This window comes from Janthinobacterium psychrotolerans, assembly GCF_001677885.1.
GTDB lineage: Bacteria > Pseudomonadota > Gammaproteobacteria > Burkholderiales > Burkholderiaceae_D > Janthinobacterium > Janthinobacterium psychrotolerans.
Genome location: NZ_LOCQ01000050.1, coordinates 1 through 57,671, shown reverse-complemented (window position 1 = coordinate 57,671; position 57,671 = coordinate 1). Strand labels below are relative to the sequence as shown.

Sequence of the window (57,671 nt, the reverse complement as noted above, 5' to 3'; positions counted from 1 at the left end):
CATCAGCCGAACCTTCGCCAGGCGATGACGACGGGCTCGATATCGCCCAGTACGTGGTGCCCGACATGATGGCCGCGCGCGCCAGCGAACTGATGCTGGGCGAGCGCAAGCTGGAAAACGTGGTGGTGGGCGCGACCCATCAAAAAGATGTGTGGCAGGCCAATATCGACGCCAGGCAGGTGTCGGGTTATGTGACCTGGCTGGAAACGCCGTCGGGCCTGGGCAAGATGACGGCGCGGCTGTCCTCGCTGATCATTCCCGAGTCGGCCGCCAATGACGTGAAAAGCCTGCTCGAGGGTAAAAGCAGCGCCCAGTCGATTCCTTCGCTCGATATCGTGGCCGAGCGCTTCGAATTGTTCAACAAGCAGATCGGCCGGCTGGAGTTGCAGGCGTATAACACCATGGCCGCCAGCGGACGCGAGTGGCGCGTTGGCAAGCTGCTGCTGGCCAATGCCGACGGCGCCTTGAGCGGCAACGGCAAATGGGTGGTCAAGGATGGGCAAAGCACCACCAGCCTGCGTTTCGGCCTCGATATCGTCGACGCCGGCAAACTGCTCGACCGCTTCGGCTTTGCCGACACCGTGCGCCGTGGCAAGGGCAAGCTCAGTGGCGACATCGCCTGGAATGGCTTGCCGTATTCGCTCGATATTCCCAGCCTGTCGGGCCAGATCGAGATGAACGTCGAATCGGGCCAGTTCCTCAAGCAGGACCCGGGCGCGGCCAAGCTGCTGGGCGTACTGAGCCTGCAAGCCTTGCCGCGTTTGCTGAAACTCGATTTCCACGATGTGTTTTCGGAAGGGCTGGCGTTCGACGGCATCACGGCCAACGCCAGCATCAAGCGCGGCGTGGTGACCACCGACAACCTGAAAATGCATGGCGTGGCGGCCACCGTGCTGATGGACGGCACGGCCGATATCGCCAACGAAACCACCAATCTGCATGTAGTGGTGATCCCCGAATTTAACCTCGGCACCGGGCCGCTGGTGTATGCGCTGGCGGTCAACCCGGTAATCGGCCTGGGCAGTTTTCTCGCGCAACTGTTCCTGCGCGCGCCCGTCATGAAGGCGCTGACCTATCATATGCAGATCGCCGGACCGTGGAAGTCGCCCGTGGTGACCAAGCTCGAAGGTGGCAAATTGGCACCCGCCGCCACGCCGGCGCCGGCGGCGCAATAGTCGAACACAAGGGGGTATCGATGCACACAGTGGCCGCAATACAGATGATTTCCACGCCGTCCATCACGGAAAACCTGGCCACGGCCAAACGCCTGGTGGCGCAGGCCGCCAGCGACGGTGCGATGCTGGTGGTGCTGCCCGAATACTGGGCCATCATGGGGCAGCACGAAACGGACAAGCTGGGCCACGCCGAACAGCCCGGCAGCGGTCCGATCCAGGACGGCATGGCGCAGATGGCGCGCGAGCACGGCGTCTGGCTGATCGGCGGCACCTTGCCTTTGGTGTCGCCCGAAGCGGGCAAGGTGCTCAACACCACCCTGGTGTACGACCCGCAAGGCGAGGCGGCCGGCCGCTACGACAAGATCCACCTGTTCGGCTTTACGCGCGGCGCAGAGTCCTATAATGAATCGCGCACCATCGTCGCCGGCGCCCAGGTGCGCAGCGTCGATACGCCCTTGGGCAAAGTCGGCCTGTCGATCTGCTACGACCTGCGTTTCCCGGAACTGTACCGCGCGCTGGGCGAGTGTGCGCTGATCGTGGTGCCGGCCGCATTTACCCATACCACCGGCCGCGCCCACTGGGAAGTGCTGCTGCGCGCGCGGGCGATCGAAAACCAGTGCTATGTGCTGGCCTCGGCCCAGGGCGGCGCGCATCCGAACGGCCGCCGTACTTGGGGCCACAGCATGCTGATCGACCCCTGGGGCGAAGTCAAGGCGGTGCTGGACGAAGGCGAGGGCGTGGTGAGCGGACAGATCGATCCGGTATTTCTGGCCGGTGTACGCGAGTCGCTGCCTGCGTTAGCGCATCGCACCATGTAATTGTGTTGGAGGTAAGACCATGATCCCATTCGAACCGAACCTGTCCGGCCTGGCCGTGGCGCGCGATATCCTGCTCACGCCGTTTGGCCTGGACGAAGACAAGCTGCTCAAGGCGCTGGGCACGATGTTCAGCCACAAGGTCGATTACGCCGACCTGTATTTTCAGTCGACCCGCAGCGAAGGCTGGAGCCTGGAAGAAGGCATCGTCAAGACCGGCAGTTTTTCCATCGACCAGGGCGTCGGCGTGCGCGCCGTGTCGGGCGACAAGACGGCGTTTTCGTATTCCGACGAGATTTCCGAGCGGGCCTTGCTGGAAGCGGCGGCGGCCACGCGCACGATCGCCAGGGCCGGCACCGGCCGCGTCAAGATCGCCGGCGGCATGCAGCCGCAGGGCGGCCGCTCGCTGTACCTGCCCAACGATCCGCTGGCCTCGCTGGACGCCACGGCCAAGGTGCAACTGCTGGAGCGCGTGGAAAAAATGGCGCGCGCCAAAGATCCGCGCGTGGTGCAGGTGATGGCCGGCCTGGCCGGTGAATACGACGTGGTGCTGGTGCTGCGCAGCGACGGCGTGCTGGCGGCCGATATCCGCCCGCTGGTGCGCGTGTCGCTGACCGTGATCGCCGAGCAGAACGGCCGCCGCGAGACCGGTTCGGCCGGCGGCGGCGGGCGCTACAGCTATGATTATTTCACCGACACGGTGCTGGAACAATATGCGAGCGAGGCCGTCAGCTCCGCCCTGGTCAACCTCGAAGCGCGGCCCGCGCCGGCCGGCCCGATGACCATCGTGCTGGGACCGGGCTGGCCCGGCATCCTGCTGCACGAAGCGATCGGCCATGGCCTGGAAGGCGATTTCAACCGCAAGGGCTCGTCCGCCTTTGCCGGCTGCATCGGCGAGCGCGTGGCGGCCAAGGGCGTCACCGTGGTCGATGACGGCACCCTGCAGGGCCGGCGCGGCTCGCTCAATATCGACGACGAGGGCAACCCCACGCAGTGCACCACCCTGATCGAAGATGGCATCCTGAAAGGCTATATCCAGGACACCATGAACGCGCGCCTGATGAAAATGCCGGTGACGGGCAACGCGCGGCGCGAATCGTTCGCCCACCTGCCGATGCCGCGCATGACCAATACCTATATGCTCGGCGGCGACAAGGATCCCGGTGAAATCCTCGCCTCCGTGAAAAACGGTTTATATGCCGTCAATTTCGGCGGTGGGCAAGTCGATATCACCAACGGCAAGTTCGTGTTTTCGGCCAGCGAAGCCTATATGATCGAGAACGGCAAGCTCAGCTATCCGGTCAAGGGCGCCACCCTGATCGGCAACGGCCCCGACGTGCTCAACCGCGTCTCCATGATCGGCAACGACATGCGCCTGGACTCCGGCGTGGGCGTATGCGGCAAGGAAGGGCAGAGCGTGCCGGTGGGGGTGGGGCAGCCGACGTTGAGGCTCGATGGCATTACGGTCGGTGGCACTGCGTAACGTTGTGCGTAGGTCGGGTTAGCGCGCAAGCGCGTAACCCGACAACATTGTTGGCCTTTGCGGTGTTGTCGGATTACGGCGCTGCGCGCCTAATCCGACCTACCTTATGTTCAGAATTTATACTTCAACCCCGCACTGATAAACCGCCCCGCCGCACCCGCATAATCGAGCGGGTTGTAGCCTGTCGCGCCATACGTCAGCGGATCGAGCGGCGCGACCTTGTCGAACAGGTTCTGCACCGAGGCAAACACTTCCAGCTGCGGCGTGGCCAGCCAGCGCCCCGTCAGGTCGATTGTTGTAAACGAGGCGAGGCGGCAGCCGCCCGGTGCGTCGTTGCCATTGGCGTAGTGAGTGGCGCAGCCGTCGGGGTCGTTCTTGAACAGCACATTGTCCAGCGGCGCGCGGTAGTTGACGTTGGCCGACACGCGCCAGTTGCGCCGCTCCCAGGTGGCGCCCAGGTTGACCCGGTCGTCGGGTGTGCCCATGCAGTTCGAGACGTCGCAGTTGCCATGGGTGCCGGCGAAATCGCGTTCTGAGCCGTCGCGCTCGATGCGCAGCCATTTGAACAGATGGGTCCATTTCACATCGAAGACCAGGTTGCCCATGTCGCCGCCCAGCACAAAGCGCTGGCGCGCGTCGATATCGACGCCGCGCACCTTGGTTTGCGCCGAATTGACATAGCTGGCCAGCACGGCCGTGATGGCGCCCGGATCGCCGGGGATGCCGGTGGCGGTGGACGGGTCGCGCGCGACGTTGCCGGCGGCGATCGCGGCGTCGGTCTGCTCCTGGTTGATTTCATTCTTGCGCCGGATCTGCCACAGGTCGACCGACACGCTGGTGCGCGGCAGCGGGTCCCACACGGCGCCCAGCGAATAGCTGCGTGAGCGCTCGGGCGCCAGGTCGGGATTGGGCGAGGTGATCACGGCGATCGAGGCCGGATCGCACGCCACTTCCACCCCCAGCGCACAACGAACGGGGTCGGATGCGGTGGAAAACGCGGCCAGGCCGCCGACGCCGTTTTCGGCCGCGTTCGGCGCCCTGAAGCCCTTGGCAAAGGTGCCGCGCAGCGCCAGCTGGCGCACCGGCGTCCATTTCGCGCCAACCTTGGGGGTATAGGAGTTGCCGAGACTGGAGAAATGGTCGGCGCGCAGCGCGGCCGACAACTCCAGGTTGGCCAGCACCGGCGCCAGCACTTCCGCATAGACGGCCGAGGCGCGGCGGCTGCCACGGTAAGCGGAGTAACCGAGGCCGATGATATTGCCGCGCTCGGTGCCGGCGGTTGGCTCAAGGCGCGTCGATTCATGCCGGAACTCCGCGCCCACCGCCACGCCCATGTCGCCGCCGGCCAGCTTGCCCATGGCGCGGCTGGCCTTGAAGTCGATCTGCGCGATGCGCGTGCGCGCGTCGTTCGAGATGGTCGGCGACAGCGCGCCATACAGTTCCGGTGAATTGAGACCGGCATTTTCGGCAATGCGCCACACGCTGCCGGGCGGCAGGGCGGCGTAGCGCGGGTTCAGGCTGGCGGCCGCCACATTGGCCGCGCTGGGGTTGAGCAGGGCAAAGGCGACATCGCGCTGCAAATAGCCGTTGCGGTCGTTGGAGACCTTGTTTTCCGAGTACAGCAGGGCGCTGTCGATATCCCAGCCGGCGGCCGTGCCCTTGATGCCGGCGACAAACCGCGAAAAGGTCGATTCGATGTCGGACACGCGCGGGCCGACATCGGCGGCCAGGTAGCGCATGCGCGCCGCCGTGCCGAAATACGGGTTGTCCGGGTGGGCCGCACCGAGCGCCACGGCCGCATTGCTGACCGGGCCGCCCGGATAGCCGACCGAGCTGTGGATGGCCGATGGGGTGGTGCTCGAGGTCGATTCGCTGTGGTAAAGGTTCAGCTCGGCATAGGTCTGCAGGGCCGGCGTCAGCTGCCAGGTGCCGCGGCCGAAGAAATTGATGTTCTTCTGCTTGGGCTGGATCTGGCCGTATTGTTGCGCGGGGTCCGTCAGGCAGCCGCCGCCCGGGTCGCCCTGCGGGTGATTGGTGAAGTTGCCGCAGGCGGCGCCGGGAAAGAGGCGGGTAAAACCGGCGCCGGCCAGGTTGCCGCGGTTGTAATAGTCGAGCGTGGCCGGGTTGCGCACATTGCCGTTGACGGCGCTGCCGGCCGCGTTGTTGGTGGTGATGGCGCCGGCGCCGCTCAGGGACTCCTGCGCGCTGAAGCCGAGGTCGCGCAAGTCGCTGCGGCCCACCGCGCCGCGCCCGGCGCGGTCGCGGTGCCAGATCACGGCTTTTTCGCTGTATTCGAGATTCAGCAGCACGTTGTAGCGGTCGGTGTCGAGGTCGCCAAAACCGTGCGTGATGGCGGCGCGCGCATCGCGTCCGTCCCAGTCCTTCGTCTTGCCATAGTTGCCGCGTACGGTGGTGCCCTGGAAGTCGCGCCGCAGGATCACGTTGACCACGCCGGCGATCGCGTCCGAGCCATAGATGGCCGAGGCGCCGTCCTTGAGGATTTCCACCCGTTCCACCGCTTCGAGCGGAATGATGTTCAGGTCGGCAAACACTTTCTGGCCATCGTCGGCCAGGCCGTAGGGCGCGACCCGGCGGCCATTGAGCAGCACCAGGGTCGACGAGGTGCCCAGGCCGCGCAGCGATATGCCGGACGCGCCCGAGGCAAAGCCGCCGCCAAAGGTGGTCGGCACCGAGCCCTGGTTGTCGACGGCCAGGGTTTGCAGCAGTTCGGCCACGCTGGACTTGCCCGAGCGTTCGATATCGGCCGCGTTCAGGGTCTGCACGGGCGACGCCGTTTCCGCCTCGGCGCGGCGGATGTTCGAGCCGGTGATTTCAACCCGGGCGATCGGCGCGGCATTGGGGGCATCCTGCGCCAGCGCCGGCAGGGCAAACAGGGTGCTGGCCAGCGCCAGGCCCAGCGGTGGTAGTGATGGTGCGAGGAAAGGCGGACGTGCGGACAGGTTGTAGCTCATGCTGTTCTCCGGAAAAGGTCGGACGGGAAAAACCGTCGATGCGCCTTTGAGTGTCGGTGGCGCCGCCTGTCCGGGATTCGATCTGTATCAGTTGTACGCCGCTTGACCTGTGCAAATTGCGTGACATGTGGTGCGTCTGCCACGGCGGCCACAGCCGTAGTCTGGAAAAGTGTCAGAAGGCAAACCTTACCTAAAGCAATTTTTCGCGGTTTTTCGCCCACTTTGCCGCCTGAAACGACAGCCATCCGCGGCTTTGCCGACAAATATGCTTGCCAAGCTTTGCCGTATGGGTTTATAGTCGTTCATCACTTACGGATGACTCGCATGTTCGCTCGCCACTTTTTTACCGCCTATTTTTACTTTAGCAATTCCAACCCAAAGGCGGTGGAGTAGCGGTCGGTTCACGTAGCAGCAAAAAACGAGATCCCAGCACATTCTGAAAAACCGCCACCGATGGCGGTTTTTTTTTACCCGGATGTTTTACCCCTGTTCAAATTTTGGAGAAAATAATGCCCCGCACCGATGATTTGCGTATTCGCGAAATGAAGGAATTGACTCCGCCGTCCCACCTGATCCGCGAATTTGCCTGCTCGGAAGCCGCCTCCCGGACGGCCGCCGATTCCCGCGTGGCGCTGCACCGCATCCTGCATGGCCAGGATGACCGCCTGATGGTGGTCATCGGCCCCTGCTCGATCCACGACACCAGGGCGGCGATGGAATACGCGCGATTGCTGGTCAAGGAGCGTGCCCGCTTTGCCGGCGAACTGGAAATCGTCATGCGTGTGTACTTTGAAAAGCCGCGCACCACGGTCGGCTGGAAGGGGCTGATCAATGACCCGTACATGGACAACAGCTTCCGCATTAACGACGGCTTGCGCATGGCGCGCGAGCTGCTGCGCGACATCAATGAACTGGGCCTGCCGGCCGGCACGGAATTTCTGGACGTGATCAGCCCGCAATATATCGCCGACCTGATCAGCTGGGGCGCGATCGGCGCGCGCACCACCGAGTCGCAGGTGCACCGCGAACTGGCGTCGGGCTTGTCCTGTCCGGTCGGCTTCAAGAACGGCACCGACGGCAATGTGAAAATCGCCGTCGAAGCGATCAAGGCCGCCTCGCAGCCGCACCATTTTCTGTCGGTCACCAAGGGCGGCCACTCGGCCATCGTCTCGACCAACGGCAATGAAGACTGCCATATCATCCTGCGCGGCGGCAAGACGCCGAACTACGACGCGGCCAGCGTGGAAGAAGCCTGCAAGGCGATCGCCGCGCAAGGCCTGGCGTCGCGCCTGATGATCGACGCCTCGCATGCGAACAGCTCGAAAAAGCCGGAAAACCAGGTGCCCGTCTGTGCCGACATCGCCGCGCAAGTGGCGGGCGGCGACGAGCGCATCGTTGGCGTAATGGTCGAGTCGCACCTGGTGGCGGGGCGCCAGGATCTGGTGCCGGGCAAGGAACTGGTCTACGGGCAGTCGGTCACCGACGGCTGCATCGACTGGAGCGCCAGCGTGGCGGTGCTGGAAAATCTGGCGGCCGCGGTGAAGCAGCGCCGCTTGCAGGGCGACAAGGAGTAATCGCGCCAGCATGAAAAAAGCCCGGAAGGCTCAGTCGAGCCTTCCGGGCTTTTCAGTTTTCAGCGTTGATAAAAGCTTAGAACTTGTAGGAACCGCTCAGGTAGAACTGGCGGCCCAGGGCGCTCGAGTACGCCGGGTTGTAGCCAACCTGGTGCGAACCCGTATTGCGCAGCGTGAACGGTGGATTGCGGTCGAACATGTTCAGGATGCCGGCCGTGATTTCCACATTGCTGACCGGACGGTAAGCGCTTTGCAGGTCGAACGTCGTGTAGCTCGGTACTTCCAGTTGCACGCCATAGCAGGCGCCTGGCTGGCCGGCGACGATCACGGCGCAATCATCCGCGCTTTGATTGACGTCGGTGTAGCCGTTGCGGTAGCTCGCGCTCAGGGTATGCGTGAACTTCGCGGTTTCATACGAGGTCGTCGCTTTGATGATGTTGCGGAAGCTGACCTTGTCGTTCGAGCCGTAACGGTTCAGGCTGGTTTCCCACTGGTCATCGGTGCCTGGCGTGGTGTAGCGCGAACGCAGCAGGTAGGTCCCCGACAGGCGGCTGGTCAGGCGGCCGTCCAGCAACTTCATCTTGTGGGTGAAGTCGTAGTCGATACCACGGTTTTCCACCTTGCCGATGTTAATTGGCAGCAGTTTGATGGCCAGCACGTCGCGGCCCGTCGAGCTGATGTGCTTGGTGGTGAACAGCGAAGCGTACTTGGCCGGATCGGCAAAGATCAGGCCTTCGGATACCGAGGTCACCTGGTCGCGGATTTCCACGTTCCACAGGTCGAACGACATCGACAGGCTGTCGAACGGTTCGAATACGGTGCCGATGCTCCACTGCTTCGATTTTTCCGGCTTCAGGTCAGGATTGCCGCCCTGGAAGGCTTCAAATTGCTGGCGTCCCACGTTGTTGCAGTAGGCGGCCAGCGGATGGCCGGCCATGCCGTTGGCCGCTGTCAGCGGGCACTGGTAGTTACCACCGGTGACGCCCCAGTCTTCCAGCGGACCGGCGATTTCCTGCATGCTGGCGGCGCGGAAGCCCGTACCGGCGGCGGCGCGGAACATCAGGTTGCGGGTAGCCGAATATTTGCCGCTGATTTTCCAGGTGGCAGCGTCTTCCGTCTTGCCGACCTTGACACCGGTCAGTTTGTTGTCGATGGCGCTGATCTGGTCGTAGCGGACCGAACCGGTCAGTTCCAGTTTCTTGGTGACAGGCATCATCAACTCGGCATAGGCGCCGGCGTTGTCGCGCGAGTAATCGCTGTCGACTTGCGGGTTGTCAAACAGGATCTGCGCTTCTTTTGCCACATCAGCCTGGCGCACCTTGTACGAGGTGTTGCGGTAGTCGGCACCCACGCCCAGCATGGCCGTGCCGCCTGGCAGCTTGAACACGTCGCGCGATGCGCGGCCATCGATGCCCTTCATTTCCACCGTCTGCGTGTTGTAGGTGCCGCTGAAACCGGTACCCAGCAGTGCCTGGCGCATGGCGTCAGGCATGCTGCCAACCGGATAGGCGAACGGATCGATATTGCCGGCGTCGACCTGCGCGTTGAACTGGTTGGCCAAAGGGAAACCGCTGACGTATTTCTGCGTCTGCTTGTTTTTCGAGTAGGTCACGGCGGAATTGATGTCCCAGCCGAATGCGCTGCCTTCCACGCCGCCGACAAGGTGGGTCGCCTTGGTGCCGTAATCGTAGGTGCGGTTGCCCATTTCGGACAGGCGGTAGGTAGCGGCAACCGAATCGACGTTCGCGTTCTGGTCGGCCGTCAGGTTGGGCGAAATGTACTTGTTGTACAGCGCCGAGCCTTTGGCGATCGAAAAGTCGGCCGGGTAGGGTGCGATGCTTGAAACGATTTTTGCTTCCGTGTAGGCCAGGTCATAGAAACCCTGCCAGCCGGTCTTGCCCAGTTTCATGGAACCCGAGCTGAACAGCGAGTCGCGTTTCGATTCAGGATTGATTTCGATCGTCGATGGCGAATCGAAGTAGCAGTTGCCATCGCCATAGAAGTCCATATTGCTGGCGGCGCATTTGCCACCATTGGCCAAAGCGTATGGATTGAGCTTGCTTGGTGCGCCAGAGGCGTCGTAGCCAGGCTTGTAGGTCAGCGAGGCGTTGGCCGGGGCCGAACGCGACGAGCCGTTGATGAACTGCAGCGCCTGGCCGGTTTTTGGATCGTTGAAATTGATGATGCCGCTGCGTGCGAAGCTGCGCTGCGATGCTTTCAGCGCTTTTTGTTCGTCATGGCTGGCCGACACAAAGATGCTGTAGCCATCGTCGTCGATATCGCCGAAGCCCTTGCTGATCGAGAACGAGTTGCTGGCGCCGCCTTTTTCTTCAGGACGCGAATACTTGGCGTTCAGTTCCAGTGGCGCCGCGCCTTTTTTCAGGATGAAGTTGATCACGCCGGCAATCGCGTCGGCGCCGTACAGGGCCGAGGCGCCGTCGGTCAGCACTTCAACGCGTTCGATGGCGGCCAGTGGAATCGAATTCAGATCGATGGTGGTGCCCGAGTTCGACGGCGCCAGACGGCGGCCATTGAGCAGCACCAGGGTGTAGGCAGCACCGATATCGTGCAGCGAGGCCGTGGTCACGCCGCCGCCGCCGCCGCCGACCGAATCGGCCGCCACGGAAAAGCCTTGCATGGCTGGAATTTGCTGGATGAAATCGGTTACGGTGGTGACGCCGGATTTCTTGATGTCTTTCTGATTGAACGACTGTACCGGCAGCGACGCTTCGGAAGCGATACGCTTGATGCTCGAACCGGTCACTTCCACGCGCTGCATCGGCGCTTCTGTTGTTTCTTGCGCATAGGCGGCGTGCATGCCGAGGGCAATGCTGCCAGCAAACATGAGGCGCACGGTGCGCGACATTACATTTTCAACCATTATCGTAAATTCCTTGTTTTTGTAATAAATGCGGCAATTATTTTGAGATAACTTGTTGCCCATTGATAATTAATTTGCTTGAATTCAATTAGGCCAATGAAAATTCGGAGATTTCTCAGGCTCGTCATCAAAACATTCATACAATCAATTGTCAAATTCGCGTCGACTTTTTGGACGAAACGCAACATTTTTTTGTTAGTTTTGCATTGCTTCAGCAATAAAGTATCGAGTTCGCTTGTCAGGCGTGCTCAGCGGCGTAAAATAAAACGGCGGCCAGCATCGCTGCCGGCGCCGTCCTGTTGTTCAGTCTCTCCGTGTTTATCCCGTCCCGCTTCCCTTAAAACGTATAGCTGCCGCGCAAGTACCAGGCGCGGCCGACCGGGTCCGTGTAGCGCGGGTCATAGCCCTTCTGGAACAGCGTGCCCTGGTTCGAGAAGGGCGGTTCGCGGTCGAACAGGTTTTTCACGCCGGCCGTCAGCAGCCAGCCCTGGCGCGCATAACTGCCCGACACATTGATCAGGCTGTACGACGACACGTCGTGGCGATATGCTTCATCGACGCTGTTCTGGTCGGTATAGCCGGACTTGTACGCCTGCGTCACGGTCGCGCCCCAGGCGCCGTAACGCCAGTTGACGGTGGCCGTGTGTTTCCAGCGAAATACCGGGTTGTTGTCCGCATAGCGGCCCACGTTGTGGATGAATTCGCCATCGCGCTCGTTCTGGTAATCATATTTATGGATCCAGGTGCCGTCGACCGCCAGGCTCACTTCGCCGTACGCGCCGCGCCACAGGCGGGCGTTGACACTGACATCGACGCCATCCGTCTTGACCTTGCCGAGGTTGTCGTTCAGGTCGAGGATGGCGTTCGGCGAGCCGTCCGGATTGCGCAGGAACAGCGCCTTGTATTTTTCATAGTTGCCGAAGATGGCCTGCTCGGGCAAGGACGCGATCTTGTCTTTCAAATGGATATTCCAGTAGTCGAGTGCGACGGTGAGCTCGCGCACGGGCTCGAACACGACGCCGAAGGCCACCGTCCTCGATTTCTCCGGCCGCAGGTTTTCATTGCCTCCTTGCAGCTTGTACTGCTGCAAGTCGCAGTCGCGCAGGGGGTTGGCGCCCGGCTGCGGCACGCCGCCCGGACACAGGATCGGGTCGTCATAGGTGTCGTTGGTGTCGTTGCGCGACGGCGGCGCATTCTTTTCGAACAGGGTGGGGGCGCGAAACCCGGTGCTGGCCGAGCCGCGCAGCACCAGCCGGTCGCTGGCCTGGTAGCGCAGGCCCAGTTTCGGATTGGTGGTGCTGCCGACGTCACTGTAGTGGTCGAAGCGGGCGGCCAGCTGCACTTCCAGGTTTTTGATCAAAGGCAGGTTCAGTTCGCCGAACACGGCTTCGATATCGCGCGCGCCATCTTTTGAAAGCGAACCGGACAGCCCGGAACTGCTGGCCTGGCCGGCGATTTCGCGGTCGACATTGAACTGCGCCTTTTCGCGCCGCAATTCCGCACCCAGCGCCAGCGCCAGCGGGCCGCCGGCCAGCTGCATCAGCTCGCGGCTGGCTTTGACGTCCAGGCCGGTGGTGGTGACCCTGGCGTTCTGCACTTCGCCGCGCAAGGCGGTGCTGGCCAGATAGGCCTTGCCGGCCGCATTCTGCTCGCCAAACGGATTCAATATGCCGTTCAGCACGCCGGCGGCGAACGACGCGTCCTGCACATAGCCGCCCGTAAAGTCTTCCGACGAGCGGCTGACGGCGCGGCTCACGGCACCCTGGTAATCCCAGCCCGCCAGCACGCCTTCGAGCGCCAGCACCAGCCGGTCGGCCTTGCCGCGCGAGTCGATCTGGCGCTGGCCCGCTTCCACCGGGCGCCAGTTCACGCTCAAGGGCTGGCCCGACAGACCGGCCTGGGCCGGCACGCCGCCCGCATTGCCCGGATACCAGGGACTGCTGGCCGGCAGCACCAGGCCGATTTGCGGTGGCGGCGCCGTGCGCGCCTTGACCTTGTTTTCCGAATGCAGATATTCAAACGTCGCCAGGTGGCCGCCTCCCAGCTTGACGCTGCCCTTGCCGAACAGCGCCAGTTGCCGCTGCGCCGGCAGGTCGTCGATCTGGCGCGTGTAATCCTGGCGGCAGGTGCCGTTGGCGGCGGCCACCGACAGCGGCGGCAAACAGCCGCCGGCCGCGTACGGGTTGCCGGCCAGGCCGGCGCCGCCGTTGGCGGCCGCATCAAAATAATTGCCGGGAAAGGTGGTGCCGCTGGTGACCGACAGGCCGCGGCCGGGCACGATGCCGGTGCTGGAAAAGGCCCGCTCCTGCGAGGTCAATACGTCCTGCTGGTGATAGTCGATGACGCCAAACAGATTGTAGCCGTCGCTATTGAGCTGGCCCACGCCCGACGACAGGTTGAGCCGCTGCTCGTCGGCGCCGCGGTGCTGCGGTGCCACCACTTCGGCCGTGATATTGGTGGTGTTGACGGAGCGCTTGGTGATGAAGTTGATCACGCCGCCGATGGCGTCGGTGCCATAGATGGCCGAGGCGCCGTCGCGCAACACCTCGACCCGGTCGAGCGCGGCCAGGGGAATGATGTTCAGGTCGACGCTGGCGCCGTCATACGGATGGTTGGCGATGCGCCGGCCATTGAGCAGTACCAGCGTCTTGTCGCCGCCCAGGCCGCGCAGGTCGGCGCTGGCCTGGCCGCCGGTGGGCAAGCCGCTGGTATTGCCGCCGACGGCGTTGCCGCTGCCCATGCTCGACGCGTTCGACGGTATCTTGCTCAGCACCTCCTGCGCGGTCGACAGGCCTTGCCGGGCGAAATCGTCGGCCTTGAAGATCGACAGCGGTGTGGCCGTTTCCGACACCAGCCGCTTGATCGAGGAACCCGTCACTTCCACCCGCTGCATCGTCGGCGCGGATGGGTCGTCGGCCGTTTGCGCCAGCGCTGCCGGCAGCCAGGCGGCCAGCAAGGAGGCGCACAGCAGGCGCAGCGGTGGAACGGCGTGTGGGGTGATCGGCATGCTTGCTCTCCTGGAAAAGTTGAGGGACCAGCCAGCAGTTTTAGCAGTTGCAATTGGTTAACGATTTGAGTTGGCGCAAAGGCCCGGACAGTCGGGGGCCAAGTCGGTACGGTGTGTTGCAAATACAGCTTTCTGCCCAGGCGGCAAAATATGCGTTATCGTTACGCGTTTTTCCGCCAGTTATCTGGCGGCTGCGACAGCCGCAAACAAGGCACAGATCTTGCGAGGATGGACTGGTTTTGGCGGTGGACTCCTGTATCCCAGGGCGAAGCCAGTACAAGCGCACCAATGCGGTGCGACAGATAATCGAGATGAAGGGTATTACATGAAGTCACCATGGATGCGGCGCCTGGCGCTGCTCGCCTGCCTGAGTTCGCTGCCGCTGCTGGCCGCCGCCGACGCGCCAGCGGCCGCCAAGCCGGCCAAGACGCTGCGCTACATCCTGCCGGCCGCCGAGACCGGGTTTGATCCGGCCACCGCGCGCGACCTGTATTCGAACCACATCACGCAAGCCGTGTTCGACACCCTGTACACCTACGACTATCTGGCGCGCCCCGTCAAGGTGGTGCCGCAAGCGGCTGCCGCCATGCCGGAAGTATCGAGCGACGGCAAGACCTATACCATCCGCCTGAAAAAAGGCATCCTGTACACGCCCGACGCCGCGTTCGGCGGCAAGCGGCGCGAACTGACCATGGCCGACTATGTCTATTCGTGGAAGCGCCTGTTCGACCCGCGCCTGGCCTCGCCGCACAGCTGGCTGTTCGAAGGCAAGGTCGTCGGCCTCGACGACCTGGCCAAAGAGGCGGCCAGGACCAACAAGTTCGACTACAGCAAGAAGGTGGCGGGGCTGGAAATCCTCGATCCCTACACCTTGCGCATCACCCTGACCAAGACCGATTTCAACTTTCCCATGATCCTGGCCTATGTGCCGACCGCCGCCGTAGCGCGCGAAGTGGTGGAAAAATACGGCGACGTGAAGGGCGAAGTCGGTTCGAACCCGGTCGGCACCGGCTACTACACCCTCGGTGAATGGACGCGCGGCAACCGCATCGTCCTCAATAAAAACCCGCAGCACCTGCCCGAGACCTGGAACTTCCTGGCTGGCGACGATCCCGACGACCAGCGCATCGTGCGCCAGATGCAGGGCAAGGCTATCCCCGCGATTGACCGCATCGAAATCACCGTGATGATCGAAGACCAGTCGCGCTGGCTGTCGTTCCAGAGCGGCGGCACCGACGTATTCTGGCTCGACGGCCCACTGGCGCCGAAAGCGCTGCTCAATGGCAAGCTGCGCCCCGAGCTGGCCGAGAAGGGCGTGCAGTTGTCGCGCCTGCTGGACCCGGAGATCAGCTATTACTACTGGAATATGGAAGACCCGGTGCTCGGTGGCTTCAGCAAGGAAAAGATCGCCCTGCGCCGCGCGATTGCCATGGCGCACAATATCGATGAAGAAATCCGCATTATCTGGAACGGCCAGGCCAAGCGCCTCGACTATCCGATACCGCCGGGCGTGGTCGGCTACGATCCCCATTACAAGAGCCTGCTGCAATACGATCCGGTGCTGGCCAACAAACTGCTCGACAAGTTCGGCTACAAAAAGGGCGCCGACGGCTGGCGCACCCTGCCGGACGGCAAGCCGCTGCTGATCCGCTACGCCTCGCGCAACGAAGCCAATGGCGTGCTGCAGGCCGAAATGTGGCGCAAGACGTATAACTCGCTGGGCATCCGCATGGAAAACGACCGCATGATCTTTTCCGATATCTTGAAGACGGAAAAGCAGTGCAAGATGCAGACGCGCACCGCGCCCTGGCTGGCCGACTACCCGGACGGCGACAATTTCATGCAGCTGTTCTACGGCCCGAACACGCACCAGAACAACAACGGCTGCTACCAGGACCCGGAATACGACAAGTGGTATGCCGCCAGCCAGGCCATGCCGGCCAGCCCCGAGCGCGACGAGCTGTACCATAAAATGGCGCGCCGCCTGGAGGTCAATGCCGGCGCCCTGATCGGCTACGCGCGCTACCGCAATATGCTGGCGCAAAAATCGGTGCTGGGCTACAAGAAGCATCCGATCCTGTTCCAGGAATGGGCTTTCATGAATATCGACAGCAACGGCGCGCCAGTCGCGCCGGCGCCAGCGACCAAATAAACGCGGCTTATAACAACAAGGAATCATGATGTTTGCTTATATCCTGCGCCGCCTGTGGCAGATGCTGCCAACCATGCTGGGCGTGGTGCTGCTGGTATTTATATTGTTCAACTGGGTCGGCGGCGATCCGGCGTACATCCTCGCCGGCAAGATGTCCAGTGCCGAAAGCATCGCCAATATCCGCCGCCAGCTTGGCGTCGACCAGCCGTATTACGTGCAGCTGTGGATCTTCATCAAGCAGATCGTCACGTTCGACTTCGGCCAGAGCTGGGCCACCGGCGAGAGCGTCTCGCATATCATCACTTCGCGCCTGGGGCCGTCGCTGATGGTGCTGATTCCCCTGACCGTGCTGGAAACGTTTTTCGGCGTGGCGCTGGCGCTGGCCATCGCCTTCGTGCGCGGCTCGCTGACGGACCGCGCCGTGATGATCGCCTGCACGGTTGGCATGTCGATTTCCATCCTGGTCTACATCATCGTGTTCCAGTATGGCTTCGCCTACAAACTGGGCCTGTTCCCGGTGCAGGGCTGGGGCGACAGCTTCTGGGAAAACCTGCTGCGCTATTCGACCTTGCCGATTCTGATCGGCCTGGCCGTATCGATCGCGCCGACCCTGCGCCTGTTCCGCACCTTCGTGCTCGATGAGGCGAACCAGGACTATGTGCGCACGGCGCGCGCCAAAGGGCTCAAGGAAGGGCGCATCATGTGGGTTCACGTGCTGCGCAATGCCGCCATTCCCATCATTACCTACGTGATGTCCAACCTGCCGGCGCTGCTGATCGGGGCCTTTTTGCTGGAACGCTTTTTCGGCATTCCCGGCATCGGGCGTGAAGTCATTTTGGCCGTCGAACGCAGCGATTTTCCGGTGATCAAGGCGATCACCGTCTATGTCGCCGCCGCCACCATGCTCTTCAACCTGCTGACCGACCTGATGTACCAGGCGGTCGATCCACGTGTCCAACTGAAGTAGAAAGTGACGATGTCGAAACCTCATACATCGCCGGGCCTGTGGGCCCTGGCGTGGCGCCGTTTGCGCGGCGACAAAATCGCCATGGTATCGCTGGCCGTGGTCGGCGCGTTTTTCCTGCTGGTGCTCGCTTCAGCCGGCGGCCTGGTCGGTGCGAACTGGGAAGATGAAGTGGCCGTCAGCTATGCGCCGCCGACCTTTGCCGGCGCCGACCCGGTCGCCGCCGGCATCGATGGCGCCATTCCCGTGACCGACGAGCGCAGCCTGCCGACGCCCGTCAACGTGCTCGACCCTTTGGCCGGCGATATCGCCGAACTGCGCGCCCAGATGGGCAGCAATCCATCGGCCGGCGTCGAGATGTACGGCGTGACGGACCCGCTGGCCGACGATATCACCGCCTTGCGCGGCAGCATGGGCAAGACCAAAAAAGTGATTGCCCACAAGGCGACCACCTTGCCGTTCGGCGCCGACAAATGGGGCCACGATGTGCTGCAAAAAACCATCAAGGGCGGCGAAACGTCGATCGTGGTGGGGCTGGTGGCGGCCTTGCTGGCGGTCGTGCTGGGTACCATCTTTGGCGCCGTGTCCGGCTACTTCGGCGGCCTGGTCGACGATTTCTTCAACTGGTTCTACAGCATCTTCACCTCGATTCCGTCGATCCTGATGATCTTGACGGTGGCCGCCGTGCTGCAACAAAAAGGTGTGCTGACCATCGTGCTGATCCTGGGCCTGACCGGCTGGACCGGGCCGTATCGCCTGATCCGCGCCGAATACATCAAGCACAAGGCGCGCGAATACGTGATGGCGGCCGACGCCATCGGCGCTTCGCACTGGCGCAAGATGTTCTCGCATATCTTCCCCAACGTCAGCCACGTGGCGCTGGTGCAGATGTCGATCCTGGTGGTGGGCTTCATCAAGGCCGAAGTGATTTTGAGTTTCCTCGGCTTTGGCGTGCCGGTCGGCACCGTCTCGTGGGGCAGCATGCTGAACGAGGCACAAAACGAACTGATCCTGGGCAAATGGTGGCAATTGACGGCCGCCGCCACGGCGATGGCCGTGCTGGTGACGGCGTTCTCGCTGTTTACCGATGCCTTGCGCGATGCGCTCGACCCCAAAGTGAAATAGGACTGCCCATGGACCAGAACAATCTGTTGGAAGTGCGCGACCTGCGCGTCACCTTCCGCCTCGACAAGAAAACCACCTTTGAAGCCGTCAAGGGCATTTCGTTCAATGTGCCGCGCAACAGCACGGTGGCGCTGGTGGGCGAATCGGGCAGCGGCAAGTCGGTCAGCTCGCTGGCCGTGATGGGCCTGCTGCCGCCAGACAACACCATCATCGACCCGCAATCGGGTATTTTCTTTGGCGGGCGCGACTTGCTCACATTGTCGATCGCCGAGCGGCGCGAGATGTGCGGCAAGGATATCTCGATGATCTTCCAGGAGCCGATGTCGTCGTTGAACCCGGTGTTTACGGTCGGCTTCCAGATCGCCGAAGTGCTGCGCCAGCACATGGGCATGAACCGCAAGCAGGCGCGCGCGCGCACCCTGGAGTTGCTCGACGAGGTCGGCATTCCCGACCCCGCCAACAAGATCGATGCCTATCCGAGCCAGATGTCGGGCGGCCAGCAGCAGAGGGTGATGATCGCCATGGCGATCGCCTGCGAGCCAAAACTGCTGATCGCCGACGAGCCGACCACGGCGCTCGATGTGACGATCCAGAAGCAGATCATGGACCTGATCGCCGCGCTGCAAAAGAAACATCAGATGTCGGTGCTGTTCATTACCCACGACCTGGGCCTGGTGGGCGAAATCGCCGACCACGTGATCGTCATGCGCCACGGCGAAGTGCGCGAGACGGGCGAAGTGCGCCAGGTATTCGAGACACCCAAAGATGCCTACACCAGGGCGCTGCTGCATTGCCGGCCGTCGCTGGACGAACGCCCGTGGCGCCTGCCCGTGATTGCCGACTATATGGAAGGCAAGGCCGGCCCCGGTGTGGAAATCAAACAACGCTCGCGCGGCTACACGCCCGGTGACGAACCGGTGCTGGTGGTCAAGAACCTGAGCAAGAGCTTCTATATGCGCGAAGGCCTGTTCGGCAAGCGCGAGTTCCAGGCTGTCAAGGATGTGTCGTTCACCCTGCCACGCGGCAAGACGCTGGGCGTGGTGGGCGAGTCCGGCTCGGGCAAGACCACCGTCGGCCTGACCCTGCTGCGCTTGCACCAGGCCACCGGCGGCACCGCCATGTTCCACGGCAAGGACCTGATCGCCATGCCGAACAAGGAATATTTGCCGTACAAACGCCGCATCCAGATCATCTTCCAGAACCCGTATGCCTCGCTCAACCCGCGCTTTACGGTGGGCCAGATTTTGCTCGAACCGATGCGCATCCACACCATCGGTGCGAATGACCAGGAGCGCATCGCCAAGGCCTACTGGCTGCTCGATAAAGTCGGCTTGCCGGAACAGGCTTTCCACCGCTATCCGCACGAGTTCTCGGGCGGCCAGCGCCAGCGCATCGCGATTGCGCGCTGCCTGACGATGCAGCCGGAAATCCTCGTCTGCGACGAATCGGTGTCGGCGCTCGACGTGTCGGTGCAGGCGCAGGTGCTGAACCTGCTGCAGGACCTGCAGGATGAATTCGGCCTGTCGTATATTTTCATTTCGCACGACTTGTCGGTGGTGAAATATATCGCCGACCAGGTAATGGTGATGCATCAGGGCAAAGTGGTGGAACTGGCCGATTCGGACGAGTTGTACCGCAATCCGGTCCATCCCTATACCCGCACCTTGCTCAGCGCCATACCGAGAGGTGTACAAATTTAACGCCGCACAAAACCTGCTGCGCGTCGAGATTTGCGGCCTGCGATGCTCACTGTACTAAAGTACAGTTCCGCTTCTTAGCCACAACTCTCTTCCGCTCGCGACGGTTTTGTGGGGCGTTATGACCGTGCTTTTGCGGTAAGATAGCGCCATGCCCAACCTTATCTTTCTGCTCGAACATTACGGTATCCTGATTGTCTTCGGGATCGTGCTGGTGGAGCAGCTCGGCCTGCCGATTCCCGCCTTTCCCATCCTGGTGGTGGCCGGCGCCCTGTCGGTCGATGGCGACATGAATGGGGCACTGGTGCTGGCGGCGGGCCTGGCCGCCTGCCTGATCAGCGACCTGACCTGGTTCAGGGCAGGACGCCATTTCGGCAAGCGCATCTTGCGCCTGCTGTGCCGCATTTCGCTGTCGCCCGACTATTGCGTGAGCCAGACCGAAGACAAATTCAAGCGCTGGGGTCCGAAAGCGTTGATCGTCTCCAAGTTCGTGCCCGGTTTTAACACCATCGCCGCGCCGATGTCGGGCGCCATGGGCACGCCGGCCTCGCGTTTCTTCATGTACGCCGGGCTCGGTGGTTTGCTGTGGTGCGGCACCGGCATCCTGATCGGCGTGATCTTCCATGCCAGCGTGGAAAAAGTGCTGGATCTGCTCAGTACCATGGGCAGCACCGCGCTGCTGATTCTGGCCACCTTGCTGGGGCTGTTCCTGCTGTATAAATACCTTGAGCGCCGCCGCTTCCGCCAGGCCTTGCAGGTCGAACGCATCAGCATTGCCGAATTGCTGGACCTGATCGACCAGGGCCATGAACCGCTGATTGTCGACGCGCGCAGCGCCACGGCGCAAGCGCTGGAGCCGGCCGTGCCAGGCGCCTTGTTCTTCAATGGCAAGGAGCCGGTGCCGGCCCTGATCGGCCTGGACAAGGACCGCCATATCGTTGTCTATTGCAGCTGCCCCAATGACGTGACGGCCGCGCAAGTGGCCAAGCTGCTCAACGAACACGGTTTTCATCGCGCCAGGCCGCTCCATGGCGGCCTTGACGCCTGGAACGCGGTCTACCGCTCCGACGAACCGGCCAGTGCCGGCCTGCTCAATGAAGGCCTGGTGTCGTGAAACTTGTTGTCGGAATTTGGTAGTAATCCTACGAAAACAGGGGCAAACCGTCATGCCTGATGGCGCCGCGCCGCCTGCCTGTCATGACGGCCGCATCGTCTGTCTCTGCTGCTGCGCAACATGGTTTGATGGCCTGCGGCGAGTGCGTGTACTTACTTCCATTGCGCGCCTTCTGGCGCGATGTCGCATTTGGAGTGGAACTACCGTTAAATGCGGCTTTTGCTGTACTTAAACTACAAACTTTGCTTGCCTCGAAGCTCATTCATCCTTTAAGCTTGGCGTCCCATGCGTCCCACTTACACTTAAAATCATGAGCGCTTCGTCTACTCCCGCATTGCCCACTTCCGCCTACGCCGATGGTCCGCGCCTGCTGGCCGATGTAGGCGGCACGAATGCCCGTTTTGCCCTGGAAGTGGCCGCCGGCCAGGTCGGCCAGGTGGAAGTGCTGCCGTGCGCCGACTATCCGAGCCTGTCCGCCGCCCTGCAAGCCTACCTGGCGCTGCCGCAAGTGGCCGCCGCCGGTGGCCAGGCCGTGCGCCACGCCGTGATCGCGATCGCCAATCCGGTCGCCGGCGACTTCCTCAGCATGACCAATCATCACTGGTCGTTCTCTATCCGCGCCATGCGCGAAGAATGCGGCTTCACGACCCTGGACGTGGTCAACGACTTCACCGCGCTGGCGCGCGCCGTGCCGATGCTGTCCGAGCACGAGAAGCGCCAGGTCGGCGCCGGTACCGCGCGTCCGAACACGGCCATCGGCCTGATCGGCGCCGGCACGGGCCTGGGCGTATCGGGCCTGATCCCGTCGCATGGCGGCTGGATCGCGCTGCAAAGCGAAGGCGGCCATGTCAACTTCGCGCCCTTCAATGAGCTGGAAGTGGCGATCCTGCAGTTCGCCTGGCGCGAATTCGAACACGTCTCGGCCGAGCGCCTGATTTCCGGCGATGGCCTGGAGCTGATCTACCGCGCGCTGGCCGAGCGCGCCGGCGTGGCCGATGAAAAGCTGCCGGCCGCCGAAATCACGCGCCGCGCGCTGGCCGGCGAATCGCCATTGTGCGACGACGTCATCGAAACCTTCTGCTGCATGCTCGGCACCGTGGCGGCCAACGTCGCCGTGACCCTGGGCGCGCTGGGCGGCATCTATATCGGTGGCGGCATCGTGCCACGCCTCGGCGAGCGTTTCGACCGCTCGGGTTTCCGCGCCCGTTTCGAGCGCAAGGGCCGTTTCGCCAATTACGTGTCGCAGGTACCCACTTTCGTGATCACCGCGCAATACCCGGCCTTCCTCGGCACCTCGGCCATCCTGGCCGAGAAACTGTCGTCGCACTGAGCGCCACGCCACAGGCGAACTGGTCTGTAGCGTTTACGCCGGGCAAAATGCTGTTTTGCCCGGTTTTGCGCTTTTCCGCTTTTTATCAGGTACAATTGGCATCGTTGGGTGAAACGACGACTGTCTCACACGCCAGGCGCCCGGCGCCGGTACGGATGAAGCAGCTGCTCCGGAGAATCGTTTCATTGCTGGTTATTTAAGGCCAGCGCCATGGATCGCACAATTTTCATCGCATCCGCAAGACTCCCGCTTTGCGCGCTTAGGCCAAGGCGTCGGAAAAACAGCCTCAACTTGTAACCCAGCATGACATCGTCAGCGATGCCTGCCATCTGTTACGTTGAAATGAACGTTTTGATTTCTTTCTCTGCATACGAATTGCAATACATATCCGCACAGAATTGCTATGAACACCATTGAGGCCAAGAAAGTCCTCGAAACAGCGCTGCTGTGCGCGCGTGAGTCGCTGACCATCCACAGCCTGAAAAAGCTGTTTGTCGATGCCGACGACAATGGCCGCGTGCGCGGCGTGGGCGTCGGCGCCGATACGATCAAGCAGCTGCTCGAGGAATTGCGGCAGGAATGGGAAGGGCGCGGCATCGAAGTGGTCAGCCTGGCGTCGGGCTGGCGCTTTCAGAGCCGTCCTGAAATGAAGATGTATCTCGACCGGCTGACGCCGGAGCGCCCGCCCAAGTATTCGCGGGCAACGCTCGAAACGCTGGCCATCATTGCCTACCGCCAGCCCGTCACGCGCGGCGATATCGAAGAAATTCGCGGCGTGGCCGTCAATTCGCAGACGATCAAGATGCTGGAAGACCGCGGCTGGGTCGATGCCATCGGCTATCGCGACGTGGTGGGCCGGCCGGCCTTGCTGGCCACCACCAAGCAATTTTTGGACGACCTGGGTTTGAATTCGCTGTCCCAGCTGCCGCCACTGCAGCAAATCAGCGAAATGCAGGGCAATGGGCTCGAAGCCCTGGAAGCGGCCCTGCAGGAAAATTTTGACAAAGCAACCAATGACGTTGCAGTACCGCTTGGTGCAGGTAGCAGTACGGCTGTGACAATAGTGACAGCAAGCCCTGATGCCGGCCCCGATGCTTCGCCCACGGACGAAGCCTATACTCACGACCCTGCGCCAGAACTAACGGCTGACGCTGCGCCAGGTCAGCACAGCCAAGAAACGAACAATGAATAATCCGAACACACCCGAGACAGTACCCGCCAGCGACGACGCCATCGTTGCCAAGCCCAAGCGCCGCACCAAGGCTCAGATCGAAGCCGCCGCCGCCGGCAACACCGCCGCCGCGCCTGTCGTTGACGCCGCGCCAGCGGCCAAGCCGAAGCGCCGCACCAAGGCCGAGATCGCTGCCGATGCCGGCGTTGCGCCAGCCGCCGCCGTCCCAGCAGCTGATGCTGCCGAAGCTGCGCCAGCCGTGAAAAAGCCGCGCGCCAAGGCCGCGCCAAAAGCGCCGGCCGACGTTGCCGCTGACGCGCCTGCGGCTGAAGCTGCCGCGCCAGCGCCGCGTCCACCGCGCGCCCGCGCCGCCGCCAAGGCCGCCGCTGTCGAGGCCGAAGCCGCGCCGCAAGCCGCTGCCGAAAAAACCGAAGAAGCCCGCACCACCCGTGGCCCGCGCCAGATGCGCGGCGTGCAAGCTGAACGCGCGCTGCGCCAGCCGCCGCGCCCGAAGGCTGACAAAGCCGACGTTGCGCCGCAGGAAGCCGTAGCCGAAGCTGCCGCACCGGCTGCCGATGTGTTTGACGCCGAAGGCAACCTGGTATCGGCGCCGCGCCAGCCGCGCCAGCCACGCAACGATATGCCGGGCACCGGCAAGAACGCCGGCAAGAGCCGCAAGAAAGGCAAGGGCCGCCAGGCTGCGCCAGGCAAACTGAACGAAGCCGACGCGATCTTCTCGTTCGTCACCTCCGACGCCTTCGACAGCGAAGAGGCCGGCGCCGGCCGCGTGCAAAAGACTGCCGTGCGCCGCGACCTGACCTCCGACGACGATGCGCCCAAGCTGCACAAGGTGCTGGCCGAAGCCGGTCTCGGTTCGCGCCGCGACATGGAAGACCTGATCGTTTCGGGCCGCGTCTCCGTCAATGGCGAGCCGGCCCATATCGGCCAGCGCATTTTGCCGTCGGACCACGTGCGCATCAACGGCAAATTGATCCAGCGCCGCGTCAGCAAGAAGCCGCCACGCGTGCTGGTGTACCACAAGCCAGCCGGCGAGATCGTCAGCCATAACGACCCGGACGGCCGTCCGTCCGTGTTCGACCGCCTGCCGACCATGAAGGCCGGCAAATGGCTGGCCGTCGGCCGCCTTGACTTCAATACCGAAGGCCTGCTGCTGTTTACGACATCCGGTGACCTGGCCAACCGCCTGATGCACCCGCGCTACGGCATCGACCGCGAGTACGCCGTGCGTACCCTGGGCGAGCTGGAAGAAGGCATGCGCCAGAAGCTGCTGGCCGGTGTCGAGCTCGAAGACGGCCTGGCGCAGTTCTCGAAGATTGCCGATGGCGGCGGCGAGGGCATCAACAAGTGGTATCGCGTGGTGATCGGCGAAGGCCGTAACCGCGAAGTGCGCCGCATGTTCGAAGCGATCGGCCTGACCGTCTCGCGCCTGATCCGTACCCGCTACGGCGCGATGACCTTGCCAAGTGGCCTGAAGCGCGGCCGCTGGGAAGAGATGGATGAAAACACCGTGCGCGACCTGCTGGCCGCCTACGGCATTGAAAAGAAAATGCCGGCTTCCGGTGATCCGCGCGCCGCTGGCGCCGCCAAGGGCCGCGAAGCGCGCAAGGTCGACCGCAAGGAGCGCGATGACGAGCCGAACGGCAACCGCATCGATGTCAGCAACCGCAACGCCGATCCGTTCCCGGTCGCACCGCGCCGTGGCCAGCCAGGCGGCGGCCAGTTTGCCCGTCCGCAAGGCCAGGGTCAGGGCCGCCCAGGCGGCATGGGTCGTCCCGGCGAAGCGCGCGGTCCTGGCCGCGGCCAGCCGCAAGGTCCGTTCCAGGGCGGCCAGCCGCGTTCGGCTGCTGCCTTTGAGGGTGCGCCGCAAGGCCGCGCACCGCGCGTGGCCGGACAGGGTGGCCAGGGTGGTCGTCCAGGTGGCGCGGACCGTGCGCCGCAGCGTGGTCCGCGCCAGCCCGATCCGCTGCAAACGGCGTTCGGCTTTGCCAATACCGGCCCGCGCCGTACTGGCGGTGGCGGTGGCGGTGGCGCCGGCCAGGTGCGTTCCGGTGGTCAATCGCGTGGCGGGATGGATCAGGGCATGCCACGCCGCCGTGGCAACAAAGGCTAAAAAGGTCTTTCTGGTCGTGCGCACCGGGGTCGGGCCCTGGCCGCGCACGCTCTTGTAACTGTTGTAAGTCGTGCATGGTCGCATGTGCGGGATTGCGGCGAAGTTAATAAGAGGTTATAATCTGCAGCCTAATAAAAGTTCTCCGCAGGGTTGTTCGGTAGAGAGTGCTTTCATCTGGTTGGGGAAATACAGGAAGATGGGCAGATGCCCATTTTTTTTTTGTTGAACCGTTTGTAATGGCTCCGAGAGGGGCCATATATGATTGAATGCGTGTTTTTGCCGGTCTGCGGCGCTCCCTGAGCGCGATATCGGGCGAAAACGGGCCTTATTTCTGGAGAATTTCTTGCAGCAGTTGGGATTAATTGAAAAGACAGTCACAGGTCTGGGCTATGAGCTCGTTGATGTCGAACGTGCCGAGCGCGGAATGCTGCGCGTCTTTATTGATTTCAGCGCCGCCGATGCCGCTGAAAAAGGTCCGATCACGGTCGAAGACTGTGCCACGGTCAGTCACCAGTTATCGCATGTGTTGACGGTAGAGAACGTTCCTTACGAACGCCTCGAGATTTCTTCCCCGGGCCTGGACCGGCCGGTGCGCAAGCTGGAAGACTTTGTCCGTTTCGCAGGCCAGGAAATCATCGTCAAGCTGCGCGAGGCGATGCCGGGTACGAACAACCGGAAATCGTTCCAGGGGATCTTGCAAGAACCCGTGGGCGAGAATTTGTCGTTGGAATTTGAAGGTAAGGATGGTCCGGCGATGTTGGAATTTACGCTCGCCGACGTGGATAAGGCACGCTTGGTGCCGCAGGTGGTTTTTAAGGGACGCAAAGCATGAGTCGCGAAGTTTTATTATTGGTAGACGCGCTGGCGCGTGAAAAAAACGTCGATAAGGATGTCGTCTTCGGCGCCCTTGAATTCGCATTGGCGCAAGCCACGAAGAAACGATATGAGGGTGAAGTGGACATCCGCGTTTCGATCGACCGCGATTCGGGCGAATTCGAATCGTTCCGCCGCTGGCACGTGGTGCCTGACGAAGCCGGCCTGCAATTGCCGGATCAGGAGATCCTGCACTTCGAGGCGAAAGAACAGATCGCCGATATCGAAGTCGACGACCATATCGAAGAACCGATCGAATCCGTCGAATTTGGCCGCCGCTTTGCGCAAGACACCAAACAGGTGGTCCTGCAGCGCGTGCGTGACGCCGAGCGCGAACAGATCCTGGTCGACTTCCTGGAGCGCGGCGACTCGCTCGTCACCGGCACCATCAAGCGCATGGAACGCGGCGATGCAATCGTCGAGTCCGGCAAGATCGAAGCCCGTTTGCCACGCGACCAGATGATCCCGAAAGAGAATCTGCGTATCGGCGACCGCGTGCGTGCTTTCATCCTGCGCATCGACCGCAATATGCGCGGCCCGCAGGTGATCCTGTCGCGCACCGCGCCGGACTTCATCATGAAGCTGTTCGAGTTGGAAGTGCCGGAAATCGAACAAGGCATGCTGGAAATTAAATCGGCCGCCCGCGATGCCGGCGTGCGCGCAAAAATCGCCGTCTACACGGCCGACAAGCGCATCGACCCGATCGGCACCTGCGTCGGCATGCGCGGTTCGCGCGTGCAGGCTGTCACCGGTGAGCTCGGTGGCGAACGCGTCGACATCGTGTTGTGGTCGGAAGATCCGGCGCAGTTCGTCATTGGCGCCCTGGCGCCGGCGAACGTGTCGTCGATCATGGTCGACGAAGAAAAACACGCGATGGACGTCGTCGTCGACGAAGAAAACCTGGCCATTGCGATCGGCCGTTCGGGCCAGAACGTGCGCCTGGCCGCCGACCTGACCGGTTGGAAGATCAACATCATGACGGCCGAAGAATCGGCCGACAAAGCTGCCCAGGAAACGGCTGCCGTGCGCATCCTGTTCATGGAAAAGCTCGATGTCGACCAAGAAGTTGCAGACATTCTGGTGGAAGAAGGTTTCGCCAGTCTGGAAGAAATCGCCTACGTGCCAATTTCCGAGATGCTGGAAATCGAATCGTTTGACGAAGATACCGTCAATGAACTCCGTACCCGTGCGCGTGATGCGCTGGTTACCGAAGCGATCGCTTCGGAAGAGGGTCTGGAAGGCATGGACGAGGCGTTGGTGGGTCTGGAAGGCATGGACCGCGTCACCGCTGGCAAGCTGGGTCTGGCTGGTATCAAGACCGTTGAAGCATTTGCAGCACTGGCATACGACGAATTTGGCGCAATCCTGGCCTTGTCTGCGGACCGTGCGCGTGAACTGATTACAAGTGAATTTAAAGATGTGACCGACGATGAGATGAAGTTGGTTGACTCGAAATATGACGATCGTGCCAAGGCGCTGCAAGCCAAGGCATGGAGTCTGGCTGAATCCGCAAAGGCTTAATTTGAGTATCTTTATCATCTCCGCGACACATAGAAAAGAGGACTGAATGGCGAGTAACAACGTAGCCCAATTTGCCACCGAACTGAAGATGCCTGCAGATTTGCTGCTGACGCAGCTGCGTTCTGCCGGCGTCGAGAAAAGTTCGACGTCAGATCCATTGTCGAAAGATGATAAGGACAAGCTTTTGGATCATCTGCGCCGCACCCATGGCGCAGCGGCTGACACAGAAAAGAAAAAAATCACCGTGACCCGCAAGGAAACGACTGAGATCAAGCAAGCCGATGCAACCGGCAAATCGCGTACCATCCAGGTGGAAGTGCGCAAGAAACGCACCTTCGTCCAGCGTGACGAAGCGGCGCCGGTCGCTGCGCCTGAACCGGTCGCGCCTGCCGCGCCGGTGATCGACCCTGCCGAAGTGGCGCGTCGTGAAGAAGACGTTCGCAAGCAAGCTGAACTGATCGCACGCCAGGAAGCCGATCTGCGTGAAAAGCAGGAACGCCTGGCCAAGCTCGACGCGGAAAAAGAAGCCCAGGCGAAAGCCACGCAACAGGCTGAACTGACCGCCAAGAAAGAAGCCGAAGCCGAAGCGAAGAAAGCCGCCGCCAAGGCCGCCGCCGCGCCGGTCGCCAGCGCTGCCGCGCCAGTGGTCGACGATGCCGCCGCCGAAGCGAAAAAAGCCGCCGCCGCCGAAGAAGCCAAGAAAAAAGCCGCCGCCGCCGCTGTCGCCGCCAAGGAAGCCGCTGAAAAAGCCGAAGCCACCGACCGCGCCCGCAAGGCCGTGGCGGACGAGGTCGCCCAGATCAAGGCCATGATGAACGCGCCACGCCGCGCCATCAAAGCCCCTGAGCCAGTACCGGTGCCGGTCAAGCCGAAAGCGCCGGAAGGCACGCTGCACAAGCCGGCCGACAAGAAACCTGGCGACAAGCCGGGCGACAAGAAGCCTGCCGTGGCGGACAAGAAATCGATCAAGTCGGCCAATGTGTCGTCCACCTGGTCCGATGACGCGAAAAAACGCGGCACCACCGGTGGCCCGAAACCACGCGGCAACAGCGGCCCTGCGGGTCGTGACAGCTGGCGTGGCGGTGCCAAGGGTCGTCGCCCGACGCACCATGACGACCGCGAAACGAATTTCCAGGCGCCGACCGAAGCCGTCATCAAGGATGTGCACGTGCCGGAAACCATCACGGTGGCCGAACTGGCGCACAAGATGTCCGTCAAGGCGTCCGAAGTCATCAAGCATTTGATGAAACTGGGCCAGATGTGCACCATCAACCAGGTGCTGGACCAGGAAACGGCCATGATTCTGGTCGAGGAAATGGGCCACAAGGCGTTTGCCGCCGAACTGGACGATCCGGAAGCGCTGCTGGCCGACGTGGGCGAACACGCGCACTTCGAAACCAAGCCGCGCGCACCGGTGGTCACCGTCATGGGTCACGTCGACCACGGCAAGACCTCGCTGCTCGATTACATCCGCCGCGCCAAAGTGGCGTCGGGCGAAGCTGGTGGCATTACGCAGCATATCGGTGCTTACCACGTCGATACGCCACGCGGCATGATCACCTTCCTCGACACCCCGGGCCACGAAGCGTTTACCGCCATGCGTGCCCGTGGCGCCAAGGCAACCGACATCGTCATCCTGGTGGTTGCCGCCGACGATGGCGTGATGCCGCAAACCAAGGAAGCGATCGCCCACGCGAAAGCTGCCGGCGTACCGCTGGTGGTGGCGATCAACAAGGTCGACAAGCCAGGTGGCAACGTTGACCGCGTGACGCAGGAACTGGTCGCCGAACAGGTCGTGCCTGAAGAGTACGGTGGCGAATCGCCATTCGTGCCGGTGTCGGCCAAAACCGGCCAGGGTATCGACGACCTGCTGGAGCAAGTATTGCTGCAGGCCGAGGTGCTGGAACTGACGGCGCCGGTCGATGCGCCGGCCCGTGGCCTGGTGGTCGAAGCCCGTCTGGACAAGGGCCGTGGCCCGGTCGCAACGATCCTGGTGCAATCGGGTACCTTGCGCCGTGGCGACGTGATACTGGCAGGTTCCTCGTATGGCCGCGTGCGCGCCATGCTGGACGAAAACGGCAAGGCGATTGCCGAAGCCGGTCCATCGATCCCGGTCGAGATCCAGGGCCTGACCGAAGTGCCGGTCGCCGGTGAGGAAGTGGTCGTGATGGCCGACGAGCGCAAGGCGCGTGAAATTGGTCTGTTCCGTCAAGGCAAGTTCCGCGACGTGAAACTGGCCAAGCAGCAAGCCGCGAAACTGGAAAACATGTTCGACCAGATGGCCGAAGGCGAAGTGAAAAACTTGCCATTGATCATCAAGACCGACGTGCAAGGTTCGCAGGAAGCGCTGGTTGGTTCGCTGCAGAAACTGTCGACCTCCGAAGTGCGCGTACAAGTGGTACACGCGGCCGTCGGTGGCATCACGGAATCGGACGTCAACCTGGCGGTGGCCTCGAAAGCGGTCATCATCGGCTTTAACGCCCGTGCCGACGCCCAGGCGCGCAAGCTGGCCGAGTCGAACGGCGTGGACATTCGCTACTACAACATCATCTACGATGCGATCGACGAGATCCGTTCGGCGTTGTCGGGCATGTTGGCACCAGAGAAGCGCGAAACGGTCATCGGCCAGGTCGAGATCCGCCAGGTTATCCTGGTCTCGAAAGTCGGCGCGATTGCCGGTTGCCTGGTCACCGATGGTGTCGTCAAGCGTGCTTCGTCGGTCCGCCTGTTGCGCAACAACATCGTGGTCTGGAGTGGCGAGATCGAATCCCTGAAACGCTTCAAGGACGACGCGAAAGAAGTGCGCGCCGGTCTGGAGTGCGGCCTGTCGCTGAAGAACTACAACGACATCCAGGTTGGCGACACCCTGGAAGTGTTCGAAGTCCAGGAAATCGCTCGTACCCTGTAATCTCGGCAAAAACGACAGCGCGGGCATATCGATGTCCGCGCACAACACGTGGGGCGCATTGGTCAACGGGCAACCGTTTGACTCATGCGCCCTGCGGCACTTAGGACAGCATAATCATGGCCAAACATAGTAAAACCATGCCGGCGCGCGGCTTGCGCGTGGCAGACCAGATCCAGCGCGATCTGGCCGAAATCGTCGCCTACGAACTGAAAGACCCGCGCGTGGGCACGATGATCACCATCACCGAAGTGCAGATCACGCCCGACTACGCGCATGCCAAGGTGTTTTTCACGATGTTGAAAGACAGCAAGGAAGCGATCAAGAACACCACCGAAGGCCTGATGGCCGCCGCTGGTTTCATTCGTGGCCTGCTGGGCAAGCGCCTGCACATCCACACCCTGCCGATGCTGCATTTCGTGCACGACAGCTCGACCTCGCGCGGCATGGAAATGTCCTTGCTGATCGACAAGGCCAACGCCACGCGCGCGGCGGACGCCGAGCCGGATGCGAAACCTGAAGCGGACGAGCAATAAACGTGGCGGGACCGAAACGACCACCCGGCATCAAGCGCGTACGCGACCTGGTCGACGGCGTGCTGCTGATGGACAAGCCGGTCGGCTGGTCCAGCAACGATGCGCTGATCAAGTCCAAGCGCGTGCTGAACGCCAAAAAGGCCGGCCATACCGGCACCCTGGACCCGTTCGCCACCGGCCTGCTGCCGCTGTGCTTTGGCGAGGCCACCAAGTTTTCGCAGGACCTGCTCGAAGCCGACAAGACCTATGAAACCCTGGTGCACCTGGGCGTGACGACCGACACCGGCGACACCGAAGGCGCGGTGCTGGCAACGCGCGAAGTGAACGTCACGCAAGAGCAGATCGACGCCGTGCTGGCGCAGTTCCGCGGCGACATCCTGCAGGTGCCGCCGATGTACTCGGCCCTGAAGCGCGACGGCAAGCCGCTGTATGAATATGCGCGCGCCGGCATTACCCTCGAGCGCGAAGCGCGCCCGGTGACCATTCACCAGCTGGAGTTTTTAAGCTACGAGGCGCCGTTTCTGAAACTGTCGGTGATGTGCAGCAAGGGCACATATATCCGCGTGCTGGGCGAAGACATCGGCAACGCCCTGGGCTGCGGCGCGCACCTGAACGCCTTGCGCCGCACCCGGGTCGGTGACCTGACCCTGGACGGCGTGATCACCTTGGACGAACTGACGGCGCATGCCGAACCTTTGAGCCTGCTCGCGCCGGTCGACGCCTTGCTGTCGAGCTTTCCGGCGGTGCAATTGACGGAAGAACTGGCCAAGCGCTTTTTGCATGGCCAGAGGATTGCGCTGGGCAAGGAAGAGGTCGCCGTGCCGGATCAGCCGGGCAGGGTGCGTGTGTATCACGACGCCAAGCTGCTGGGCACCGGCCAGTTGCAGGAATACAGCATCCTGGCGCCCGAGCGGTTGATTGCTACCGCACAATGAATTGTGTTGCATTTTCAATGTATCACCCGACGAGACTTCGACCCGCCAGCAATTTTAAATAGCGCCGCAACGCAACATGCTATACTACGCGGTTCCAGTTTCAGCCAATATCGAAACGCACCGTACACCCCGTACGCACCCTGCAGTTTTTCAGCAAATATAACGACCATGTCTACTACAAAACGCGCAATTCGTAATATCGCCATCATCGCTCACGTTGACCACGGTAAAACTACCCTCGTGGATCAGCTGCTGCGCCAGTCCGGCACCTTCCGTGAAAACCAAGCGGTCGACACCCGAGTCATGGACTCGAACGACCTGGAAAAGGAGCGTGGCATTACGATTTTGTCGAAGAACTGCGCCGTTGAGTACGAAGGCACCCACATCAATATCGTCGACACCCCAGGCCACGCCGACTTCGGCGGCGAAGTGGAACGCGTGCTGTCGATGGTGGACTCGGTCTTGCTGCTGATCGATGCCCAGGAAGGCCCGATGCCACAAACCCGTTTCGTCACGCGCAAGGCGCTGGCACTGGGTCTGAAGCCGATCGTGATCGTCAACAAGATCGACCGTCCAGGCGCGCGCCCGGACTGGGCCATCAACCAGACCTTCGAACTGTTCGACAAGCTGGGTGCGACCGACGAACAACTCGATTTCCCTATCATCTACGCTTCGGGCCTGAACGGCTACGCCGGCCTGACCGAAGACGTGCGCAGCGGCGACATGAAGCCGATGTTTGACGCCATCCTGGAACACGTGCCAGTGCGCGACGACAATCCGGAAGGTCCGCTGCAGATGCAGATCACCTCGCTGGACTACTCGTCCTACGTCGGCAAGATCGGCATTGGCCGCGTCAACCGCGGTACCGTCAAGGTCGGCCAGGACGTGCTGGTCATCAATGGCCCAGGCGCAACGCCAGTCAAAGGCCGCATCAACCAGGTGCTGAACTTCAAGGGCCTCGAGCGCGTGCTGGTCGACGAAGCCGTTGCCGGCGACATCTGCCTGATCAACGGTATCGACGAAATCGGTATCGGTTCGACCCTGTGCGCACCGGACACCCCGGAACCGCTGCCGATGCTGACCGTCGACGAGCCGACCCTGACCATGAACTTCATGGTCAACAACTCGCCACTGGCTGGCCGCGAAGGCAAGTTCGTCACCTCGCGCCAGCTGCGCGACCGTCTGGACCGCGAACTGAAAGCCAACGTTGCGCTGCGCGTTTCGCCAACCGACGACGACACGATCTTTGAAGTATCGGGCCGTGGTGAGTTGCACCTGACCATCCTGATCGAAAACATGCGCCGCGAAGGCTTCGAGCTGGCCGTATCGCGTCCGCGCGTGGTGTTCAAGATGGTCGATGGCGTGCGCCACGAGCCGTTTGAAAACCTGTCGGTTGACGTCGAAGAAGCCAACCAGGGTGGCGTCATGGAAGAACTGGGCCGTCGTCGCGGCGACCTGCAAAACATGGAATCGGATGGCAAGGGCCGCGTGCGTCTCGAGTATCTGATCCCGGCGCGTGGCCTGATCGGCTTCCAGGGCGAATTCATGACCCTGACCCGCGGCACCGGCCTGATGAGCCACGTGTTCCACGAATACGCACCGGTCGACAACACCCGTGGCGAAATGGCTGGCCGCCGCAACGGCGTGCTGATCTCGCAAGACGACGGCGCTGCCGTTGCCTACGCGATCTGGAAACTGCAGGACCGCGGCCGCATGTTCGTGTCGCACAACGATCCAGTCTACGAAGGCATGGTCATCGGCATTCACTCGCGCGACAACGACCTGGTCGTCAACCCGATCAAGGGCAAGCAGCTGACCAACGTGCGTTCGTCGGGTACCGACGAAGCGGTACGCCTGGTGCCACCGATCCAGATGTCGCTGGAATACGCGGTCGAATTCATCGAGGACGACGAACTGGTCGAAATCACCCCGAAATCGATCCGCCTGCGCAAGCGCTTCCTGAAAGAGCACGAGCGTAAAAAAGCGTCGCGTGACGCGTAAAATGTAGTGCAAGCATGGCCGCCTGGCCATGCTGCTCCAAACCCGCTGCGCCGCATGACACTCACCGGTGATGCGCGCAGCGGGTTTGTCATTTGCAGCCCTGTTTTTGATCGACACCATGACTTCTTCCTCCCTGCCTTCCCGCCGCCTGTCCGTTGCCCCGATGATGGACTGGACCGACCGCCATTGCCGCAAGTTCCACCGCGAAATCACGCGCCACACCTGGTTGTATACAGAGATGGTGACCACCGGCGCGCTGGTGTATGGCGATGTGGAGCGCCATCTGCGCTTCAACGAGGAAGAGCATCCGGTCGCGCTGCAACTGGGCGGCAGCGATCCGAAAGACCTGGCCACCAGCGCGAAGCTGGGCCAGCAGTGGGGCTATGACGAGATCAACCTGAACTGCGGCTGCCCGTCCGAGCGCGTGCAAAAAGGCGCGTTTGGCGCCTGCCTGATGGCCGAGCCGCAACTGGTGGCCGATTGCGTGAAAGCCATGCGCGACGTGGTCGATATCGACGTGACCGTCAAGCACCGCATCGGCATCGACGACAGCGAGTCGTACGATTTCGTGCGCGACTTCGTCGGCACGGTGGCCGAGGCCGGCTGCAAGACGTTTATCGTGCATGCGCGCAATGCGATCCTGAAAGGCCTGAGCCCGAAGGAAAACCGCGAAGTGCCGCCGCTCAAATACGAGTACGCCTACCAGCTCAAGCGTGACTTTCCGCAATTCGAGTTCATCATCAATGGCGGCATCAAGACCATCGACGAGATCGACCTGCATCTGCGGCATCTCGACGGCGTGATGCTGGGCCGCGAGGCCTACCACAATCCGTATGTGATGGCGCAGTTCGACCAGCGCTATTACGGCGCCGAGGCGCAAGTGAAAACGCGCGAGCAGGTGCTCGAAGCCATGATCCCCTACATTGCTGCGCAGCTGGCGCAAGAAGAGCGCATGAAGCTCAACAGCATCACGCGCCACATGCTGGGGCTGATGCAGAACCTGCCCGGCGCGCGCGGTTTCCGCCAGACCTTGTCCGACGCGAAAAAACTGGCCTCGGGCGACCCGCGCCTGCTGCTCGAAGCGGCCGCGCGCCTGGCGCCGGCGCATGCCTGATGCACGGCAAGGCGCGCCAGCTGCACGGCTATCTGCAGGCGGTCGGTGCGCTGAAGGACGACGGCAGCGCTTTTCTGTGTGAGTATCTCGGCGCCGTGTCGCCCGATGCGGCGCTGACGGCGCTGTGCGCTGCGCTGGACTTGTCGCCCGAAGGCCTGTCGTTGCCGCGGCTCGAGGCGGTGAAGTGCACCGGCGCCGCCTGCACGCCGCGCCAGTGGCTGCTCGAACGCTTGCGTCCCATGGGGGAGGCCGACCAGCAGCCGCTGGACGTGCGCCTGTTCGACGGCTTCGAGCGCGAAGTGTTTGACCTGTTCGATGCCGAGCCGCAATGGCATCGGCTGGTGCTTGACGGCCGGCGCAGCCTGGCCGGACAACTGGGCGCCATCTGGAGCGTATATGTCTTTGGCGTGGCTGGCCACGCTTGTTTGCTGCATTGCAGCTGGGACAGCTGAAACGCTGTTTTTCTGTCATGCGCAGGTCCGCCATCGTGCTTTTTGCGCACTTCCCCACACCCTTCCTGTTCACCTTTTCCTGCTGAAAAAATGCACTTTTGAATGGCGCCGCATGTTGACAATGTGCCGTTTTGGCACATCGTTGCACAGTCTTGGGGCATTTTCACGGTGCAAGAAACGGTGATGTTGTCATTTCCCCGAAGAAAGTTAATCTGCAACTTATTCGGGCAGTTAATGCTTGCTTTGAGGCAAAATTTACACCTATAATTGATTATAGACAAATATTTCTCATATGAATTTTATATGTCACGGCGGAATTAGTCGTATATAAAAAGCAATATCGGAAGCAAATTTGCATGCGCAGTCACTGGGTGTTGACAGGGCTGTCGGGGACAGGAACCACACCGTGTTGCACGCAGCCGGATACCGCTGGTGGCTGATCAGGCCGTTGGCGGATATTGGCGTTGCGCAGCGTTCATCTTGTCGTGCCGGGCAAAATCCTTATCAATAGTTTCATTTACGAAGAGCCGAAATGAATTTAGCAAAAATGAAGGTTGGTACACGCCTGGGCCTGGGGTTCGCCCTGGTACTGGTTCTGCTGGTGGCCGTGACGATACTCGGCATTGCGCGCATGGCGCAAATCCAGGAACGTCTTGATCACGTGATCAATGTCAACAACGTCGTCACCCGCCTGGTGATCGACATGCGCGGCAATGTCAGCGACCGCATCACCTCGCTGCGCATCCTGACCCTGATGACGGATGCCGGCGACATGGAACCGGAAATGGCGCGCATCAAGACGCAGACCAATACCTACCAGGAAACCCAGAAAAAACTCGAAGCCAAGTTCGCCATCGAATCGACGGCGGAAGAAAAGACCCTGCTCGCCTCGATCAAGGAATATGAAGCGGCCGCCATGCCGGCTATTGCCAAGGCGTCGGCGCTGTGGATGGCCAACGATGCCGAAGGCGCGACGCGCGTGATGATCAAGGAAATCCGCCCGGTGCAGAAAAAATGGATCGATGCGCTGGAACACCTGGCGGCACTCGAAGACCAGCTCAACGAACAAATGCAGGCCGACGCCCGCAAGGCCTTCGACAGCGCGCGCCTGTTCATGATCGTGCTCGGCATTCTGGCCGTGGCGCTGGGCGTGGCGGCGGCGCTGGTGATTACCCGCGGCCTGCTCAAGCAGCTCGGTGGCGAACCCGACTATACGGCGTCGATTGCCGGCAGCATCGCCAAGGGCGACCTGTCGATCGGCATCGAGACGCACAGCGCGGACAATTCCAGCCTGCTGGCGGAAATGAAGGAAATGCGCAACAGCCTGGTCGGCGTCGTCGGCCAGGTGCGGGTCGGCACGGAAACCATCGGCACGGCCTCGCATGAAATCGCCGACGGCATTGTCGACCTGTCCTCGCGCACCGAAATGCAGGCCAGCGCGCTGGAAAAAACCGCCTCCGCCATGGAAGAGCTGACCTCGACCGTGAAACAGAACGCCGACAATGCGCGTGAAGCCAACAAGCTGGCCGCCACCGCCTCGGATGTCGCCGTCAAGGGCGGCTCGGTGGTCTCGCAAGTGGTCGATACCATGAGCTCGATCAACGAATCGGCCAAGAAGATTGTCGACATCATCGGCGTGATCGATGGCATCGCCTTCCAGACCAATATCCTGGCCCTGAATGCCGCAGTGGAAGCGGCGCGTGCCGGCGAGCAGGGCCGCGGCTTTGCCGTGGTCGCCTCGGAAGTACGCAACCTGGCCCAGCGTTCGGCGGGCGCCGCCAAGGAAATCAAGATCCTGATCGACGATTCGGCCGAGAAGACCGAGCGCGGCACGCGCCTGGTCGGCCAGGCCGGCGTGACGATGGGCGAGGTGGTTGACAGCGTGCGCCGCGTCACCGACATCATGAGCGAGATCGCCAGCGCCAGCGCCGAACAGAGCGCGGGCATCGAGCAGGTCAACCTGTCGATCATCGAAATGGACGGCATGACGCAGCAAAATGCGGCGCTGGTCGAACAGGCTGCCGCTGCGGCGCAAAGCCTGCAGGACCAGGCGGCCGAACTGTCGCACGTGGTCAGCATCTTCAAGCTGGTCGAGGGCGAACAGCGCCTGGCGGCCCCGGCGCCGGCCGCGAAGGTGGCGGTGGCCGCCTTGGCCGCCGCTCGCAAGCCGGCCGCGCCTTTGCGCCCGGTCAAGTCGCTGGCACGCCAGGCTGAAACGGCAGCGCCTGCCGCGCCGAAGCCCAGCAAGCGCGCCGCCGCAGCCAGCACCAGCAATGACGAGTGGGAAGAGTTTTAAACGGTAGCAAGCAGTAGCAGCAGTGCCATGGTGGCAGTAGAGTCCCGGGCTGCGCGGCCAGTCGCGCAGCCGGTTTTACGATTTTGTTTAACGTTGTTGAAAAGTGTAACTATGAATAAGCGTAGTGTTATCGCAGCTTTGCTCCTCTCCGGCGTGAGCGCCGCCGTCCTGGCCAGCGAAGTGCCAGCGACCTTCGATGCAAAAAACTGCAAGGCGGACTATCCGAAAGCCTCGCTCGTCAATGAAGAGCAGGGCGATGTGGCGATGTCGTTCCTGGTCTCGGCCGACGGCAAGGTGGTCGATTCGAAAATCGACAAAAGCAGCGGCTTCAAGAATCTGGACAAGGCCGCCATCAAGGCCATTACCGCCTGCAAATTCAAGCCCGGTACCAAGGACGGCAGCGCGGCACAGACCTGGGCCAAGGTCGATTATTCCTGGAAGCTGTAATTACACTATTTGATCTTTATGGGGAAGCACATGTCTAAAAGTATGCGTCTTGTGAGTGTTGCAGCAGCATTGCTGTTTTCTGTCTCGTCCGCCAGCTTTGCGGCAGAAGTTCCCGCATCCTTCGATGCCAAGTCCTGCAAGGTCGATTATCCGAAAGCGTCGCTGATGAACGAGGAGCAGGGTACGGTATCGATGTCCTTCCTGGTCAACGCCGACGGCACGGTGGCCGATTCGAAAGTCGATAAAAGCAGCGGCTTCAAGAACCTCGACAAGGCGGCCATCAAGGGCTTGTCGGCATGCAAGTTCAAACCGGGTACCAAGGACGGCAGCGCGGCGCAGACCTGGGCCAAGGTCGACTACGCCTGGAAGCTGGACTGATCGCCGCCGGCCAGGCGTGCCCTGGCCGCGTCGATGTTGGTCACCCATGACGGGCGGCGCCGTGATTGCGGTGCCGCCCGTTTTTGTCAGGAAAGCCACGCTTGCACGCGCCTTATCTGTTACGCTCGGCACTATACTGCCGTGTCTATTTCATGCCCCGAGGCCATTATGCATTCCATATTGAAACTATCTCTTGCCGCTGCCACCGTTATTTCCCTGTCGGCCTGCGCCGGTTTCAGCACGCCGCCCGGACTGGAATCGGGGCAGACGGTGGCGCTCGTCAATAGCCTGAGCTGGGTCAATCCGATGAGCGGCAAGCGCGATGGCGTGCGCACCAGCTGGCCCATCAAGCATGGCAAGGTGGCCGCCGAGTATTTTCCGCTGGCGCAACTGAAGCGCTGCGAGGCACAGGACAAGCAGTGCGCCTGGGGCGTCATGCGCGCCCAGCGCAGCGCGCCGTCGTTTGCCTATGCCGACGGTGGCGTCAACATGACGTTTGCGCTGGCGATCGACGTGGCGCGGCGCCAGGAAGCGCGCCAGGGCGAGGTGCAGACGGCGATGGCGATTCCGAAAGACGTGGCGGCGCTGGCCGGCAAGCAGCAGGTGCAGCATGTGATCGGTTTGAAATATGGCAAGGTGGAGCAGATCGAACTTGATTTCGGCGTGCGCTACCAGGTCTGCGCGCAGCGCCATGACGCGTCCGGCAAGGCGCTCGACCAGTGCGACATTCCCTACATTTGACGATGCCAGCGCAGCCGCAGGCGCCGCTTGTGGCGGGCGCGCCACGTTTCATGTTGCGCTCTGCTTCGGGGTGTAACATTCGGTAAATCCGCGGCAAACGGTGACTATATTTCTTACACTACCAGCTTGCAAAAGGAGTGTCCGATGAAAACCTTGTTGGCAGTAATCTCGATGGCCGCGCTCGGTGGCTGCGCCGTGGCGCCGCCCGGCCCGGCCTACTATGGCACGCGTGCGCCGCAGGCGCCCTACAATCCCTACGAGTGGCATACGGTCTCGTCCGAGCCGGTGCAGACCGCGCGCGTGGTCAGCGCGCCGCGCGTGGAATATACGAATGAACCGGTGTATGTGCAGCAGCGGCCCGTCTACGTGCAGCAGCCGGTGTATGTGCCGGCGCCGGTGTATGCGCCGCAGCCGTATTATTACAATCCGCCCGTGTCGATCGGGCTGGACTTCATGTTCGGTTTCGGTCGTTCGGGCTACCGTGGTCCGCGTGGCGGCTGGGGTGGCTACGGCCGCTATCATGGCGGCCGCCGCTGGTAAGCCTGCCAGTGATCAGTGGAAGTACACGGCGCTCTGGTGCAGAACGTCCGCCGAGCACAGGAGGTACATCGCCGCGCCAGCCAGACTGATTTGGAAGGCACCAAAGCTGATAGGGATAAGGCGGGACATGATGGACTCCTGATGGTGGCGGGTTGAGCGCTTCTGCGCTAACGGTATGACGCCATCATAGGTTCGATTAGTTCCTACAGGAATCAGATGAATGTCCGCCATCCTGTAGGACAAATGCTTGCGAACTGAGCTATAGCTGGCTGACAGCCGGTTTCAGCGGTTTTTCCAGCGCACGACCGGTTCCTCCGGCGCCGTATCCGGCAGGTTCGACATGGCCAGCCATTGCGCCAGTCTTTCCGGCTGTTTCAGATTGATGCCCATGCCGTCGATGATGCCCACCTGCTCCAGGAAGCGCGCATCAAACTTGCCCTTCGACACCGTTGGCGCACCCATCACCATGCGGTCATACGCCTTGCGGGCCTTGTTTTCCCATTTGTGCAGGCTGCTTTCATCGAAGCGGTTCGATTCGAAATACACGGTCAGGGTACCATCGTGATTGCCGAACCCGACAATGCCGGCGCCCTTGCGGAAGGTAGTGCTGTTGTTGATGTCGAATTCATCGGTCGGCACGAAAACGCCGGCGCGCCCATCGATATCGGGACGGCCCACCGGGGTGTCCTTGCCGTAGGAACTGGTTTCAGTAATCGGTTTTTCTTCAGCCATGGTCGGTACTGATGGCAATCGCCATCCTGCTCAATAAGTGGGTCGGGTGATCAAGGCGCAGTGCTGGCCTTGGCGTAACAATGCGCACTTGGCATTATTTGACATAAGTAAAGTATTGTAGCCCTAATCTAATTCTATAGGGCAACGACCACGGACTTTCAGGCGAGACTCCCATGAAAAAAGCCACCCGGCATTGCTGCTGGGTGGCTTGCCAGGAAGCGCTGGGTGTCGCGCTCTGCCGTTTGCGTGAACTGATTAAAACGCCAGCCGCCCCTGCAGGTAGACCATGCGCGGCGCACCGACCATCTTGCCCAGGTTACCATCCGAGGTGCGCGTGAAATAACGCTTGTCGGCCAGGTTGTTGACGCCCGCCAGCAGTTCCAGGCCGGGCTGTCCCGGCACCTTCCACTTCATTTGCGTATTCCAGGTGCGGTAGCCGGGAATGGCGCCCAGGTCGCCGGCGCGGTTTTCCTGCAGCGTGTTGGCGTCGTCGGCGAACTGGCGCGTCTGATGCGTGCTCGACAGGTCGAAGCCCAGGACCCCGCGCTGGTAGTGCAGGCCCACCGTATCGGTATTGCGCGAGTAATACGGCACGTCATTGCCCGCATGCGCGCCTTCTTCCAGGGTCGCCTTGGTATAGGTATAGGTGGCATAGGCGTTCAGGCCACGCCAGGGGCCGGACGCGTCGAAGCGGTAGTCGAGCGCCGTTTCCAGGCCCTGGTGGTGGGTCGCGCCACGGTTGAAGAAGGTGGCGTTAATGCCGCTGCCCACCGACTGGATCTGGTTGTCGAACCTGATGTTGAACAAGGTGGCCTCGGCCGACAGGCTGGCGCTTTTCCAGCGGCTGCCCAGTTCCATGGTTTTCGCCAGTTCCGGCTGCAGCGGGTTCCTTGCCGATTGCGCGTTGAGCTGGGTGTTCTGCACGGCGCCAAACGAACTGTTGTAGTTGGCAAACAGCGTCACATTATTGCTCAGCAAATAGGCCACGTTCAGCGAGGGCAGGGCCTTGTTATTGAGCAACTCGATCTTCTCTTCCTGCGGCAAGTGGTTGATGCGCTGCGTCCTGATATGTTCGTAGCGCACGCCCGGCGTGATGCGCCAGGCGTTCACGGCGATCTTGTTGTCGATATAAATCGCTTGCGCATCGGTGCTGTTGTCGGCAAAGCGCGTCGGCGCCTGCTGCACGCCGGTCGCCACCACCACGTTGAAAATCGTCTCGTCGGCGCGCTCGCGCAGGTAGCGGTAGCCCACCGTCACATCGTGCGTCATGCCGCCGGTCTTGAAGCGCTGCGTGTAGCGCGGCTCGAACGCGGCCGTCTCGTAGTTGCGCGGCTGGTGGCCCAGGCCGGTGCCGGCCGCATTGATCAAGGTGCTCTGGCGCGAGCTTTCGTTGTAGTAGGCGCGCACTTCCAGTTCCTGGGTGGCGGACAGACTGTTCAGGTAGCCGACGTCCAGCGCCTTGCGCTCGCCGCTCCAGAAGTCGCTGCGGCGCGTATTCTGGAACGGGTCAAGCCGGTATTGCGCCTGGGTCAGGCCGCCCGGCGTGCGCGAGGTCACGTCGTAGTACGACAGCTTGCCGTAGACCTCGGCCGTGGGGCTGATGTCGTAGCGAAACTTGAGGGCGAAGTCGTTCAGCTTCTCATCGCTGGCGGCGCGCCAGTCGCTGCCCGTCATGCCCGAATACAGCACGGCCAGGCCCAGGCCGCTGTCCTGCTGGCTGCCGGCAAATGCGCTGTACTGCGTGTTGTGGCCGCCTTCGCCATAGCTGTTGTAACGCACGCTGGCGTCGGCCGTGACGCCGGCCGTGGTGGGAACGCGGCGCGTCTTGAAGTTGATGATGCCGCCCACGTTTTGCGGGCCGAAGCGCACCGCGCCGCCGCCGCGCACGACGTCCACGGTTTCCACATTGGCCAGGCTGACGGGCGCAAACGACAGCTGCGGCTGGCCGTAAGGCGCCACCGACATTGGTATGCCATCGAGCAGCACCGTGCTGCGCGGCGAGTAGCGTCCGGGCAAGCCGCGCACGCCGATATTGAGCGACACGGCGCTGCCCGAGCTGCCCGAGTTGTCGCTGATCTGCACACCGGGAATGCGGCGCATCACATCGCTGACGCTGGACGCGCCCGAGTTCTCGATCTCTTCCTTCTGCACCACGCTGCGCGCGCCGGCAAAGTTCTTGGTGCTGGCCGCCATGCTGGTGCCGAGCAGGTTGCTGCTGACCTGGATGGCTTCGAGCACCGGGCCGGCAGCGTCGGCCGAGCTGCCCTGCTGCGCCTGTACGCCGAGAGGAAGGCCCAGGCTGGCGAGGGTGATGGCCAGCGCGCACGGGCGCAAGGCAAACGGAAGAGGACGCGGCATGGTGCTAACTCCAGAAGGCAGGGGACTGGATGATAGTGATTCTCATTCTCTTCGTCAATGCGGCAGGCTGGCTTGTTGTGGCGGTGGTACGCGTCTTGCTGGCGCGGTAGGGGACTGGCGTGCGATGGGCAGGCGCTGCTTCTTGTATACTGCCGTTTTCGCCGACGCCAGAAAATACACCGACATGAGCCAAACAATCGAAAACCAGTCCACGGAACGCCGCCAGGGTGGCGACACGACAGCACCGCCGCGCAAGCTCAATTTGCTGGTGGTCGACGACAACCAGGAAGTGGGCGAATCGCTGGCCATGCTGCTGGAAACCTTTGGTCATAACGTGGTGGTGGTGCGCAACTGGCAAATGGCGGTCGAGCAAGTCAAGCAATGCGTGCCCGACGCCGTCTACCTCGACATCGAAATGCCCGGCATCAGCGGCATCGAAATCGGCCGCCGCCTGCGCAACAATCCCGACACGGCCAACGCCGTGCTGGTCGCAGTCACCGGCCACAGCCTGCCGATGTACATGGACGACGCGCTGACGGTGGGCTTCCGCCATTTCCTCGTCAAGCCGGTGCGCATGGAAGACCTGGCGACGACGGTGCAGTCGGTGCTGGCGGGGTAAATAAACAAAGTGGAATGAAGTGAGCCGGCTGCGTGCCGGCTTTTTTGCATGTGCAAACGGTGTGTGAAAAACCGGCGCGAAAATAGAAAAAGCCCGGTTCGAAAACCGGGCTCATCTTTATTCTGTGGGGTGGCTGATGGGGAACCATCACCCCATTTCTTCAACTACGCAAAAATGCGGGTCTCAGACCAAAAGTTTCAGTTTTAATAGCATGCAAAAAATCATCATAAGTTTCCTATTGGCGATTATTTAAGAAGTAGTCAAACGTTAAAACTTGGCATAGCAGATACGTTTTGGTAGCATTGAGTGTTGCCGCGAGACAATGACAGGAGATTTCTTATCGGCAATGTTTTGGGTGAATGCCATTCGCGCCGAAGTTGAGCCAGTACCCGGCCATTGTCATGTACGAAACCGGCCCTGAACTCGATAGGAGTTTGCCCCGATTCCGCTTATCTCAAAGAAGCATAAACAAGCTGCCATTCTAGAGTGGCCGCCGCGTACGAGGTTCTCGGGAGCCCAATACGGGTTTGCATTCTGCGAAACTTATTTTAAGAAATACAGAAAACCGTCATGAAGACCTCCCACGCCATTCTGAAATACATTGCCGCGCTGACCCTGACCGCCAGTGTTGCTGGCTGCTCATCTACACCAGTCTCGAAAGCGATTACGAAGGCTTATAACCTCGGACAAGAACTGCCGGCTGACATGGTAAAAACCAATCAGGCCGCTATGGTTGGCTTCGATGAGACCTGGGTTGGCAACTATGGCGTAGCGGCACGCAACTCGCTGTATGGTCAAGGTGTCGAAAAAGACACTCCGGAGTACAAGCTGCGCGCCGCCCGAGTCAACCTGGCAATTTCGGGACCGGGCGTGCTCTGGGTCTCGGAGGGCGGTTTGCTTTACACCGGCGGTGCATACGTGCCGGACCAACTGCCTCAGCTGCGCGCTGGCGATATCGTTGAAGTCCGCCAGACTGGCACATGGGACACGATGAAGGATTTCTCCAAGACCGGTGAAGGTAACATCGTCGTCCGCATCATCTGCCGTAAGAGTGACCCAGCCTATGAAAAGTGCTTCGAGGATGCACCTCGAATCAATAAGACGAAAGGGGTTGGCCGAACCAATACGCCATATCCCGCCAGCGTTCGCGACTACGGCTTCACCTTCACTCCGATGTTCGACCACAAGGGTCAGGCCCTGCGCCCCTACCCTCAAGAAGATACTTCGGCTGCGCAATAAGACTTGCCATATCGCTTACGTTGAATAGGACGGCCAGCGCTGGCAGCGACCCACGCCAGCAGCCCCACGGCGGCCATGCCGCCATCATGACCGCTGGCGGGATCGGCGCGGCCGTCACCGTCTCGCATGGACGGCCCTCTGCGACAGCCCGCTGGCACGCCACTGTGCCACCCGTTCCTCCCACACCTTCTGCCGATCCTTGTTTGGCACCGTTACCTCCCGTAGTGATCGAGAGGATAGTTTGGCGATGCCGATCAGGAATTCATGGATGGGACGGCTGGACGCTTGCGAAGCAAGGTATTTGGAAACCAGTACGCGCACCCGCGCCCGCGAGCATATCAGCGCCCGGTAAGTTCGGCATTACGGAAGAACTGCATGGCTGCACGTTGGAAAATTAGAAAAACCGTTGGAAAATGCAAAAAAAGGTTACAAGCCGAAGCATGTAACCCTTTGATTTTCCTACAATTCTGTGGGGTGGCTGATGGGGCTCGAACCCACGACAACAGGAATCACAATCCTGGACTCTACCAACTGAGCTACAGCCACCACTGTCTTACTGCTTGTTCAACGCGTGTTTTGCTGAACAGGTGCCGAATTATACAAAGAACTCGGCGAAGTGGCAAATCTAAATGCAGTCTTTTTTAATTATTCGAAAGATTGCCTGAAAACGCCGTGTTTGCCTCAGATCGACAGTTGCGCCACCGGCGGATGCCAGCCGAGCAAACCGGCGAACGCCGTGTTCAAGGCTTCGACGCCGGCGGTGGTATAACCGTGCAGTTGCGGCGCGAGGTTGGAATCGCGGCGCAGGCCGGCGGCGTCGAGCAGGCGGGCCAGCTGGCGCGCCACGGCGTCGCCGGTGTCGATCAGGGTCACCGGCAGCTGCGTATGCGCGCGTACCGTGCGGGCGATGGCGTCCTGCACGAAAGGGTAGTGGGTGCAACCGAGCACCAGGGTGTCGACGCCTTGCGCCAGCAGCGGCGCGATATAGCGTTCCAGCATGGCGCTGGTGGCGTCGCCCGGCTCGTTGCCCATGGCGCACTGCTCGATGCGTTCGACCAGGCCGATGCAGGGCTGCAAGATAAAGGTGGCGCCGGTGGCGGCGCCGACCTGCTCGCGCAGGGCCAGCAGCTTGGCGCCACGCAAGGTACGCTCGGTGGCCAGCACGCCGATCTTGCCGTTGTGGCTGGCGGCGGCCGCCGGTTTCAGGCCGGGCTCCACGCCGACGATGGGCAGCTCGGGGTAGCGCGCGCGCAGCGCCTTGATGGCGGCAATCGTCGCCGTGTTGCAGGCCACCACCAGCGCCTTGACGCCTTGCCGCACCAGCCAGGCGGCCACGGCCAGCGAGCGGTCGATCACCTGCTGTTCCGTCTTGTCGCCATACGGCGCATAGCCGGAGTCGGCCACGTAGATCAGGTCTTCGTGCGGCAGTTGCGCGCGGATATGGCGCAGCACCGACAGGCCGCCGACGCCGGAGTCGAACACGCCGATGGCGGCGTCGCGTAAAGTAAAAGTCATGGTAAGCCGGAGCCAATGAAAATGAAAAACGCCGCGCAAGCTGTGTGCCGCGCGGCGTTCATGGTAGTGCCTGTTTAAGCAACCGTCACAGGAATCTTGCTGACGCTGTTGAGTTGCTCGATTTTGGCCTGCCATTCCTTCGGCCCGGTGTTGTGCACCGAAGTGCCTTTCGCGTCCACCGCCACCGTCACCGGCATGTCGACCACGTCGAATTCATAGATCGCTTCCATGCCCATGTCGGCAAAGCCCAGCACTTTCGCGCCCTTGATGGCTTTCGACACCAGGTAGGCTGAACCGCCGACCGCCATCAGGTAGGCCGACTGGTGTTTCTGGATCGATTCGATGGCAACCGGGCCGCGCTCGGCCTTGCCGATCATGGCGATCAGGCCGGTTTTTTCCAGCATCATGTCGGTGAACTTGTCCATGCGGGTAGCCGTCGTCGGGCCGGCCGGGCCCACCACTTCGTCGCGCACCGGATCGACCGGGCCAACGTAGTAGATGACGCGGTTCTTGAAGTCCACCGGCAACTCTTCGCCCTTGGCCAGCATGTCCTGGATGCGCTTGTGCGCGGCGTCGCGGCCGGTCAGCATCTTGCCGTTCAGCAGCAAGGTCTGGCCTGGCGTCCACGAAGCGACTTCTTCTTTTGTGAGCGTGTTGAGGTCGACGCGCTTCGATTTTTCGGTGTCCGGCGCCCACGATACATCAGGCCAGGTCGACAGCGGCGGCGGCGTCATGTAGGCCGGGCCCGAGCCGTCCAGCACGAAATGGCCGTGGCGGGTGGCGGCGCAGTTCGGGATCATGGCGACCGGTTTCGAGGCGGCATGCGTCGGGTAGGTCATGATTTTCACGTCCAGCACGGTGGTCAGGCCGCCCAGGCCCTGCGCGCCGATGCCCAGCGAGTTGATCTTGTCGCACAGTTCGATACGCAGTTCTTCCAGCTTGTTCTGTGGGCCGCGCTGTTTCAGCTCGAACATGTCGATGTCTTCCATCAACACTTCTTTTGCCATCAGCATGGCTTTTTCGGCCGTGCCGCCGATGCCGATGCCCAGCATGCCAGGCGGGCACCAGCCGGCGCCCATGGTCGGCACGGTCTTCATGACCCAGTCCACCAGCGAGTCGGACGGGTTCATCATGATCATCTTCGACTTGTTTTCCGAGCCGCCACCCTTGGCCGCGACCTTGACGTCAACGGTATTGCCTTCGACCAGTTCCATGTGCACCACGGCTGGCGTGTTGTCCTTGGTGTTCTTGCGGTCGAAATGCGGGTCGGCCACGATGGACGCGCGCAGCTTGTTGTCGTCGAAGTTGTACGCGCGGCGCACGCCTTCGTTGACGGCGTCGGTAACGGTACCGCTGAAACCTTCAAAGCGCACGCCCATGCCGATTTTCAGGAAGACGTTGACGATACCCGTGTCCTGGCAGATAGGACGCTTGCCTTCCGCGCACATGCGCGAGTTGGTCAGGATTTGCGCGATCGCGTCTTTCGCGGCCGGGCTCTGCTCGGCCTCGTAGGCGCGCGCCAGGTGCTCGATGTAATCGGCAGGGTGGTAGTAGCTAATGTACTGCAACGCTGCGGCGACGGATTCGATCAGGTCTTCTTGCTTTATGACAGTCATGGTGTTCTCGCGAGATATAAGAAGGATGAAACTGGTTGCTGCATGAACTTAGTGCGGTGGACGCGCCTGGTTCTGCGTCACGGTCATGATGCGGTCGGTGTAGGCGATCGCCATGGCGGAGACGATGAAGACCATATGGATCACCGTTTGCGCGATGATCACGTCCATCTTGTAGGAACTGGCGTTGATGAAGGTCTTCAACAGGTGGATCGACGAGATGCCGATAATGGCCATGGCCAGCTTGGTTTTCAGCACCGAGGCATTCACGTGCGACAGCCATTCCGGCTGGTCCGGATGGTCGTCCAGGTGCATGCGCGAGACGAACGTTTCGTAGCCGCCGATAATCACCATGATCAGCAGGTTCGAGATCATCACCACGTCGATCAGGCCCAGCACCACCAGCATGATGGTCGCTTCATTGAGCTTGGTCGGCAGCGGGTTGCCCGGTACGGCGACGGCGGTGAGAATATGCTGCAGGGCCGCATCATTGCCGAACACGGCGCCGATCAGGTCGGACAATTCCACCCAGAAATGAAATACATACACGCATTGAGCAAGGATCAGGCCCAGGTACAGCGGCAATTGCAGCCAGCGTGACATGAAGATAAAAGCGGACAAGGGGTGCAGCTTGGTATGTGTAGGCTTGGTTGAGTGGTCGATCATGAGGAGAGGTCCCGGGATTAATGCTTTTTTCAGCATGCCCGACATTTTACACTTGCTGATAGTCACTGCGCATGTCCCCATGTCGAGTTCTTGGTCTTGATGAAACACAAGCAAGCCCAAGATAAACAGACAGTCGGGGCTTTTCGGGCCACTATATGGGGCGTCACATGCTTGACGCTCATCAATGCGGGCGAGTATGGTAAAGACAGGAACATGAAAAAAACCAGGCTGTAAGGCGTCCGTAAGACGCCGGGAATATGGTATTGGCAAACAATTACTACACTGGAGATCAGCATGGCCGCTACAGAAAACCAAGGCACGCAGCAGCAGGGACCGGAAGAGTCCCGCATTTTTGATCCTTCGCCGCAATTCGCCGCGCAGGCCACCATTTCCGGCATGGACGCCTACCAGGCCATGGTGGCGGACGCCGAGCGCGACTACGAAGGCTTCTGGGCCAGGCTGGCGCGTGAAAACCTGAGCTGGAAAAAGCCGTTTACCCGCACCCTCAACGAAGACAACGCGCCGTTCTACAAATGGTTCGAAGACGGCCAGCTGAATGTCTCGTACAACTGCCTCGACCGCAACATTGAAAATGGCTTGGGCGACAAGACCGCCATCATTTTCGAAGCCGACGACGGCACCGTCACCAAAGCCACGTATAGCCAACTGCACGAAAAAGTCTGCAAGTTCGCCAACGGCCTGAAAGCCAAGGGCATCGCCAAGGGCGACCGCGTAATCATCTATATGTCGATGTCGGTCGAAGGCGTGGCCGCCATGCAGGCGTGCGCGCGCATTGGCGCCACCCACTCGGTGGTATTCGGCGGCTTCTCGGCCAAGTCTTTGCAGGAACGCATTATCGACGCCGGCGCCGTGGCCGTGATCACTGGCGACGAACAACTGCGCGGCGGCAAGAAGCTGCCATTGAAATCCATCGTCGACGAAGCGCTGGCGCTGGGCGGCTGCGAATCCGTCAAGAATGTGATTGTCTACAAGCGTACCGGCAGCGATTTGCCGATGGTGGACGGCCGCGACACCTGGCTGCATGACCTGGTCGACGGCCAGAGCGGGGAGTGCGAGCCGGAATGGGTCGATGCCGAGCATCCATTGTTTATTCTGTACACGTCCGGCTCGACCGGCACCCCGAAAGGTGTGCAGCATTCCAGTGGCGGCTACCTGCTGTGGGCGGCGCTGACCATGAAGTGGAGCTTCGACATCAAGCCCGACGACGTGTTCTGGTGCACCGCCGACATCGGCTGGGTAACGGGCCACAGCTACATCGCCTATGGCCCGATGGCCGTTGGCGCCACGCAAGTGGTGTTCGAAGGCATCCCGACCTACCCGAACGCGGGCCGCTTCTGGGAAACCATCAAGAAGCACAACGTCAGCATCTTCTACACGGCGCCCACGGCGATCCGTTCGCTGATCAAGGCGGCCGACGTGGACCCGAAAGTGCATCCGCAACATTATGATTTGAGCAGCCTGCGCCTGCTGGGCACGGTAGGCGAGCCGATCAACCCTGAAGCGTGGATGTGGTACTACAAAAACATCGGCGGCGAAAAATGCCCGATCGTCGACACCTTCTGGCAAACCGAAACCGGCGGCCACATGATCACGCCGCTGCCGGGCGCGACGCCGATGGTGCCGGGTTCCTGCACCCTGCCACTGCCAGGCATCATGGCCGCCATCGTCGACGAAGCGGGCCAGGACGTGCCGAACGGGCAGGGCGGTATTCTGGTCGTAAAACGCCCATGGCCATCGATGATCCGCACCATCTGGAACAACCCCGACCGTTTCAAGTCGAGCTACTTCCCGGAAGAGCTGGGCGGCAAGATGTACCTGGCCGGCGACGGCGCGATCCGCAACAAGGACACCGGTTACTTCACCATCACCGGCCGCATCGATGACGTGCTGAACGTTTCCGGCCACCGCATGGGCACGATGGAAATCGAATCGGCCCTGGTCGCCAACCCGCTGGTCGCCGAAGCGGCGGTGGTGGGCCGCCCGGACGACACCACGGGTGAGTCGATCTGCGCCTTCGTGGTGCTCAAGCAAGCGCGCCCGACCGGCGAGGAAGCGAAAAAGCTGGCGCTGGAGCTGCGCAACTGGGTCGGCAAGGAAATCGGCCCGATCGCGAAACCGAAAGAAATCCGTTTCGGCGACAACCTGCCCAAAACCCGCTCCGGCAAAATCATGCGCCGCCTGCTGCGCGTGCTGGCCAAGGGCGAGACGATCACGCAGGACGTCTCCACCCTGGAAAACCCGGCCATCCTGGATCAGCTGAAAGAGGCGTCGTAAGAGCGGCGAGTCACTTTTACTGCCAGGGGTAAATATCTTTGGCAGTTTGGTGATTCCTTGCTATAATCTGCGGCTTCGCGACAAGCGGAGCCAGTAGCAATGCAAGTAGTACGCCAGCATTGCATGCAGGAGAGATGGCTGAGCGGCTGAAGGCGCACGCCTGGAAAGCGTGTATAGGGTAATACTCTATCGGGGGTTCGAATCCCCCTCTCTCCGCCAAAGATACAAATTGGCCAGTTCAAGGAAGTCCAAGAACGTCCACAAAAAACCGTTTTAGCCCGTGCTAAAGCGGTTTTTTTGTATTCTGGCGTCCAGTACTGTCCAGCTGCAGCCAAATTTTTTGGGTGTTTGTTTGGGATCAATCCCTAGTTCACACTGGGGACCATTCCCCGGTTAGTCGCCTATAGTGGTTTCTGACGCTTACGCAGAGGAGACCATCATGCCCAAGCTCATTCCACCCCTTACCGAACTCCAGGTCAAGAACGCCAAACCCCGGCCCAAACCGTACAAGATGTTCGATGGTGGCGGCCTGTACGTTGAAGTGATGCCCAGCGGCTCGCGAATCTGGCGCTGGAAATTCCGTCATGCAGACGGCAAGGAAAACGCGCTGACGTTTGGCCCGTATCCGGAAATTTCAATGCAGGATGCGCGAGAAAAGCGCCTGGAGGCGCGCCGCTTGCAGCTGCAGGGGATCGACCCTGCCAAGCATCGCGATGACGCCAAGCGGCTTGCCGCCGAAAAGGCCGCCAATACCTTCGAGAAGGTGGCACGCGAGTGGTACGCAAACAAGGTGCCAACCTGGAGCGAGCGCACTTCCAAGAACATGCTGCAGCGCCTGGAGGCCGATATCTTTCCAAAGATTGGCAGCAGACCAATCGCGGAAATCAAGCACCGCGAACTGATTGTCATGCTGCGCAAGATCGAGGAGCGCGGCGCCACCGAGATCGCGCATCGCCTGAAGGCCGTCTGCTCGCAGATATTCAGCTACGCCATCCAGTGCGGGCTGGCCGACCGCAACCTGATGGCGGACATGAAAGACGTCCTCAAGACCAAGCGCGCGTCGCATTACGCCGCCATCAGTGCTGATGAATTGCCGACCTTCTTGGACATACTGTCGCGCAACGAGGCGCGCATGTTCGAGCCGACGCGCATCGCGCTACGCCTGATGCTGCTGATCTTCGTGCGCACCAGCGAACTGATAGAAACGCCATGGAGCGAAGTCGATCTGGAGAAGGGCGAGTGGATCATTCCCTGGCAGCGCATGAAGCGCGGCAAGCTGACCGTCAATCCCGACATGACCAATCACCATGTCTGCCTTTCGCGCCAGGCGCTGGCCTTGCTGCGCCAGCTGCACACCATTACGGGCCATGGTATTTATCTGTTTCCAAACCAGCGCGACCACGACAAGCCTCTGAGCAACAACACGCTGCTGGTGGCGCTGGCCCGCATGGGGTACAAGGGCCGCATGACCGGCCACGGCTTCCGCGCACTGGCCATGAGCACCATCAAGGAGCGCCTGGGCTACCGCCATGAAGTGGTGGACCGCCAACTGGCGCATGCGCCGAAGGACAAGGTCGCCAGCGCCTACGACCGCGCCCAATTCCTGACGGAGCGCCGCAAGATGATGCAGGAGTGGGCCGACTACCTGGAAGCGGTAGAGCGCGGTGATACGCCGCAGCCAGGCCATCATGGATCGCTGGAGCTAGTCTGGCCAGCGCCGCATCGTTAAGGGAGGCCGCCATGGCAAAACTGATTGCTTGTCTTACCGAACAACAAGTGGCCGAGGCGGAGCCTCGAAGCAAGTCTCACAAATTGTTCGATGGTTCAGGGCTGTATCTTCAAGTCATGCCAACCGGAACAAAGGTGTGGCGGATGAAATTTCGTCAGCTAAATAACAAGGAACAGACGTTGACTTTCGGCCACTACCCGGAAGTTTCTCTGGCGCTTGCGCGGAGCCGCCGCTCAGTTGCTCGCAAGATGCTTGAGGAGGGAAAGGACCCACGCCCAGAGTTCAAGGTCGTGCATACGTGCCCGCCAAAGCGGCTTCGGCAAAATCGCCCGTTGCCTCCTGCCATGAATGCCAGAAAAGTGGAGCGCTGCGCAACCCACATTGGTACGCAGGCGGTGGAGTGGATGTGGGCGCTGGTCTTCCCTGCACTGAGCCGCGTCTCCGCCGACGAAAGAGTGCGAAGCGACATGCTTGCCATGGTGGAGAAAATCCAGAAAGAGCGCGCCAACGAGGTGATTGAAATGCTGTATGGCTACTGCGCCGACATCATCTTCAGTTGCCTCGAATTTGGAATGGATGAAGATGCATTAATCGAAGCCATGACGGACGCCAGGGTGATGCAACGGCGCAGGTGAGCGTATCTATGCCGCAGGTATCCGGGTATTTTCCCGGCTTCATTCGGCTCGGGTTCCTTTGTTGCCGATGTGCCTGCTGCCCGAGGAATGCTCGATTGCTGAGGATGCCGTGCTTGCTGGCCTGCTCGCCTCGATACACGCTTGCATCCAACGTAGCACCTCGCTTCTGAGCCAGGCAGAGGAACGTCCCTGCAGCTTTATAGGGGCGGGGAAGGTGCCTTCCTTGATGCCCGCATAGACGCTGCTGCGCGACTTGCCGCAAGTCGCCAGCACTTCGCCCAGGCGGATAAAACGCTCTTCGCCCACGCGAGGTGCAACGCGGCGCTCTTTCAGGTATTTAGCTATTGCTGGTTTCATGGTGTCCCCCTCCTGAATCAAAAATGCCAGCGGCAACACCGAGGCGAATGGCACAGACTGCAGGCCTTGCCCTGCCACCAATTCGTCCATCGTTCGATCACGCTCGCAATCATTATTCCGAAAACACGAGTCCAGTATCGAATGCTGGAATCGCTGCCGCAACAGGAATCGACCTGCTATGCCAGCTGGATCAAGCCTGCCGCGCACTATGTGTGAGATCAAGCCTGTACACGGGAGCAGGTCTGTGGAAGCTTTAGCAGCTAAAAATTGGACAATCGACAGCGCATTCTTCATGCGATAGATGCATTGCCATCAACTGGATTTCATTGGCCTCTTTGCTGTACTGCCGCCACATGCGCATGCGACTGCTTGCATCCCGCGTCATCAATACCTTCCAGCAATCGTTCGACCCGCCTCCAGCGGTAGGTCTTTCTGTCCATGCAGAAAGGCGCAGTCATCGGAGGAGAAGCACGCTATTGCGGTGTAGTGCTCGCAGAGCAGACGATGAAAATTTGTTGCTGACATTGATCAAGGGTCGGCACAGATGCGTGTCAAATTTTCCCAGTTTGACGCTGTCTATTACCGCTGATCTACCGTGCTAGTTTCGGTAGACATTCCTGCTAAATCTGCTCTCTTCCCTGCAAAAAAATGGTTCGGTCGAAGTTGCGTCCGATGATTTTTGTGCTTCAGTCGCTGCGTGAACCGGGGCAGGATAGGTGAAGTTAGCTAACCTTCGGTTAGCTAACTTCACCACCTGCTTATTCGCACTTTGTGCTCAACGGTCATACGCGCCCGTCCCTGCTGTTGCAGGCGGCGTTTGGATTGCGGCGTGAGGAAAGCATCAAGATCAAGCCGGGATGGGCCGATGGCGGGAACATCCTGCGGTTGCAGGATAGCTGGGTCAAAGGTGGCAAGTACCGGGAGGTGCCGATTGCCACCATGCAGCAGCGCGCCGTACTTGATGCGGCCAAGGTGCTGGCGGGCAAAGGCAGCTTGATTCCGGCGCAGTTGCGGTATCGGGCCCAGTTGAACCGCTTTCGTGCGCAGTGCGACAAGGCGGGCATACATGGTGTGCATGGACTGCGTCATGAGTACGCGCAGCGCCGCTACGCGGAGTTGACTGGCCGACCTAGTCCTGCCAGTGGCGGGGCGCCGTCGAGGCAGCTGGATGCTTCGCAAAAACTCGCAGATCAAGCTGCGCGGCTGAAGATTTCGACGGAGATGGGACATGGACGTGAGCAGGTCACTTCCATCTATCTAGGCCGATGACCGTTCACTTGAATCAGGGGTGCAGCGCATGGAATAGAAGAGATGCAGAAGGGACAGCGCTGGAGCTGCCGGAATGATCGCGGAGAGTCGGCATGACTCTTCATTGTTTGCTGTTCATTAATCGAAGGAGAATCTTATGACCACGACTAAAAAATTCCTCCGCTTGCATGCGGTAGTCGAGGCTACCGGCTGGTCCCGTGCCACAATCTGGCGTAACGTGAAGGCAGGCGTATTGCCAGCGCCGATTCCCATTGGCCCCAAGTCAGTCGCCTAGGACGCTGAGGAAATCGCTCAATGGCAGCAGCGCTGTATAGATGCCAGCCGTAGGGGCGTGCGGACGAGGGAATGAGCAACGGCCGGATTGGTAGTAACTCGCAAGCTTGATCTGGAGGCTGGGTGTGGGTAGGAAGCGTGACGGAGATCGCACAGGGCAAGCTCTGTCCCCGCTAAATGACAGAACATGATACAGATTCCACAGTAATGGCGCGAAGTTGTTCGCCACTATATCTAGCCGGAATTGTTTTGCTGGCATACAATGCGAGGTTGTCGAACCGATCGAGGACACAATCTTGCTTGACCAACTTGTACAATGTGGTTTTGAGATTCGCCTCCTCTCGCATGCGGCTGCGATCTTGGAAAAAGACTTCCCTACGGTTCTGAATGAGCTTGAACAGAGTCTGGCCAACTTCGAAATTCCCATTACTGAGATTATTGGTTCCGGTGGCGGGGAGACTAAAGGCACTCAACGCTTGCGGCGTAGTCTGGCAGATTTTGGCTGGGTGAAGACGAATTTTGAGATCAAGAAGACCATCAACGGCAGAGTGCTTGAGTCGATTTCTCATGAGGTCGATCATGTCAGAACGTTTCCTGATGGTACTGTGGTAGCGCTTGAAATTGAATGGAACAATAAGGATCCGTTCTTTGACCGCGACCTCGAAAACTTCAAGCGCCTTCATGCTGAGGGGGCAATTAGCGTTGGAATTATTATTACCAGAGGGACAACTCTGCAAGATGATATGCGTGCTTTGGTTTCCAGGTTCACTCGAGAGCGAAATATTCGTTCCTATGAAGATTTGACCGCGATTGGACTAGACCCAACTACAAAACAGCGGGCCGCAGTCAACAAACGGGTTTCGCGAGTGAAAGACCCTCTAACTTTCGCTGAAGCTTGGATGCAGAACTTTGTGTCGAATAAATTCGGCGCAGCCCAAACGCACTGGAAGAAGTTAATGGATCGGGTTGATCGTGGTGTTGGCAACCCCTGCCCATTGCTACTAATCGGTATGCCTGCGTCGATCGTGACGTTCGATCGAAACGCAATCATCGAAGTTGTCGAAGACGAGCAAGATGAGCAAGACGATGAAACGGATGCGGTCGTGGCGGCCCCTTCGGCTGATCCTTTTGAGGAATTCATCTAGTATTGTGCCGGACGATGTAACTTCCCTCCTTACAAGGGCCGCGGGTATCGTCCTCTCCGTGTAGTTACCGTTGGCATGGCCACACATTGCGGTTGATATGCGTGTAGCTGTTTTGCGCTGCTCGCTTGCCATTTCTCCTTTGTGTTGACATGGCGCGATGCTACGCGCCAAATTCGGGCGACCGTGCGAGAAAACAACTCCTGCATGCCATCAGCACTGCAAGTTGCAGAGTGCCGCATTTTGCCAATAAATACCTAAGAGTGCCTGACAGAACCGTAGCGAGCGGCAGTGAGGCTCGGCGTCCCCGTTGGTCTGAGAAGCGCAGCTGTGCGAATGCACGGGGACGCCGAGTCAGTGAGTGCGTATTCCGGCGAACGTGACCAGCCATTCCGGCGAACGTGACCGCTGCGCAGCGGATGGCGTTACGCGGTCAAATTCTAATCCCTGCGGTCACGATGGGTCGATATTTTTCTCCTTTTTGGCTGTTTTAGGTCGCTGAGCACGCAGCGAGTCGCCGGTCAGCGTGAAGCGGTGGTTGCGCTGCATGACGCGGTCCAGGATGGCGTCGGCGATGGTGGCATCGCCGATCCATGCATGCCAGTGTTCGACCGGCAGTTGGCTGGTGATGATGGTGGCCTTGTTGCCGGCGCGGTCGTCGATGATCTCCAGCAGATCCGAGCGCGTCATGCTGTCGATGGTCCCCATGCCCCAGTCGTCGAGCACCAGGACGTCGGTCTTGGCCAGTTGCAGCAGCCATTTGCCGAAGGCACCGCTGCCGTGCCGGATGCGCAGTTCTTCCTGCAAGCGCGGTACACGCTGGTAGATCGCCGAGTATCCACGCCGGCAGGCGTACTGCGCCAGCGCGCAGGCCAGCCATGATTTGCCGGCGCCGGTGG

At 61.0% G+C, this 57,671-nt stretch carries 43 protein-coding genes and 2 tRNA genes (1 of these 45 running past the window's edge); 34 read left to right on the top strand and 11 right to left on the bottom strand.

Annotated elements, in window-relative coordinates; translation table 11 throughout:
- The 3 genes in view from ASR47_RS08490 to tldD are tightly spaced (at most 20 nt apart) and all read left to right on the top strand, a layout consistent with a single transcriptional unit that may run on beyond the window.
- Positions 1–1,175 carry the 3' end of a YhdP family protein gene (locus tag ASR47_RS08490; RefSeq protein WP_065307337.1) on the top strand. Its footprint begins 2,995 nt before the window's first position, so the window shows 1,175 of its 4,170 coding nt (coding positions 2,996–4,170); its start codon lies beyond the left edge, outside the window; its stop codon occupies positions 1,173–1,175.
- 20 nt (positions 1,176–1,195) lie between these two features.
- Positions 1,196–1,993 (top strand): carbon-nitrogen hydrolase family protein, encoded by a 798-nt coding sequence (locus tag ASR47_RS08485; RefSeq protein WP_065307336.1) that lies wholly within the window; start codon positions 1,196–1,198, stop codon positions 1,991–1,993.
- Between the two features lie 19 nt (positions 1,994–2,012).
- Complete coding sequence (gene tldD, locus ASR47_RS08480) at positions 2,013–3,473, top strand: metalloprotease TldD (protein WP_065307335.1); 1,461 nt, start codon at positions 2,013–2,015, stop codon at positions 3,471–3,473.
- 110 nt (positions 3,474–3,583) lie between these two features.
- Here the strand turns inward: tldD and ASR47_RS08475 are convergent, their stop codons facing one another.
- Positions 3,584–6,445 carry a TonB-dependent receptor gene (locus tag ASR47_RS08475; protein WP_065307334.1) on the bottom strand — a complete coding sequence of 954 codons (2,862 nt, stop codon included), beginning with the start codon at positions 6,443–6,445 and terminating at the stop codon, positions 3,584–3,586.
- Positions 6,446–6,954: 509 nt separating this feature from the next.
- On the opposite strand from ASR47_RS08475, the gene aroG reads away from it, so the two are divergent.
- Positions 6,955–8,019, top strand: coding sequence for a 3-deoxy-7-phosphoheptulonate synthase AroG (gene aroG / locus ASR47_RS08470; protein WP_065307333.1), 1,065 nt, complete (start codon positions 6,955–6,957; stop codon positions 8,017–8,019).
- 76 nt (positions 8,020–8,095) lie between these two features.
- Here the strand turns inward: aroG and ASR47_RS08465 are convergent, their stop codons facing one another.
- Together ASR47_RS08465 and ASR47_RS08460 are read right to left on the bottom strand one after the other, a co-directional pair.
- On the bottom strand, positions 8,096–10,900 hold the full coding sequence (locus tag ASR47_RS08465) for a TonB-dependent receptor (protein WP_065307332.1): 2,805 nt from the start codon (positions 10,898–10,900) through the stop codon (positions 8,096–8,098).
- A 337-nt stretch (positions 10,901–11,237) separates the two neighbouring features.
- On the bottom strand, positions 11,238–13,907 hold the full coding sequence (locus ASR47_RS08460) for a TonB-dependent receptor (RefSeq protein WP_065307331.1): 2,670 nt from the start codon (positions 13,905–13,907) through the stop codon (positions 11,238–11,240).
- 325 nt (positions 13,908–14,232) lie between these two features.
- Here ASR47_RS08460 and ASR47_RS08455 point away from each other — a divergent pair, with 325 nt between their 5' ends.
- From ASR47_RS08455 to ASR47_RS08355, 21 genes are all read left to right on the top strand, one after another.
- Positions 14,233–16,059 (top strand): ABC transporter substrate-binding protein, encoded by a 1,827-nt coding sequence (locus tag ASR47_RS08455; protein ID WP_065307330.1) that lies wholly within the window; start codon positions 14,233–14,235, stop codon positions 16,057–16,059.
- A gap of 28 nt (positions 16,060–16,087) precedes the next feature.
- Positions 16,088–17,026 (top strand): ABC transporter permease, encoded by a 939-nt coding sequence (locus ASR47_RS08450; protein WP_065307329.1) that lies wholly within the window; start codon positions 16,088–16,090, stop codon positions 17,024–17,026.
- Positions 17,027–17,035: 9 nt separating this feature from the next.
- Complete coding sequence (locus tag ASR47_RS08445) at positions 17,036–18,148, top strand: ABC transporter permease (protein WP_065307328.1); 1,113 nt, start codon at positions 17,036–17,038, stop codon at positions 18,146–18,148.
- A gap of 8 nt (positions 18,149–18,156) precedes the next feature.
- A complete protein-coding gene (locus ASR47_RS08440; protein WP_065307327.1) occupies positions 18,157–19,848 on the top strand; it encodes an ABC transporter ATP-binding protein in 1,692 nt (563 codons plus the stop codon).
- A 148-nt stretch (positions 19,849–19,996) separates the two neighbouring features.
- Positions 19,997–20,959: a DedA family protein/thiosulfate sulfurtransferase GlpE gene (locus ASR47_RS08435; protein WP_065307326.1), complete on the top strand. Its 963-nt coding sequence runs from the start codon at positions 19,997–19,999 to the stop codon at positions 20,957–20,959.
- 310 nt (positions 20,960–21,269) lie between these two features.
- Positions 21,270–22,289, top strand: a complete 1,020-nt coding sequence (locus tag ASR47_RS08430; RefSeq protein ID WP_065307325.1) for a glucokinase — start codon at positions 21,270–21,272, stop codon at positions 22,287–22,289.
- Positions 22,290–22,692: 403 nt separating this feature from the next.
- Positions 22,693–23,481 (top strand): SMC-Scp complex subunit ScpB, encoded by a 789-nt coding sequence (gene scpB / locus ASR47_RS08425; RefSeq protein WP_065307324.1) that lies wholly within the window; start codon positions 22,693–22,695, stop codon positions 23,479–23,481.
- Entirely contained in the window at positions 23,474–25,591 is a 2,118-nt protein-coding gene (rluB, locus tag ASR47_RS08420) for a 23S rRNA pseudouridine(2605) synthase RluB (RefSeq protein ID WP_065307323.1), read from the top strand. Before scpB ends, rluB begins: the two co-directional genes overlap by 8 nt.
- Positions 25,592–25,934: 343 nt before the next feature.
- Entirely contained in the window at positions 25,935–26,423 is a 489-nt protein-coding gene (rimP, locus tag ASR47_RS08415; protein ID WP_065307322.1) for a ribosome maturation factor RimP, read from the top strand.
- On the top strand, positions 26,420–27,985 hold the full coding sequence (gene nusA / locus ASR47_RS08410) for a transcription termination factor NusA (RefSeq protein WP_065307321.1): 1,566 nt from the start codon (positions 26,420–26,422) through the stop codon (positions 27,983–27,985). Before rimP ends, nusA begins: the two co-directional genes overlap by 4 nt.
- A 46-nt stretch (positions 27,986–28,031) precedes the next feature.
- Positions 28,032–30,893: a translation initiation factor IF-2 gene (gene infB / locus ASR47_RS08405; protein WP_065307320.1), complete on the top strand. Its 2,862-nt coding sequence runs from the start codon at positions 28,032–28,034 to the stop codon at positions 30,891–30,893.
- Positions 30,894–31,009: 116 nt separating this feature from the next.
- On the top strand, positions 31,010–31,426 hold the full coding sequence (rbfA, locus tag ASR47_RS08400; RefSeq protein ID WP_065307319.1) for a 30S ribosome-binding factor RbfA: 417 nt from the start codon (positions 31,010–31,012) through the stop codon (positions 31,424–31,426).
- 2 nt (positions 31,427–31,428) lie between these two features.
- Positions 31,429–32,361: a tRNA pseudouridine(55) synthase TruB gene (truB, locus tag ASR47_RS08395; protein ID WP_082988817.1), complete on the top strand. Its 933-nt coding sequence runs from the start codon at positions 31,429–31,431 to the stop codon at positions 32,359–32,361.
- A 168-nt stretch (positions 32,362–32,529) separates the two neighbouring features.
- Complete coding sequence (gene typA, locus ASR47_RS08390; RefSeq protein WP_065307318.1) at positions 32,530–34,362, top strand: translational GTPase TypA; 1,833 nt, start codon at positions 32,530–32,532, stop codon at positions 34,360–34,362.
- A gap of 118 nt (positions 34,363–34,480) precedes the next feature.
- Positions 34,481–35,476: a tRNA dihydrouridine(20/20a) synthase DusA gene (gene dusA, locus ASR47_RS08385; RefSeq protein WP_150127724.1), complete on the top strand. Its 996-nt coding sequence runs from the start codon at positions 34,481–34,483 to the stop codon at positions 35,474–35,476.
- Positions 35,476–35,928, top strand: a complete 453-nt coding sequence (locus ASR47_RS08380) for a hypothetical protein (RefSeq protein WP_065307317.1) — start codon at positions 35,476–35,478, stop codon at positions 35,926–35,928. Before dusA ends, ASR47_RS08380 begins: the two co-directional genes overlap by 1 nt.
- 532 nt (positions 35,929–36,460) lie before the next feature.
- On the top strand, positions 36,461–38,224 hold the full coding sequence (locus tag ASR47_RS08375) for a methyl-accepting chemotaxis protein (protein WP_245714297.1): 1,764 nt from the start codon (positions 36,461–36,463) through the stop codon (positions 38,222–38,224).
- Positions 38,225–38,335: 111 nt separating this feature from the next.
- A complete protein-coding gene (locus tag ASR47_RS08370; protein ID WP_065307315.1) occupies positions 38,336–38,671 on the top strand; it encodes an energy transducer TonB in 336 nt (111 codons plus the stop codon).
- 42 nt (positions 38,672–38,713) lie between these two features.
- Entirely contained in the window at positions 38,714–39,049 is a 336-nt protein-coding gene (locus ASR47_RS08365) for an energy transducer TonB (protein WP_150127728.1), read from the top strand.
- Positions 39,050–39,229: 180 nt separating this feature from the next.
- Entirely contained in the window at positions 39,230–39,790 is a 561-nt protein-coding gene (locus ASR47_RS08360; protein ID WP_150127723.1) for a hypothetical protein, read from the top strand.
- Between the two features lie 144 nt (positions 39,791–39,934).
- Positions 39,935–40,330 carry a hypothetical protein gene (locus tag ASR47_RS08355; RefSeq protein WP_065307313.1) on the top strand — a complete coding sequence of 132 codons (396 nt, stop codon included), beginning with the start codon at positions 39,935–39,937 and terminating at the stop codon, positions 40,328–40,330.
- Positions 40,331–40,612: 282 nt separating this feature from the next.
- On the opposite strand, the gene ASR47_RS08350 is transcribed toward ASR47_RS08355, so the two are convergent.
- Together ASR47_RS08350 and ASR47_RS08345 are read right to left on the bottom strand one after the other, a co-directional pair.
- Positions 40,613–41,062, bottom strand: a complete 450-nt coding sequence (locus ASR47_RS08350; RefSeq protein WP_065307312.1) for a hypothetical protein — start codon at positions 41,060–41,062, stop codon at positions 40,613–40,615.
- Positions 41,063–41,317: 255 nt separating this feature from the next.
- The gene (locus ASR47_RS08345) at positions 41,318–43,420 is read right to left on the bottom strand and encodes a TonB-dependent receptor family protein (protein ID WP_065307311.1); all 2,103 of its coding nucleotides are present in this window, start codon (positions 43,418–43,420) and stop codon (positions 41,318–41,320) included.
- Positions 43,421–43,604: 184 nt separating this feature from the next.
- On the opposite strand from ASR47_RS08345, the gene ASR47_RS08340 reads away from it, so the two are divergent.
- Both ASR47_RS08340 and ASR47_RS08335 read left to right on the top strand, forming a co-directional pair.
- Positions 43,605–44,039 carry a response regulator gene (locus tag ASR47_RS08340; protein ID WP_171898915.1) on the top strand — a complete coding sequence of 145 codons (435 nt, stop codon included), beginning with the start codon at positions 43,605–43,607 and terminating at the stop codon, positions 44,037–44,039.
- Between the two features lie 570 nt (positions 44,040–44,609).
- Positions 44,610–45,278 (top strand): hypothetical protein, encoded by a 669-nt coding sequence (locus ASR47_RS08335; RefSeq protein ID WP_065307309.1) that lies wholly within the window; start codon positions 44,610–44,612, stop codon positions 45,276–45,278.
- Between the two features lie 470 nt (positions 45,279–45,748).
- Here the strand turns inward: ASR47_RS08335 and ASR47_RS08330 are convergent.
- From ASR47_RS08330 to ASR47_RS08315, 4 genes are all read right to left on the bottom strand, one after another.
- A tRNA-His gene (locus ASR47_RS08330) sits at positions 45,749–45,824 on the bottom strand.
- A gap of 135 nt (positions 45,825–45,959) precedes the next feature.
- Entirely contained in the window at positions 45,960–46,793 is an 834-nt protein-coding gene (gene murI / locus ASR47_RS08325) for a glutamate racemase (protein ID WP_065307308.1), read from the bottom strand.
- A gap of 74 nt (positions 46,794–46,867) precedes the next feature.
- Positions 46,868–48,409 carry a fumarate hydratase gene (locus ASR47_RS08320; RefSeq protein WP_065307307.1) on the bottom strand — a complete coding sequence of 514 codons (1,542 nt, stop codon included), beginning with the start codon at positions 48,407–48,409 and terminating at the stop codon, positions 46,868–46,870.
- 48 nt (positions 48,410–48,457) lie between these two features.
- Positions 48,458–49,072 carry a TIGR00645 family protein gene (locus ASR47_RS08315; protein ID WP_065307306.1) on the bottom strand — a complete coding sequence of 205 codons (615 nt, stop codon included), beginning with the start codon at positions 49,070–49,072 and terminating at the stop codon, positions 48,458–48,460.
- A gap of 294 nt (positions 49,073–49,366) precedes the next feature.
- Between ASR47_RS08315 and acs the strand changes: the two genes are divergently transcribed.
- The 4 genes from acs to ASR47_RS08295 all read left to right on the top strand — a co-directional run bounded on the left by acs (position 49,367) and on the right by ASR47_RS08295 (position 53,731).
- Complete coding sequence (gene acs / locus ASR47_RS08310; RefSeq protein WP_065307305.1) at positions 49,367–51,367, top strand: acetate--CoA ligase; 2,001 nt, start codon at positions 49,367–49,369, stop codon at positions 51,365–51,367.
- 128 nt (positions 51,368–51,495) lie between these two features.
- Positions 51,496–51,586, top strand: a tRNA-Ser gene (locus tag ASR47_RS08305).
- A 220-nt stretch (positions 51,587–51,806) separates the two neighbouring features.
- Complete coding sequence (locus ASR47_RS08300; protein ID WP_065307304.1) at positions 51,807–53,096, top strand: tyrosine-type recombinase/integrase; 1,290 nt, start codon at positions 51,807–51,809, stop codon at positions 53,094–53,096.
- An 11-nt stretch (positions 53,097–53,107) separates the two neighbouring features.
- A complete protein-coding gene (locus tag ASR47_RS08295; protein WP_065307303.1) occupies positions 53,108–53,731 on the top strand; it encodes an Arm DNA-binding domain-containing protein in 624 nt (207 codons plus the stop codon).
- A gap of 39 nt (positions 53,732–53,770) precedes the next feature.
- Here the strand turns inward: ASR47_RS08295 and ASR47_RS27860 are convergent, their stop codons facing one another.
- Positions 53,771–54,382 carry a helix-turn-helix transcriptional regulator gene (locus tag ASR47_RS27860; RefSeq protein ID WP_245714296.1) on the bottom strand — a complete coding sequence of 204 codons (612 nt, stop codon included), beginning with the start codon at positions 54,380–54,382 and terminating at the stop codon, positions 53,771–53,773.
- Between the two features lie 477 nt (positions 54,383–54,859).
- Between ASR47_RS27860 and ASR47_RS08285 the strand changes: the two genes are divergently transcribed.
- The 3 genes from ASR47_RS08285 to ASR47_RS08280 all read left to right on the top strand — a co-directional run bounded on the left by ASR47_RS08285 (position 54,860) and on the right by ASR47_RS08280 (position 56,775).
- Positions 54,860–55,357 carry an integrase domain-containing protein gene (locus tag ASR47_RS08285; RefSeq protein ID WP_217270545.1) on the top strand — a complete coding sequence of 166 codons (498 nt, stop codon included), beginning with the start codon at positions 54,860–54,862 and terminating at the stop codon, positions 55,355–55,357.
- Between the two features lie 136 nt (positions 55,358–55,493).
- Complete coding sequence (locus ASR47_RS28335; protein WP_082988815.1) at positions 55,494–55,631, top strand: helix-turn-helix transcriptional regulator; 138 nt, start codon at positions 55,494–55,496, stop codon at positions 55,629–55,631.
- Between the two features lie 295 nt (positions 55,632–55,926).
- The gene (locus tag ASR47_RS08280) at positions 55,927–56,775 is read left to right on the top strand and encodes a BglII/BstYI family type II restriction endonuclease (protein ID WP_065307426.1); all 849 of its coding nucleotides are present in this window, start codon (positions 55,927–55,929) and stop codon (positions 56,773–56,775) included.
- Positions 56,776–57,225: 450 nt separating this feature from the next.
- Here the strand turns inward: ASR47_RS08280 and ASR47_RS08275 are convergent.
- Positions 57,226–57,671: ATP-binding protein (locus ASR47_RS08275; RefSeq protein ID WP_171898855.1), on the bottom strand; the 446-nt coding region annotated here is incomplete at its 5' end.

What these genes read in the sequence shown, in the direction of transcription:
- ASR47_RS08485 (WP_065307336.1), top strand. Translation starts at nt 1,196, where the DNA reads ATGCACACAGTGGCCGCAATACAGATGATTTCCACGCCGTCCATCACG.
- tldD (WP_065307335.1), top strand. Translation starts at nt 2,013, where the DNA reads ATGATCCCATTCGAACCGAACCTGTCCGGCCTGGCCGTGGCGCGCGAT.
- ASR47_RS08475 (WP_065307334.1), bottom strand. Translation starts at nt 6,445, where the DNA reads ATGAGCTACAACCTGTCCGCACGTCCGCCTTTCCTCGCACCATCACTA.
- aroG (WP_065307333.1), top strand. Translation starts at nt 6,955, where the DNA reads ATGCCCCGCACCGATGATTTGCGTATTCGCGAAATGAAGGAATTGACT.
- ASR47_RS08465 (WP_065307332.1), bottom strand. Translation starts at nt 10,900, where the DNA reads ATGGTTGAAAATGTAATGTCGCGCACCGTGCGCCTCATGTTTGCTGGC.
- ASR47_RS08460 (WP_065307331.1), bottom strand. Translation starts at nt 13,907, where the DNA reads ATGCCGATCACCCCACACGCCGTTCCACCGCTGCGCCTGCTGTGCGCC.
- ASR47_RS08455 (WP_065307330.1), top strand. Translation starts at nt 14,233, where the DNA reads ATGAAGTCACCATGGATGCGGCGCCTGGCGCTGCTCGCCTGCCTGAGT.
- ASR47_RS08450 (WP_065307329.1), top strand. Translation starts at nt 16,088, where the DNA reads ATGTTTGCTTATATCCTGCGCCGCCTGTGGCAGATGCTGCCAACCATG.
- ASR47_RS08445 (WP_065307328.1), top strand. Translation starts at nt 17,036, where the DNA reads ATGTCGAAACCTCATACATCGCCGGGCCTGTGGGCCCTGGCGTGGCGC.
- ASR47_RS08440 (WP_065307327.1), top strand. Translation starts at nt 18,157, where the DNA reads ATGGACCAGAACAATCTGTTGGAAGTGCGCGACCTGCGCGTCACCTTC.
- ASR47_RS08435 (WP_065307326.1), top strand. Translation starts at nt 19,997, where the DNA reads ATGCCCAACCTTATCTTTCTGCTCGAACATTACGGTATCCTGATTGTC.
- ASR47_RS08430 (WP_065307325.1), top strand. Translation starts at nt 21,270, where the DNA reads ATGAGCGCTTCGTCTACTCCCGCATTGCCCACTTCCGCCTACGCCGAT.
- scpB (WP_065307324.1), top strand. Translation starts at nt 22,693, where the DNA reads ATGAACACCATTGAGGCCAAGAAAGTCCTCGAAACAGCGCTGCTGTGC.
- rluB (WP_065307323.1), top strand. Translation starts at nt 23,474, where the DNA reads ATGAATAATCCGAACACACCCGAGACAGTACCCGCCAGCGACGACGCC.
- nusA (WP_065307321.1), top strand. Translation starts at nt 26,420, where the DNA reads ATGAGTCGCGAAGTTTTATTATTGGTAGACGCGCTGGCGCGTGAAAAA.
- infB (WP_065307320.1), top strand. Translation starts at nt 28,032, where the DNA reads ATGGCGAGTAACAACGTAGCCCAATTTGCCACCGAACTGAAGATGCCT.
- rbfA (WP_065307319.1), top strand. Translation starts at nt 31,010, where the DNA reads ATGGCCAAACATAGTAAAACCATGCCGGCGCGCGGCTTGCGCGTGGCA.
- typA (WP_065307318.1), top strand. Translation starts at nt 32,530, where the DNA reads ATGTCTACTACAAAACGCGCAATTCGTAATATCGCCATCATCGCTCAC.
- dusA (WP_150127724.1), top strand. Translation starts at nt 34,481, where the DNA reads ATGACTTCTTCCTCCCTGCCTTCCCGCCGCCTGTCCGTTGCCCCGATG.
- ASR47_RS08380 (WP_065307317.1), top strand. Translation starts at nt 35,476, where the DNA reads ATGCACGGCAAGGCGCGCCAGCTGCACGGCTATCTGCAGGCGGTCGGT.
- ASR47_RS08375 (WP_245714297.1), top strand. Translation starts at nt 36,461, where the DNA reads ATGAATTTAGCAAAAATGAAGGTTGGTACACGCCTGGGCCTGGGGTTC.
- ASR47_RS08370 (WP_065307315.1), top strand. Translation starts at nt 38,336, where the DNA reads ATGAATAAGCGTAGTGTTATCGCAGCTTTGCTCCTCTCCGGCGTGAGC.
- ASR47_RS08365 (WP_150127728.1), top strand. Translation starts at nt 38,714, where the DNA reads ATGCGTCTTGTGAGTGTTGCAGCAGCATTGCTGTTTTCTGTCTCGTCC.
- ASR47_RS08355 (WP_065307313.1), top strand. Translation starts at nt 39,935, where the DNA reads ATGAAAACCTTGTTGGCAGTAATCTCGATGGCCGCGCTCGGTGGCTGC.
- ASR47_RS08350 (WP_065307312.1), bottom strand. Translation starts at nt 41,062, where the DNA reads ATGGCTGAAGAAAAACCGATTACTGAAACCAGTTCCTACGGCAAGGAC.
- ASR47_RS08345 (WP_065307311.1), bottom strand. Translation starts at nt 43,420, where the DNA reads ATGCCGCGTCCTCTTCCGTTTGCCTTGCGCCCGTGCGCGCTGGCCATC.
- ASR47_RS08340 (WP_171898915.1), top strand. Translation starts at nt 43,605, where the DNA reads ATGAGCCAAACAATCGAAAACCAGTCCACGGAACGCCGCCAGGGTGGC.
- ASR47_RS08335 (WP_065307309.1), top strand. Translation starts at nt 44,610, where the DNA reads ATGAAGACCTCCCACGCCATTCTGAAATACATTGCCGCGCTGACCCTG.
- murI (WP_065307308.1), bottom strand. Translation starts at nt 46,793, where the DNA reads ATGACTTTTACTTTACGCGACGCCGCCATCGGCGTGTTCGACTCCGGC.
- ASR47_RS08320 (WP_065307307.1), bottom strand. Translation starts at nt 48,409, where the DNA reads ATGACTGTCATAAAGCAAGAAGACCTGATCGAATCCGTCGCCGCAGCG.
- ASR47_RS08315 (WP_065307306.1), bottom strand. Translation starts at nt 49,072, where the DNA reads ATGATCGACCACTCAACCAAGCCTACACATACCAAGCTGCACCCCTTG.
- acs (WP_065307305.1), top strand. Translation starts at nt 49,367, where the DNA reads ATGGCCGCTACAGAAAACCAAGGCACGCAGCAGCAGGGACCGGAAGAG.
- ASR47_RS08300 (WP_065307304.1), top strand. Translation starts at nt 51,807, where the DNA reads ATGCCCAAGCTCATTCCACCCCTTACCGAACTCCAGGTCAAGAACGCC.
- ASR47_RS08295 (WP_065307303.1), top strand. Translation starts at nt 53,108, where the DNA reads ATGGCAAAACTGATTGCTTGTCTTACCGAACAACAAGTGGCCGAGGCG.
- ASR47_RS27860 (WP_245714296.1), bottom strand. Translation starts at nt 54,382, where the DNA reads ATGAAGAATGCGCTGTCGATTGTCCAATTTTTAGCTGCTAAAGCTTCC.
- ASR47_RS28335 (WP_082988815.1), top strand. Translation starts at nt 55,494, where the DNA reads ATGACCACGACTAAAAAATTCCTCCGCTTGCATGCGGTAGTCGAGGCT.